Source organism: Streptomyces roseolilacinus (assembly GCF_014649335.1).
Taxonomy (GTDB): domain Bacteria; phylum Actinomycetota; class Actinomycetes; order Streptomycetales; family Streptomycetaceae; genus Streptomyces; species Streptomyces roseolilacinus.
In genome coordinates this window covers 171,205-226,737 of the sequence record NZ_BMSV01000002.1, presented here as the reverse complement: position 1 = coordinate 226,737, position 55,533 = coordinate 171,205, and the positions used below count along the sequence as shown (strand labels likewise).

55 protein-coding genes and 1 riboswitch (2 of these 56 cut by a window edge) are annotated in these 55,533 nt (G+C 76.0%); of the genes, 42 read left to right on the top strand and 13 right to left on the bottom strand.

What is annotated here, in order from left to right; genetic code table 11:
- Window positions 1-1,397 carry the 3' portion of a polyamine aminopropyltransferase gene (locus IE106_RS05280; protein ID WP_189530322.1) on the top strand. Its footprint begins 211 nt before the window's first position, so the window shows 1,397 of its 1,608 coding nt (coding positions 212-1,608); its start codon lies beyond the left edge, outside the window; its stop codon occupies window positions 1,395-1,397.
- Window positions 1,398-1,533: 136 nt separating this feature from the next.
- Here IE106_RS05280 and IE106_RS05275 read toward each other — a convergent pair whose 3' ends face one another.
- Both IE106_RS05275 and IE106_RS05270 read right to left on the bottom strand, forming a co-directional pair.
- Window positions 1,534-2,868, bottom strand: coding sequence for an enolase C-terminal domain-like protein (locus IE106_RS05275; RefSeq protein ID WP_189530320.1), 1,335 nt, complete (start codon window positions 2,866-2,868; stop codon window positions 1,534-1,536).
- A 250-nt stretch (window positions 2,869-3,118) separates the two neighbouring features.
- Window positions 3,119-3,994 carry a LysR substrate-binding domain-containing protein gene (locus IE106_RS05270; protein WP_189530317.1) on the bottom strand — a complete coding sequence of 292 codons (876 nt, stop codon included), beginning with the start codon at window positions 3,992-3,994 and terminating at the stop codon, window positions 3,119-3,121.
- Between the two features lie 313 nt (window positions 3,995-4,307).
- Between IE106_RS05270 and kdgD the strand changes: the two genes are divergently transcribed.
- Entirely contained in the window at window positions 4,308-5,234 is a 927-nt protein-coding gene (kdgD, locus tag IE106_RS05265; RefSeq protein ID WP_189530315.1) for a 5-dehydro-4-deoxyglucarate dehydratase, read from the top strand.
- 365 nt (window positions 5,235-5,599) lie between these two features.
- Here the strand turns inward: kdgD and IE106_RS05260 are convergent, their stop codons facing one another.
- Both IE106_RS05260 and IE106_RS05255 read right to left on the bottom strand, forming a co-directional pair.
- Window positions 5,600-6,031 carry a hypothetical protein gene (locus IE106_RS05260; RefSeq protein WP_189530313.1) on the bottom strand — a complete coding sequence of 144 codons (432 nt, stop codon included), beginning with the start codon at window positions 6,029-6,031 and terminating at the stop codon, window positions 5,600-5,602.
- Between the two features lie 95 nt (window positions 6,032-6,126).
- Window positions 6,127-6,684, bottom strand: coding sequence for a HutD/Ves family protein (locus tag IE106_RS05255; protein ID WP_189530311.1), 558 nt, complete (start codon window positions 6,682-6,684; stop codon window positions 6,127-6,129).
- A gap of 346 nt (window positions 6,685-7,030) precedes the next feature.
- Between IE106_RS05255 and IE106_RS05250 the strand changes: the two genes are divergently transcribed.
- From IE106_RS05250 to rpmF, 15 genes are all read left to right on the top strand, one after another.
- Window positions 7,031-8,092, top strand: a complete 1,062-nt coding sequence (locus IE106_RS05250) for an ABC-2 transporter permease (RefSeq protein ID WP_189530309.1) — start codon at window positions 7,031-7,033, stop codon at window positions 8,090-8,092.
- 76 nt (window positions 8,093-8,168) lie between these two features.
- On the top strand, window positions 8,169-8,741 hold the full coding sequence (locus IE106_RS05245) for a DoxX family protein (RefSeq protein WP_189530306.1): 573 nt from the start codon (window positions 8,169-8,171) through the stop codon (window positions 8,739-8,741).
- A 202-nt stretch (window positions 8,742-8,943) separates the two neighbouring features.
- A complete protein-coding gene (locus tag IE106_RS05240; protein WP_373295904.1) occupies window positions 8,944-10,002 on the top strand; it encodes a PucR family transcriptional regulator in 1,059 nt (352 codons plus the stop codon).
- Between the two features lie 229 nt (window positions 10,003-10,231).
- On the top strand, window positions 10,232-10,738 hold the full coding sequence (locus IE106_RS05235; protein ID WP_189530302.1) for an NfeD C-terminal domain-containing protein: 507 nt from the start codon (window positions 10,232-10,234) through the stop codon (window positions 10,736-10,738).
- 83 nt (window positions 10,739-10,821) lie between these two features.
- Window positions 10,822-12,252, top strand: coding sequence for a flotillin family protein (locus IE106_RS05230; protein ID WP_189530299.1), 1,431 nt, complete (start codon window positions 10,822-10,824; stop codon window positions 12,250-12,252).
- Window positions 12,253-12,769: 517 nt separating this feature from the next.
- Window positions 12,770-13,762: a dihydroxyacetone kinase subunit DhaK gene (gene dhaK / locus IE106_RS05225; RefSeq protein ID WP_189530297.1), complete on the top strand. Its 993-nt coding sequence runs from the start codon at window positions 12,770-12,772 to the stop codon at window positions 13,760-13,762.
- 5 nt (window positions 13,763-13,767) lie between these two features.
- Window positions 13,768-14,370, top strand: a complete 603-nt coding sequence (dhaL, locus tag IE106_RS05220) for a dihydroxyacetone kinase subunit DhaL (protein WP_189531150.1) — start codon at window positions 13,768-13,770, stop codon at window positions 14,368-14,370.
- Window positions 14,367-14,795, top strand: a complete 429-nt coding sequence (locus tag IE106_RS05215; protein WP_189530296.1) for a PTS sugar transporter subunit IIA domain-containing protein — start codon at window positions 14,367-14,369, stop codon at window positions 14,793-14,795. The genes dhaL and IE106_RS05215 overlap by 4 nt, the downstream gene beginning before the upstream one ends.
- Before the next feature lie 33 nt (window positions 14,796-14,828).
- Window positions 14,829-15,030: riboswitch (cobalamin riboswitch) on the top strand.
- A gap of 29 nt (window positions 15,031-15,059) precedes the next feature.
- Window positions 15,060-15,752, top strand: coding sequence for an energy-coupling factor ABC transporter permease (locus IE106_RS05210; RefSeq protein ID WP_189530294.1), 693 nt, complete (start codon window positions 15,060-15,062; stop codon window positions 15,750-15,752).
- Window positions 15,749-16,144, top strand: coding sequence for an energy-coupling factor ABC transporter substrate-binding protein (locus IE106_RS05205; protein WP_189530293.1), 396 nt, complete (start codon window positions 15,749-15,751; stop codon window positions 16,142-16,144). The genes IE106_RS05210 and IE106_RS05205 overlap by 4 nt, the downstream gene beginning before the upstream one ends.
- Before the next feature lie 5 nt (window positions 16,145-16,149).
- Window positions 16,150-16,896 carry a cobalt ECF transporter T component CbiQ gene (cbiQ, locus tag IE106_RS05200; protein ID WP_189530292.1) on the top strand — a complete coding sequence of 249 codons (747 nt, stop codon included), beginning with the start codon at window positions 16,150-16,152 and terminating at the stop codon, window positions 16,894-16,896.
- The gene (locus IE106_RS05195) at window positions 16,896-17,744 is read left to right on the top strand and encodes an energy-coupling factor ABC transporter ATP-binding protein (RefSeq protein WP_189530291.1); all 849 of its coding nucleotides are present in this window, start codon (window positions 16,896-16,898) and stop codon (window positions 17,742-17,744) included. Before cbiQ ends, IE106_RS05195 begins: the two co-directional genes overlap by 1 nt.
- A 117-nt stretch (window positions 17,745-17,861) precedes the next feature.
- A complete protein-coding gene (locus IE106_RS05190; protein ID WP_189530290.1) occupies window positions 17,862-19,895 on the top strand; it encodes an oxidoreductase in 2,034 nt (677 codons plus the stop codon).
- A gap of 130 nt (window positions 19,896-20,025) precedes the next feature.
- A complete protein-coding gene (locus tag IE106_RS05185; RefSeq protein WP_189530289.1) occupies window positions 20,026-20,568 on the top strand; it encodes a PadR family transcriptional regulator in 543 nt (180 codons plus the stop codon).
- Between the two features lie 61 nt (window positions 20,569-20,629).
- On the top strand, window positions 20,630-20,794 hold the full coding sequence (gene rpmF / locus IE106_RS05180; protein WP_189530288.1) for a 50S ribosomal protein L32: 165 nt from the start codon (window positions 20,630-20,632) through the stop codon (window positions 20,792-20,794).
- A gap of 15 nt (window positions 20,795-20,809) precedes the next feature.
- Here rpmF and IE106_RS05175 read toward each other — a convergent pair whose 3' ends face one another.
- A complete protein-coding gene (locus tag IE106_RS05175; protein WP_189530287.1) occupies window positions 20,810-22,750 on the bottom strand; it encodes a heavy metal translocating P-type ATPase in 1,941 nt (646 codons plus the stop codon).
- A 123-nt stretch (window positions 22,751-22,873) separates the two neighbouring features.
- On the opposite strand from IE106_RS05175, the gene IE106_RS05170 reads away from it, so the two are divergent.
- Together IE106_RS05170 and IE106_RS05165 are read left to right on the top strand one after the other, a co-directional pair.
- Complete coding sequence (locus IE106_RS05170; RefSeq protein ID WP_189530285.1) at window positions 22,874-23,224, top strand: ArsR/SmtB family transcription factor; 351 nt, start codon at window positions 22,874-22,876, stop codon at window positions 23,222-23,224.
- Window positions 23,225-23,274: 50 nt separating this feature from the next.
- A complete protein-coding gene (locus tag IE106_RS05165) occupies window positions 23,275-24,687 on the top strand; it encodes an FAD-dependent oxidoreductase (protein ID WP_189530284.1) in 1,413 nt (470 codons plus the stop codon).
- Between the two features lie 12 nt (window positions 24,688-24,699).
- Here the strand turns inward: IE106_RS05165 and IE106_RS05160 are convergent, their stop codons facing one another.
- Complete coding sequence (locus IE106_RS05160; RefSeq protein ID WP_189530283.1) at window positions 24,700-25,890, bottom strand: zinc-dependent alcohol dehydrogenase; 1,191 nt, start codon at window positions 25,888-25,890, stop codon at window positions 24,700-24,702.
- A 200-nt stretch (window positions 25,891-26,090) separates the two neighbouring features.
- Between IE106_RS05160 and IE106_RS05155 the strand changes: the two genes are divergently transcribed.
- On the top strand, window positions 26,091-26,828 hold the full coding sequence (locus IE106_RS05155; protein ID WP_189530282.1) for a GntR family transcriptional regulator: 738 nt from the start codon (window positions 26,091-26,093) through the stop codon (window positions 26,826-26,828).
- Here the strand turns inward: IE106_RS05155 and IE106_RS05150 are convergent.
- Window positions 26,818-27,687: a uracil-DNA glycosylase gene (locus IE106_RS05150; RefSeq protein ID WP_229840056.1), complete on the bottom strand. Its 870-nt coding sequence runs from the start codon at window positions 27,685-27,687 to the stop codon at window positions 26,818-26,820. The genes IE106_RS05155 and IE106_RS05150 overlap by 11 nt on opposite strands.
- Before the next feature lie 52 nt (window positions 27,688-27,739).
- Between IE106_RS05150 and IE106_RS05145 the strand changes: the two genes are divergently transcribed.
- Both IE106_RS05145 and IE106_RS05140 read left to right on the top strand, forming a co-directional pair.
- Window positions 27,740-28,219 (top strand): NUDIX hydrolase, encoded by a 480-nt coding sequence (locus IE106_RS05145; RefSeq protein ID WP_189530281.1) that lies wholly within the window; start codon window positions 27,740-27,742, stop codon window positions 28,217-28,219.
- Between the two features lie 56 nt (window positions 28,220-28,275).
- Entirely contained in the window at window positions 28,276-28,515 is a 240-nt protein-coding gene (locus IE106_RS05140; RefSeq protein WP_189530280.1) for a hypothetical protein, read from the top strand.
- Window positions 28,516-28,560: 45 nt separating this feature from the next.
- Here the strand turns inward: IE106_RS05140 and IE106_RS05135 are convergent, their stop codons facing one another.
- The 3 genes from IE106_RS05135 to IE106_RS05125 form a co-directional block, all read right to left on the bottom strand.
- On the bottom strand, window positions 28,561-30,243 hold the full coding sequence (locus IE106_RS05135; protein WP_189530278.1) for a carboxylesterase/lipase family protein: 1,683 nt from the start codon (window positions 30,241-30,243) through the stop codon (window positions 28,561-28,563).
- Window positions 30,244-30,396: 153 nt separating this feature from the next.
- On the bottom strand, window positions 30,397-30,819 hold the full coding sequence (locus IE106_RS05130) for a cold-shock protein (protein WP_189530276.1): 423 nt from the start codon (window positions 30,817-30,819) through the stop codon (window positions 30,397-30,399).
- Window positions 30,820-30,917: 98 nt separating this feature from the next.
- The gene (locus IE106_RS05125; protein WP_189531146.1) at window positions 30,918-32,897 is read right to left on the bottom strand and encodes a potassium channel family protein; all 1,980 of its coding nucleotides are present in this window, start codon (window positions 32,895-32,897) and stop codon (window positions 30,918-30,920) included.
- Window positions 32,898-33,133: 236 nt separating this feature from the next.
- Between IE106_RS05125 and IE106_RS05120 the strand changes: the two genes are divergently transcribed.
- The 7 genes from IE106_RS05120 (at window position 33,134) to IE106_RS05090 (ending at window position 39,160) form a co-directional block, all read left to right on the top strand.
- Window positions 33,134-33,967, top strand: a complete 834-nt coding sequence (locus tag IE106_RS05120) for an ABC transporter substrate-binding protein (protein WP_229840055.1) — start codon at window positions 33,134-33,136, stop codon at window positions 33,965-33,967.
- Window positions 33,934-34,764 carry an amino acid ABC transporter permease gene (locus IE106_RS05115; RefSeq protein ID WP_189530274.1) on the top strand — a complete coding sequence of 277 codons (831 nt, stop codon included), beginning with the start codon at window positions 33,934-33,936 and terminating at the stop codon, window positions 34,762-34,764. The genes IE106_RS05120 and IE106_RS05115 overlap by 34 nt, the downstream gene beginning before the upstream one ends.
- 2 nt (window positions 34,765-34,766) lie before the next feature.
- Window positions 34,767-35,573, top strand: coding sequence for an amino acid ABC transporter ATP-binding protein (locus IE106_RS05110; RefSeq protein WP_189531144.1), 807 nt, complete (start codon window positions 34,767-34,769; stop codon window positions 35,571-35,573).
- A gap of 168 nt (window positions 35,574-35,741) precedes the next feature.
- A complete protein-coding gene (locus tag IE106_RS05105) occupies window positions 35,742-36,389 on the top strand; it encodes a nucleotidyltransferase family protein (protein ID WP_373295903.1) in 648 nt (215 codons plus the stop codon).
- Window positions 36,386-36,640: a hypothetical protein gene (locus tag IE106_RS05100; RefSeq protein ID WP_189530272.1), complete on the top strand. Its 255-nt coding sequence runs from the start codon at window positions 36,386-36,388 to the stop codon at window positions 36,638-36,640. Before IE106_RS05105 ends, IE106_RS05100 begins: the two co-directional genes overlap by 4 nt.
- Entirely contained in the window at window positions 36,637-37,410 is a 774-nt protein-coding gene (locus IE106_RS05095) for a metallophosphoesterase family protein (RefSeq protein ID WP_189530271.1), read from the top strand. Before IE106_RS05100 ends, IE106_RS05095 begins: the two co-directional genes overlap by 4 nt.
- Before the next feature lie 82 nt (window positions 37,411-37,492).
- Window positions 37,493-39,160, top strand: coding sequence for a catalase (locus IE106_RS05090; protein ID WP_189530270.1), 1,668 nt, complete (start codon window positions 37,493-37,495; stop codon window positions 39,158-39,160).
- A gap of 97 nt (window positions 39,161-39,257) precedes the next feature.
- Here IE106_RS05090 and IE106_RS05085 read toward each other — a convergent pair whose 3' ends face one another.
- Window positions 39,258-40,055: an SDR family oxidoreductase gene (locus tag IE106_RS05085; RefSeq protein WP_189530268.1), complete on the bottom strand. Its 798-nt coding sequence runs from the start codon at window positions 40,053-40,055 to the stop codon at window positions 39,258-39,260.
- 86 nt (window positions 40,056-40,141) lie between these two features.
- Here IE106_RS05085 and IE106_RS05080 point away from each other — a divergent pair, with 86 nt between their 5' ends.
- Window positions 40,142-41,386: an aromatic acid exporter family protein gene (locus IE106_RS05080; RefSeq protein ID WP_189530266.1), complete on the top strand. Its 1,245-nt coding sequence runs from the start codon at window positions 40,142-40,144 to the stop codon at window positions 41,384-41,386.
- A 22-nt stretch (window positions 41,387-41,408) separates the two neighbouring features.
- Here the strand turns inward: IE106_RS05080 and IE106_RS05075 are convergent, their stop codons facing one another.
- Window positions 41,409-41,822: an SRPBCC family protein gene (locus IE106_RS05075; RefSeq protein ID WP_189530264.1), complete on the bottom strand. Its 414-nt coding sequence runs from the start codon at window positions 41,820-41,822 to the stop codon at window positions 41,409-41,411.
- Window positions 41,823-42,259: 437 nt separating this feature from the next.
- Between IE106_RS05075 and IE106_RS05070 the strand changes: the two genes are divergently transcribed.
- The 12 genes from IE106_RS05070 to rfaE2 all read left to right on the top strand — a co-directional run bounded on the left by IE106_RS05070 (window position 42,260) and on the right by rfaE2 (window position 55,442).
- Complete coding sequence (locus tag IE106_RS05070) at window positions 42,260-43,279, top strand: glycosyltransferase (RefSeq protein WP_189530263.1); 1,020 nt, start codon at window positions 42,260-42,262, stop codon at window positions 43,277-43,279.
- Window positions 43,280-43,710: 431 nt separating this feature from the next.
- Window positions 43,711-44,238 (top strand): D-glycero-alpha-D-manno-heptose-1,7-bisphosphate 7-phosphatase, encoded by a 528-nt coding sequence (locus IE106_RS05065; protein ID WP_189530261.1) that lies wholly within the window; start codon window positions 43,711-43,713, stop codon window positions 44,236-44,238.
- Window positions 44,235-45,242 (top strand): glycosyltransferase family 9 protein, encoded by a 1,008-nt coding sequence (locus IE106_RS05060; RefSeq protein ID WP_189530259.1) that lies wholly within the window; start codon window positions 44,235-44,237, stop codon window positions 45,240-45,242. Before IE106_RS05065 ends, IE106_RS05060 begins: the two co-directional genes overlap by 4 nt.
- Window positions 45,239-46,192, top strand: a complete 954-nt coding sequence (locus tag IE106_RS05055; RefSeq protein ID WP_189530257.1) for a glycosyltransferase family 9 protein — start codon at window positions 45,239-45,241, stop codon at window positions 46,190-46,192. The genes IE106_RS05060 and IE106_RS05055 overlap by 4 nt, the downstream gene beginning before the upstream one ends.
- Window positions 46,189-47,106 carry a glycosyltransferase gene (locus IE106_RS05050; protein WP_189530255.1) on the top strand — a complete coding sequence of 306 codons (918 nt, stop codon included), beginning with the start codon at window positions 46,189-46,191 and terminating at the stop codon, window positions 47,104-47,106. Before IE106_RS05055 ends, IE106_RS05050 begins: the two co-directional genes overlap by 4 nt.
- 107 nt (window positions 47,107-47,213) lie before the next feature.
- Window positions 47,214-48,308: a carboxylate-amine ligase gene (locus IE106_RS05045; RefSeq protein ID WP_189530253.1), complete on the top strand. Its 1,095-nt coding sequence runs from the start codon at window positions 47,214-47,216 to the stop codon at window positions 48,306-48,308.
- Window positions 48,309-48,328: 20 nt separating this feature from the next.
- The gene (locus tag IE106_RS05040; RefSeq protein ID WP_189530251.1) at window positions 48,329-49,306 is read left to right on the top strand and encodes a UDP-glucuronic acid decarboxylase family protein; all 978 of its coding nucleotides are present in this window, start codon (window positions 48,329-48,331) and stop codon (window positions 49,304-49,306) included.
- A gap of 78 nt (window positions 49,307-49,384) precedes the next feature.
- Window positions 49,385-51,073, top strand: a complete 1,689-nt coding sequence (locus IE106_RS05035; RefSeq protein ID WP_189530249.1) for a carbamoyltransferase family protein — start codon at window positions 49,385-49,387, stop codon at window positions 51,071-51,073.
- Window positions 51,070-52,035, top strand: coding sequence for a glycosyltransferase (locus IE106_RS05030; RefSeq protein ID WP_189530247.1), 966 nt, complete (start codon window positions 51,070-51,072; stop codon window positions 52,033-52,035). Before IE106_RS05035 ends, IE106_RS05030 begins: the two co-directional genes overlap by 4 nt.
- Window positions 52,032-53,270 (top strand): glycosyltransferase, encoded by a 1,239-nt coding sequence (locus IE106_RS05025; RefSeq protein WP_189530245.1) that lies wholly within the window; start codon window positions 52,032-52,034, stop codon window positions 53,268-53,270. Before IE106_RS05030 ends, IE106_RS05025 begins: the two co-directional genes overlap by 4 nt.
- Window positions 53,271-53,364: 94 nt before the next feature.
- A complete protein-coding gene (locus IE106_RS05020) occupies window positions 53,365-54,042 on the top strand; it encodes a D-sedoheptulose-7-phosphate isomerase (protein WP_189530243.1) in 678 nt (225 codons plus the stop codon).
- Window positions 54,039-55,442: a D-glycero-beta-D-manno-heptose 1-phosphate adenylyltransferase gene (rfaE2, locus tag IE106_RS05015; protein ID WP_189530241.1), complete on the top strand. Its 1,404-nt coding sequence runs from the start codon at window positions 54,039-54,041 to the stop codon at window positions 55,440-55,442. Before IE106_RS05020 ends, rfaE2 begins: the two co-directional genes overlap by 4 nt.
- Before the next feature lie 31 nt (window positions 55,443-55,473).
- Here the strand turns inward: rfaE2 and IE106_RS05010 are convergent, their stop codons facing one another.
- On the bottom strand, window positions 55,474-55,533 hold the end of the coding sequence (locus tag IE106_RS05010; protein ID WP_229840052.1) for an MFS transporter. Its footprint extends 1,215 nt past the window's final position; the window shows 60 of its 1,275 coding nt (coding positions 1,216-1,275); its start codon lies off the right edge, out of view — the gene reads right to left on this strand; the stop codon is at window positions 55,474-55,476.

Genomic DNA, 55,533 nt, shown 5'->3' with positions numbered 1-55,533 from the left:
TGGTCTTCGCGATGGGCATCGGATCCCTCGCCGCCAAACCGCTCCAGCGGCGGGCGGTCGGCGCGTTCGCCCTGCTGGAGATGGTGCTCGGGCTCGTCGGCGGGCTGTCGGTGCTCCTGCTGTACGTGGCGTTCGCCTGGCTGCGGATCTACATGCCCGCCATGGTGGCCGTCTCGTTCGTCGTGGGGCTGCTGATCGGCGCGGAGATCCCGCTGCTGATGACGATGCTCCAGCGGATCAGGCGGCAGGAGGCGGGCAGCGCCGTCGCGGACATGTTCGCCGCGGACTACGTCGGCGCCCTCATCGGCGGGCTGTGCTTCCCGCTGCTGCTCCTGCCCGCCTTCGGGCAGTTGAAGGGCGCGCTGGTGGTGGGCGCGGTCAACGCCGTCGCCGGGGGCGGGGTCGTCCTGTGGATCTTCCGCCGCGAGACCCGGCGGATCGTCCGCGTGTGCCTGCTGGGGGGCGTGGCCGCCGTCCTGGCGGCGCTGGGCACGGTGTACGTGCTGGCCGACGACATCGAGGTGACGGCGCGGCAGCAGCTGTACCGGGACCCGATCGTCCACGCCGAGACCACTCCGTACCAGGACATCGTCGTCACCCGCTCCACCGCGTTCACCGGGGCGCCCGACACCCGGCTGTTCCTCAACGGGGACCTGCAGTTCTCCTCGGTCGACGAGTACCGGTACCACGAGTCGCTGGTCCACCCCGCCCTGGCGGGGAAGCGGTCGTCGGTGCTGGTCCTGGGCGGGGGCGACGCGCTGGCGCTGCGGGAGGTGCTGCGCTACGACGACGTCGAGGAGGTCACGCTCGTCGACCTGGACCCGGCGATGACCCGGCTGGCCCGGACCTTCGGCCCGCTCACCGACCTCAACGGGCACGCCCTGGCCGATCCCCGCGTCACGGCCGTCAACGCGGACGCGTTCACGTGGCTGCGGGACGCGGGCGACCGGTACGACGCGGTCGTCGTCGACTTCCCCGACCCGGACACGGCGGCGCTGGCCAAGCTGTACAGCGTCGAGTTCTACCACCTCCTCGCCCACGTCCTGAAGCCCGACAGCCGGGTCGTGGTGCAGGCCGGGTCCCCGTTCTTCGCCCCCAAGTCGTACTGGTCGATCGCCGCGACGGTGCGGGAGGCCGGGTACGCGACGACCGCCTACCAGGTGGACGTGCCGAGCTTCGGCAACTGGGGCTTCGTCCTCGCCTCCCTCGGCTCCGGCGGCCCGCCCCCGGCCCTGCGCCTCGCCGCCGACGCGCCCCGCCTCCGCTTCCTCGACGACGCGGTCCTGAGGGCCGCCACGGTCTTCCCCGTGGACCGCCGACCCCAGGACGTCCGCGCCAGCACCCTCATGGACCCGGCGGTCCTGGAGTACACCCGCCACGAGTGGCTGAACTACTGAGCGCCCCGCCCGCCGGGGCGCCGCGCCCCTGGGACGGACGGGCGCAGGAGCCCCCCCGTCCGGGCGGGGCGGACACGGAGGGGGCGTGCGGCGGCCGCGGGTCCGTGGCCGCCGGCCGCCGGCCGCCGGCCGCCGCCTACCGCACCAGGCAGGGGCGCTTGGCGTCGAACTCCCAGCCGGGGACGAGGTACCGCATTCCGACTGAGTCGTCCCGGGCCCCCAGGGCCTTCGTCCGGTAGAGCTCGTGGGCGGCGAGGAGGCGGTCCATGTCGATGCTGACGCCGAGACCCGGGGCGTCGGGGACGGCGATCTCGCCGCCGACGATGCGGGGCGGGGCCGTGGTGAGCCGCTCCAGGCCCTCCTGCCAGATCCAGTGCGTGTCCAGGGCGTTGTACGCGCCGGGCGCCGCGGCCCCGCAGTGGGTGACCATGGCGAGCGAGATGTCGAAGTGGTTGTTGGAGTGGCAACCCCAGGTCAGCCCCATCGCGTTGCACAGCTGCGCCACGCGCACGGAGCCCCGCATGGTCCAGAAGTGCGGGTCGGCCAGCGGGATGGAGACCGACTGCAGGGCGAGGGCGTGGGTCAGCTGCCGCCAGTCGGTGGCGATCATGTTGGTCGCGGTGGGCAGGCCGGTCGCGCGGCGGAACTCGGCGAGCACCTCCCGCCCGGAGTAGCCGTCCTCGGCTCCGCAGGGGTCCTCGGCGTAGGCGAGGGTCCCCACCAGCGGGCCGCAGAGCTCGATCGCCTCGCGCAGCGACCAGGCGCCGTTGGGGTCGAGGGTGATCCGGGCCTCGGGGAAGCGGTCCTTCAGGGCGCGTACGGCCCTGACCTCCTCGGCTCCCTCCAGGACACCGCCCTTCAGCTTGAAGTCGCGGAAGCCGTAGAGGTCGTGGGCGGCCTCGGCCTGGCGGACGATCGCCTCGGGCGTCAGGGCCTCCTCGTGCCGGACCCGGTACCAGTCGGTGTCCGCGTCGGGCTCGCGGACGTACTCCAGGTCGGTGCGGTCGGGGTCGCCGACGTGGAAGAGGTAGCCCAGCACCCTCACGGAGTCGCGCTGCCGGCCGTCCCCGAGGAGCGCCGCGACCGGTACGTCGAGGTGCCGGCCCAGGAGGTCCAGGAGGGCGGACTCGACGGCGGTGACGGCGTGGACGGTGGTCCGCAGGTCGAAGGTCTGCGCACCGCGTCCGCCGGAGTCGCGGTCGGCGAAGCGCGACCCGATCTCCCGCAGGACGCGCTGGTAGTCGCCGATCCTCGCGCCGACCACGAGGGACTCGGCGTCCCGCAGGGTCTGTGTGATCTTCTCCCCGCCGGGCACCTCGCCGAGGCCCGTGCGCCCCTCGGAGTCCGTCAGGACGACGACGTTGCGCGTGAAGTAGGGGCCGTGCGCGCCGGAGAGGTTCAGCGCCATGCAGTCGCGGCCCGCCACGGGGTAGACGGAGAAGGCGGTGACGGTCGGCTGGCTCGTGCTCATGCGGTCCTCGGGTTCCTCGGGTGCGGAGGGACGGGGCCGGTGGCCGCCGGCCCGTCCTGCCGGACGGGAACGGGCATGGTCGGTCTCCCGGACCTGAGGGGCGACGGCCGGCGCCGCGTGCGGTCCGGCCACGGAACCGGTGGCCGAATCGACCGTAGAGAGGGTTCCGGTTCGCGTCCATGTCGAATTTTGTCGGCTGCCATGCCTTTCCCGCATGACCGCTTCGTGGCGCGGGTGTCCCGGGCGCGTGTCACAGGTGCCGCAGCAGCGCCTCCAGAGCGGGGTTGTCGTTGCTCCTGCGCCACACGAGGTTCAGTTCGACCGGTCGCGGGTCCGGCAGGGCCACCTGCCGGAAGACGATCCCGCCGTAGCGCATCCGGGCCGCGGCCTCGGGCACGAGGGCGGTGCCCCAACCGGCGTGGACCAGGGCCAGGATGCTGTGCACCTGCGTGAGGTACTGGGTGAAGACGGGCCGGACGCCCGCGGCCCGGAAGATGCCGACCAGCAGTTCGTGGAAGTAGCGGGCCTCGGTGGGCGAGTACATCAGGAAGTCCTCGCCGTCGAGTTCCTCGATCCGCATCGGCCCGTCCACCGCGGCCATCGGGTGCCGGGCGGGGAGGGCGGCCAGCAGCCCCTCCCGCACCGCCGTGCGGGAGGTCAGGTCGGCCCCGGTGGCCGAGGGCCGGATCAGCCCGAGGTCGAGCGAGCCCTCGCCGAGGGCCTCCAACTGGTCGCGGGTGACGAGCTCCTGCAGGACGATCTCCACCCCCGGCAGGACCGCCCGCGCGGTCTCCAGGAGGCCGCCGAGCGCGGAGTGGGCGCCGGCGGCCGTGAAGCCGACGGCGATCGCCCCCGCCTCGCCGGTGGAGACCCGGCGTACGGCGAGGGCGGCGTGCTCGGACTGGCGCAGGATGCGGCGGGCCTCGGCCAGGAAGGCCCGGCCCGCCGGGGTGAGCCGTACCGTGCGGTTCGTACGGTCCAGCAACCGCACGCGCAACTCGCCCTCCAGCAGCCGGATCTGCCGGCTCAGCGGCGGCTGCGTCATGTTCAGCCGTTCCGCGGCGCGGGTGAAGTGCAGTTCCTCGGCGACGGCCACGAAGCTCGTCAGCTGGGCGAGGGTGAACATCGATGCTCTCCAGGTATCGCGACATCCAACATCGATGTTGGACGTGAATCATTCGTGACCGTAGCGTCGGACGCGGACGGACGGCGACCCCGCGCGTGCCTCGGCCGCACCCCGCGGGCGTCGGGGTCGTCCGGCACCCGGAGTACGAACCCCGGCGCGGGCGGCGCCCGACGGACGGCCGCGCCGCCCGCGCCGGCATCACCCGCTCCCCCGCACCGTCCGCCCGTCCGTCCGGCCTCCGGCCGGACGGCCCCGCCTCCGCCGTGCCCGTCCCCATTCCCACCGCGTCGCCACGACCCTCAGGAGCCCTCCCATGACGTCCTTCGCCCCGGCGGAACTCGGCCGCCGCATCGGTTCCGGGCTGCTGTCCTTCCCCGTGACCCACTTCCGCGACGACCTGTCCTTCGACGAGGACGCCTACCGCGAACACGTCGCCCGCCTGGCCGAGTACGACGTCGGGGGCCTTTTCGCCGCCGGCGGCACGGGCGAGTTCTTCTCCCTCACCCCCGCGGAGGTCGAGCGCGTCGTGGCCGCCGCCACCGGCAGCGCCCCCGACGGCACCCCGGTCCTGGCCCCGGCCGGCTACGGAACCGCCACCGCGATCGAACTCGCCGCCGCCGCCGAGCGCGCCGGGGCCGACGGCGTCCTGCTCTTCCCGCCCTACCTCACCGAAGCCTGCCAGGAGGGCCTGGCCCGGCACGTCGAAGCGGTCTGCCGCGCCACCTCCCTCGGCGTCGTCGTCTACGGCCGTGCCAACGCGGTCTACTCCGCGGACACCCTCGCCCGGCTCGCCGACTCCTGCCCCAACCTGATCGGCTACAAGGACGGCGTCGGCGACATCGACACCATGACCCGCATCCACGCCCGCCTCGGCGAACGCCTCACCCACATCGGCGGCCTGCCCACCGCCGAGACGTTCGCCCTGCCCTACCTCCAACTGGGCGTGACGACCTACTCCTCGGCCATCTTCAACTTCCTGCCCGCGTTCGCCCTCGACTTCTACGGCGCCGTCCGCGAGCGCCGGCACGCCGAGGTGACCCGGATGCTGACGGACTTCGTGCTCCCCTACACCGAGATCCGCAACCGGCAGGCCGGGTACGCGGTCGGCATCGTCAAGGCCGGCATGACCGTCACCGGGCACGGCGCGGGCCCGGTCCGCCCCCCGCTGACCGACCTGGCCCCGCGGGAGCTCGACGAGCTGACGGCTCTGATCGCCGGGCTGCCCGCCGCCACGGCCTGACCCGTACACCGGCCGCGCCGGGGAGCCCTCCCGCGGGTTCCCGCCCGCTCCCCCGCGCGGCGACCACCCCTGCGGCGCACCCGGACCGTCGCCGGCGGCCCACGCCTCACCCGGTGGGAGCCGCCCGTTCCCCTCACCCCGTCGCGGTCGGACCCGGCCCCGCCGCCTGGGCGTTCGCCCCCGAGCGGTACGGGCCCGTGGCGTACCGGAGCGCACCGCCCCCACGTGGACGAGGCGCTCCGTCACCCGGAGGGGTGCGCACGCCGACACGCGGGCGGCCCGGTGCGGTCCTGTCCCGGGTCAGGACCGCACCGGGCGTCGGCCGGAGGAGGCGGGAGGGCCGGAAGGGCGGGACGGCGGCGGGGTCACAACCCGTAGTAGGGGTTCAGGGAGATGTACTGCGTCTCGCAGTGGTCGGCCGTGGCGGGGTCGGCCGCCTGGTGGCACAGGGCCATCGTGAGACTCCTGATGCCGCTCGGGTCCGTGGCGCGGACGTCGCGGAAGTCGGCGGTCGTGCCGCAGCCGCCGGTGTTGCGCTTGGGCCCCGACGTCAGGAGCGCGCCGGAGCCCGTCCGGATCGTGAGGGCGGCGTAGACGGACCTGTCGTCGCACGTCCGGTCGGTGACGCTGAACGCCTCGTGGCGGAAGGAGTTCCGGTCGACCCAGGTCACCCGGATCCGGGTCCGGTCCCCCCAGGTGGCGGTGATGTCGTTGACGAAGGCGGCCGCCCGGCCCTGCCCGGCGGCCCCCAGGGCGAGCACGGTCGTGACGGCGGCGACGAAACCCGCACGGCGCATGTGAGTGTCTCCTGTCCGGTGGTCGGCCCCGAGGTGCAGCACTACCCGCCGGACGCGGCCGGTCACGAAGGACCGGGCACGGTCACACGGCCGGCTCAGTCCGTTCGGCCGAGCGTGACGACCGCCGCGTGCCCGTCCGTGCGCACGACCGCCCCGGGAGCGTCGCACAACGCCGCGTCGTACCGCCCCAGGGCCACGCCCGCCACCTCCGCCGGGCCGTCCAGGGCGACGACGAGCACCGTCGCGTCCGGCGGGGCCCCCACGGTCAGCGCGCCCCGCACCACCGCGACCGCCGCCCGGACCGCGCCGCGCCGGTGCATCACGTTCAGGTTGACGACCGGCCCGGCGAGGAGCCGCCCGTCGGTCGGGACGTCGCCGGGGAAGGGCCGGGGGACGTACCGCTGCGCGAGCAGGTGCCGTCCGCCGACGGTGAGGTCCATGCCCGCGCCGTCGATGACCGTCAGGATCCGGTCCGTACCGGGGAACACGGAGAACGGCCCGTCCCCGCGGACGTCCGCGAGGCTCACCCGCCAGTCGAAGCCCTCCGTGCCGGCGCCCTCCGGACCGGAGGCGATCTCGCGCGTGACGCCACCGCCGTTCCTCCACGGCGCCGCCGCCCGGCCGGCCGCCCGCAGCACCCGCGCCACCCTCATCGGACCACGCCCCGCGGCCGGGCGGCGCGGGCCCGCACGCCGGCGTCCCCGCGGTACGGCCCCACCGGCCCCGAGCGGCCGGCGGCGGGGCGGACCGCCGCCCGCCCGCCGCCCGGCCGGCGCCCGCGCGGCGGGAGGCCCGCGCTCGCGCGGGGGCCGGCCGGGGCGGGGGCGGTCCCTTCCCTCGTGCGGATGCTGATCGGCATACGACGAGGCTATGCGATCGCCGCACCCCCTCCGCCACGGCCGTGGGGCGTCCGCGCCGCCCCTCGAACGAACCGCCACCTGGTGCCGGTTCCGTCCGGGTGTGCCAGGGTCGTGCCTGGTTGGAGGGAGAGGGTGCGGGATGGCCGATACGCCCCACGGCGGCCACGGCAGGCCGCCCACGCGCGGGCAGCGCTGGGCCGCGTTCCGGCGGTCGCCGCTGCTGCCGGCCGTCGTGCTGGTGCTGATCCTCGCGGCCGCCGCCGGGCTGTTCGCCGGCTCGTACACCTACTCCATGGCCAACCCGACCCCGCACTCGATCCCGACGGCCGTGGTCGGCGCGTACCGGCAGGAGCGGGGCCGGGCGTTCCTGGACGGCATGGAGGAGGCCCTGGACGCCTCGGTGAAGGTGCGCGCCTACGACAGCGCCGCGCGGGCCCGGCGGGCGGTCGCCGAGCAGGAGGTCTTCGCGGTCCTCGACCTGCGCGACGGCGGGCGCAGCGCGGTGCTGGACGTCTCGGGGGCCTCGGGCGTCTCGGTGGCCCAGGTGCTGGCCGAGGCCGCCTCGGCCGTGGGCCGCAGGACCGGCGTCGCGGTCACCGTCCGGGACGTCAGGCCCCTGCAGCCGGGCGACCCGCGGGGGCTGGCCATCTTCTACGTCTCGCTGGCCGCCGTGATCATCGGTTTCGTCGGCGCCATCCAGCTGAGCGTGCACGCGCGGGCGCTCACCCCACCGGAACGCATCGTCTTCACCGCCGCGTACGCGCTGCTCGGCGGCTTCGCGATCGCGGCGGCCGTGGACTGGCTGCTCGGCGCGCTCGATCTGCCGTTCGTCGAGTCCTGGCTGATCCTGGCGCTGACGATGTTCGCCAGCGGCATGGTCTTCACCATGTTCAACACGCTGATGGGGCGTTGGGCGATGCTGCCGACGTGGGGGTTGATGGTGCTGCTGGGCAACCCCTCGTCCGGTGGCGCGGTGTCCTGGCCGCTGCTGCCGTCCGCGCTGGGGGTGATCGGCCGGTGGCTTCCGCCCGGTGCCTCCGTCAGCGCCCAGCACACGGCCGTGTACTTCCCCGGGCACCAGCACGCGTTCCCGTTCCTGGTGCTGGCCGGGTGGGCCCTCGTGTCGTGCGCGGTGTTCTGGACCTGGCGGCACCGCCACCCCGGTGGCCGCGAGCGCCGCCCGGCGCACGCCGCCTCGTGAGGGCCCCGCGCATGGGCCCGACCATCGCCGGGAACCCGGCGACCACTGTCCGCCCGACACCCTTCGGAGAGTCACCATGAGTGTGCTGCGTTTGGTCGGCCGCCCCCTGCTCGCGTCGATGTTCGTCGCCGGGGGCCTGAGTTCCCTGCGTGAACCCGAGCAGGTCGCGCCCGTCGCGGAGCCCGTCGTCCGTCCCCTCACCGACCGGGTGGCGGGGCTGCCGGACCGCACCGACCAGGTCGTGCGGCTGAGCGGCGCCGTGCAGGTGGCGGCGGGGCTGATGCTCGCGACCGGGCGGATGCCCCGGCTCGCCGCGCTGGCCCTCGCGGGCACGCTGGTGCCGACGACCCTGGCCGGGCACCGCTTCTGGGAGGCGGAGGACCCGGCCGAACGCGCCCAGCAGCGCATCCACTTCCTGAAGAACCTCTCCATGCTCGGCGGTCTGCTCATCGCCGCCGACGACACCGCGGGCGCCCCGTCCCTGCTGTGGCGAAGCCGCCACGCCGCCCGGGACCTGCGGCGCGAGGCGCGCGCGGGGCACCGCGCCGCGCGGGCCGTGGCGGGCCCGGCCGCCGGCGTGGGCGCGCTGCGGGCCGTCTCCGCGTCGGTGCCGAAGCGCGTGGTGTGCGCGACGAGGCACCGGCGGTAGCGTCGCGGCGGGCCTTTCGCGAGGGGGCGCGCCCCACCGGCGCGCCCCCCTCGCCGCGTACGGGCGGCCGGTGCGCGGTACCGCCGGCGGTCCGCTCGGGGTGCCGGCGGTACCGGTGGACCGCGCCCCGCGCGCCCGTGGCACGCTGGGCCCACGCGTCGGGAGGGCGTGGTCGACGCGTGGGGAGCGGGGAGGGACCGTGGTGGAGCAGGGCGCAGCCGAGGAGTACCTGGAGGGGTACACCCGGATACTGGCCGGTGCCTGCGCCACCGGCAGGAGGCTCTCCCGGGACGAGCTGGAGGCGCTGCGGGCCCAGGGCGAGCGGGCCGCGGAGGCCGGCGTCGGGCTGCGCCTGATGGTGCGCGCCCACCTCGCCGCCGCGCAGGACGTACGCGCGGGCCTGCGCGGCCCGGCCGCCGACCACCTGCTCGCCGCGGTGGAACAGGCCGTGGACGCCTTCGCGGAGGGCCACGAACGGGCGCAGCGGCTGGCGATCCGGCAGCAGGAGGCGGCGCGGCGCGAGTTCGTCGACGACCTGCTCCACGGCCGCAGCGACCCCGGGCGGCTGGCCGAACGGGCGGGGCGCTTCGGGCTGTTGCTGTCCCACGCCCACGCGGTCGCCGTCGCCGAGGGCCCGGAGCCGTACGACGACGGCTATCGGGTCACCCGCGGTGTCGAGTCGTCCCTCGCGGGGCGCTTCGGTGACCGCCGGATCCTGCTGACCACGAAGAACGGCCGCCTGATCTGCATCGCGCCCGGCGACCAGACCGACGTCCTGGCCTTCTTCGCCGAGCGGGCGCACGCCGCGACCGACGGCGGCCGGGTGGCCGTCGGCCGCGCCCACCCGGGCGTCGGCGGGGTCGCCCACTCCTACGAGGAAGCGCTCAACGCCCTGGACCTGGCCGCCCGCATGCAGGTGAGGGACCCGGTGCTGTACGCCGCGGACCTCCTGGTGTACCCGGTGCTCACCCGTGACCGGCAGGCCATGGCCGACCTCGTGCGCACGGTCCTCGGGCCGCTCCGGCAGGCCCGCGGCGGCGCGCGGCCGCTCCTGGAGACCCTCACGGCCTACTTCGACACCGGCTGCGTGGCCGCCGAGGCCGCCCGGCGGCTGTCCCTCAGCGTGCGGGCGGTGACCTACCGGATGGAACGGATCCACCGGCTGACCGGCACCGACCCGGGCGATCCCGCCGACCGCTACACCCTCCAGACGGCGGTCATCGGCGCCCGCCTGCTCGACTGGCCCGAACAGGAGATCTGACGGCGCGCCGGGCACGCGCCCGCGGCCCGGCGCGCCGGTGGCGGAGCGCACCGTCCCCGCGCACGCCGGGAGTCGAGCGGGCCGGGAGCGGACGCCCCGCGCGGGACGGGCGCGAGAGCGGCATCAGGAGCGCGTGAAGATTGCCGGGGAACGGCAGTGAACCCCGGTACGGACCGATGCGACGATGCCGCGGACGACGGAAGCAGCCCGGCGGCCGAAGGAGCGGGACGTGGCCTGGTTTCTCACTCTCGGCATCGGGGGTCTGGTGCTGCTGGTCCTGTCCCTGGTCCTCGACGGGGTGCTGGAGGGGGTCCTCGACGGCATCGGCGGGGGGCCGGACGGGTTCCTGTCGTTGCCGGTGCTCGCCGGGTTCGTGTCGATGCTGGGGTTCACCGGCGCGATCACGCTCGGCACCACCGGTCTGGGGGCGGGGGCCGCCACCGCGGCGGGCGCGGTCGCGGGGGCCGGCGCCGCGTGGCTGACCTGGAGGGCCTGCCGGGCCCTCATGCGCGACGGCGCCGCCCCCGCGCCCCGGGGTGAGGACCTGACGGGCACGTCGGGTTCGGTGGTGACGGACATCCCGGCGGACGCGTACGGCGAGGTGCTGCTGCATCTCGCCGGCCAGCCGGTCAAGTACGCGGCGAAGTCCGCCGTACCCCTCGCCCGGGGCACGGAGGTCTGGGTGGAGGCCGTCCTGTCGCCGACGTCCGTCGCGGTCCGCCCGGTCCGGTACTGACCCCCCGCCGCCCCCGTCCACCCGACACCCGTCCGCCCGACCCCCGTCCGCCCGACCCGGCTCCGATCAAGGGGAAACGCTTCATGAGTCCTGTCCTCACCGCTGTGGTGGGCATCGTCGTCCTCGTCGTCCTGCTCGCCCTCGTCGTCATCACCCGCTACAAGGTCGCCGGGCCCAGCGAGGCGTTCGTCATCACCGGCCGGCGCGGCAAGCAGTCCACCGACCCGGCCACCGGGCGGGTGTTCACCGACAACAGCGGCCAGAAGGTCGTGGTCGGCGGCGGCGTCTTCGTCGTCCCCTTCGTCCAGCAGAAGTTCACCCTCGACCTGTCCAGCCGCCACATCCCGGTCGCGGTGCGCGGCGCGGTCACCCTGCGCGGCATCAAGGCGCACCTGGAGGGGGTCGCCATCGTCAAGGTCGGGGGCACCGAGGACTCGATCCGGGCCGCCGCGCAGCGGTTCCTGATGCAGCAGGACGGGATCGTCGGCTTCACGCAGGAGGTGCTGTCCGGCGCGCTGCGCTCCATCGTGGGCCGCATGTCGGTCGAGGACATCATCCGCGACCGCGCCGCGTTCGCCGGGCAGGTCGCGGAGGAGGCCGAGGCCAGCCTGTCGGGCCAGGGCCTGGTCCTGGACGCCTTCCAGATCCAGGACATCACCACCGAGGGCTCCTACCTGGAGGACCTGGGCCGGCCGGAGGCCGCCCGGGCCAGGCAGGAGGCGGACATCGCCGAGGCCGTCGCCCGGCGCGCCGCCGAGGAGGCCCGGCTCAAGGCGGAGGAGGAGATCGCGATCGCGCAGCGGACCCTCTACCTCAAGCAGGCCGAGATCAAGGCCCAGACCGACGAGGCCGCGGCCCGGGCGAACGCGGCCGGCCCGCTCGCCGAGGCCGCCCGGCAGCAGGACGTCCTCACCGAGCAGGAGAAGGTCGCCGAGCGGCAGGCGGCGCTGACCGACCGCCAGCTCGACACGCAGGTCCGCAAGCCCGCCGACGCCGCCCGCTACCAGGCCGAGCAGGAGGCCGAGGCCCGGCGGATCGCGCTGGTCAAGCAGGCCGAGGCGGACGCCCAGCGCTCCCGCCTCACCGGTGAGGGCGAGAAGGCCCACCGTGCCGCGCTCGCGGACGCCGTGCGCATCGAGGGCGAGGCCCAGGCCGCCGCCACCGCCGCCAGGGGCTCCGCCGAGGCCGAGGCGATGCGGAAGAAGGCCGACGCCTTCGCCCGGTACGGCGACGCCGCCGTCCTCCAGATGCTCGTCGAGGTGCTCCCCCAGGTGGTGGCCAAGGCGTCCGAGCCGCTGTCGGCCATCGACAAGATGACCGTCATCTCCACGGACGGCGCGAGCCGGCTGTCCCGTACCGTCACCGACAACGTCGCCCAGGGCATGGAGCTCCTCAGCTCCACGACCGGGGTCGACCTCGCCTCCCTCCTCGAAGGGATCACCCGGAAGAAGCACGTACCGGCTCCCGCCCCGGCGGCGCCGTCCGGCGACGGAACCGTCGAGATCACCGAGTAGGCCGGAGTACCGGGGCGCCGGCGCGAAGGCCCGTACGGGCCCGCGCCGGCGTCCCCGTGCCGCGGCTCCGCCCGCGCGCCCTCCGCCCCGGCGGCGCGGCGCGCGGCCCGTCGTCTCCCCGGCTCGTCGCCGCACGCGCCCCGCCCCGGGTGCGCCCCGCGCCCCCAGGACCGCCGCGTCACCGCCGCGGCCCGGTCGCCGGGCCGGCGACACCGGCCGCTCGCCGCGCGCGTATCCGCCGCGTCGCGTGTGAAGAATGGCATGCAGGACCGGCAACCACCCGTCGACCGCCCGGCGGGCCCGTGACCGAGGAGGCCCCCGCACGGCATGTTCCCCCCTTTCGGCGCCGAGCCCCGGACGGGCCGGCGCGCCCGCCGGGCCGCCCGGCGCCGCGCCGAGCCGTCCGGGGCCGCCGCCGGGCGCCGCGGACCGCCGGGACCCGCATCCCGCACCACAGCACCTGACCGGTGAGGACACCGCTCAGAGCCCTGTCCGACAGCTTTGCTGGGAGAGACCGTTGAGAATGCTGATCAATGTGCCCGAGACGGTGGTCGCCGACGCTCTGCGGGGTTTCGCGGCCGCGCATCCGGAGCTCACCGTGGACGTGGAGAACCGGGTCGTCGTACGGCGGGACGCGCCCGTGGCCGGGAAGGTGGCGCTCGTCTCGGGGGGCGGGTCGGGGCACGAGCCGCTGCACGCCGGTTTCGTGGGGCCCGGGATGCTGTCCGCGGCCTGTCCGGGGGAGGTGTTCACGTCGCCCGTCCCGGACCAGATGGTGCGGGCCGCGGCCGCGGTGGACAGCGGCGCGGGGGTGCTGTTCGTCGTGAAGAACTACACCGGTGACGTCCTGAACTTCGACATGGCGGCCGAACTCGCCGAGGACGAGGGGATCCAGGTCGCCAAGGTCCTCGTCGACGACGACGTGGCCGTGTCGGACAGCCTGTACACGGCCGGGCGGCGCGGGACCGGGGCGACGCTGTTCGTGGAGAAGATCGCGGGCGCGGCGGCCGAGGAGGGCGCGCCGCTGGAGCGGGTCGAGGCGATCGCCCGGCGGGTGAACGCCGCGTCGCGGAGCTTCGGGGTGGCGCTGAGCGCGTGCAGCACGCCCGCGAGGGGCGGCCCCACGTTCGACCTGCCGCCCGGCGAGCTGGAGCTGGGCGTCGGCATCCACGGCGAGCCGGGGCGGGAGCGGCGGCCGATGATGACGGCACGGGAGATCGCCGACGTCGCCGTGGACGCCGTACTCGACGACCTGGACCCGTCCGGGCCGGTGCTGCTGCTGGTCAACGGGATGGGCGGGACCCCGCTGCTGGAGCTGTACGGGTTCGGGGCCGAGGTGCACCGGGTCCTGGGGGAACGCGGGGTGCCCGTGGCGCGGACCCTCGTCGGGAACTACGTGACGTCGCTGGACATGGCGGGCGCGTCGGTGACGGTGTGCCGGGCCGACGAGGAGCTGCTGCGGCTGTGGGACGCCCCCGTGCGGACTCCGGCGCTGCGGTGGGGACGGTGAGCGCCGTGCTGGACGCCGGGTTCTTCCGGCGGTGGATGACCGCCGCCGCGGCGGCCGTGGACCGGGAGGCCGACCGCCTCACCGACCTGGACTCCGCGATCGGCGACGCCGACCACGGGGCGAACATGCGGCGCGGCTTCGCGGCGGTGGCGGCGGCGCTGGAGGCGGAACCGCAGCCCACGCCCGGCGCGGTGCTGGTGTTCGCGGGACGGCGGTTGATCTCGACGGTCGGCGGGGCGTCCGGCCCGTTGTACGGGACGCTGCTGCGCCGTACCGGCAAGGCGCTGGGCGACGCCGCCGAGGTGACGCCCGAGGCGCTCGCCGAGGCGCTCGGCGCGGGCGTCGCGGCGGTGGCGCAGCTCGGTGGGGCGACGGCCGGGGACAAGACGATGCTGGACGCGCTCGGGCCGGGCGTCGACGCGCTCGGGCGGGGCGGCGGCTTCGCGGGGGCCGCGCGGGCCGCCGCGGAGGGCGCGGCGGCGACCGTGCCGATGCTCGCCCGCAAGGGGCGGGCCAGCTACCTCGGGGAGCGGTCGATCGGCCACCAGGACCCGGGCGCCACCTCGGCGGCACTCCTGTTCGAGGCGCTCGTGGAGGCGGCCGCGTGACCGGGGCGGGTACGGCCGGGGCGGGCGCGCCGGTCGGGGTCGTCCTCGTCTCGCACAGCGCCGAGGTCGCCGCGGCCGTCGCGGAGCTGGCGCGCGGGCTGGCCGGCGGGGCGGCCGGGGTGCCGGTGGCCGCGGCGGGCGGCGGTCCGGACGGCGGGCTCGGCACCAGCGCGGAGCTGGTCGCCCGGGCGGCGCACGACGTGGACCGGGGCGCCGGCGTGGCGGTGCTCGTCGACCTGGGCAGCGCCGTCCTGACGGTGAAGGCGCTGCTCGCGGAGGGCGACGAACTGCCCGAGGGGGCACGGCTGGTGGACGCGCCGTTCGTGGAGGGCGCGGTCGCGGCGGTGGTCACCGCGTCGGCGGGCGGCGATCTGGACGCGGTGGAGGCCGCGGCCGCGGAAGCATACCGGTACCGCAAGGCGTAAGGGTGCGCGGTTGTGAGGGAGCAGGTCAACGCACTACTGTCGCAGGGCCTTGGTGTACGGGAAACCGGTTCGAAACCGGTGCGGCCCTCGCCACTGTGATCGGGAAGTCCGGCTCCACCCCCCGTGAGAACGGGGAAGCCACTGGACCGCCGCGGGAGACCGCGGCGTCCGGGAAGGCGGAGCCGAGGCGGTACGACCCGTCAGCCAGGAGACCGGCCAAGGCGCGTTGTCCATCCACGAGGTGCTGGAGAGGGTCTTCCCCACATGCATATAGCCGAGGGTTTCCTCCCCCGGGAACACGCGGTCGCCTGGACGCTGGCGGCCGCTCCGTTCGTCGTCCACGGTGTCCGGGCCCTGACCCGGGAGGTCAGGGCCAATCCCGAGTCGACCCTGCTGCTCGGCGCGTCCGGGGCGTTCACGTTCGTCCTGTCGGCGCTGAAGATCCCGTCCGTGACGGGCAGCTGCTCCCACCCCACCGGTACGGGTCTGGGCGCCATCCTGTTCCGGCCGCCGATCATGGCGGTGCTCGGCACGATCACCCTGCTGTTCCAGGCGCTGCTGCTGGCGCACGGCGGGCTCACCACGCTCGGCGCGAACGTCTTCTCGATGGCGGTCGTCGGCCCGTGGGCCGGGTACGGGACGTACCGGCTGCTGCGCCGGTCGGGGGTGCCGCTGATGGTGGCCGTGTTCTTCGGCGCGTTCGTCGCCGACCTGTCGACGTACTGCGTGACGAGCGTGCAGCTGGCGCTGGCGTTCCCCGATCCGGCCAGCGGCCTCACGGGGGCGCTCGTGAAGTTCGGCGGCATCTTCGCGGTGACGCAGGTGCCGCTCGCGGTCAGCGAGGGCCTGCTGACGGTGCTGGTCATGCGGCTCCTGCGGCAGTCCAGCAAGGGTGAGCTGGCGCGGCTCGGGGTGCTCCCGGCGGCGGACGCGACGAAGGGGGCGGTGGTCCGATGAGCCGCAACACGAGGATCAACGCCCTGCTCCTGCTGGTGGTGGTGGCGCTGGCCGTGCTGCCGCTGGCGCTGGGGCTCGGCGAGGGCCGGGAGGAGCCGTTCGCGGGCGCCGACGCGCAGGCGGAGACGGCGATCGCGGAGAACGCCCCGGACTACGAGCCGTGGTTCACGCCGCTGTACGAGCCGCCGTCCGGGGAGGTCGAGTCGGCGCTGTTCTCGCTGCAGGCGGCGCTCGGCGCGGGTGTGCTGACGTACTACTTCGGGCTGCGGCGCGGCCGTCGGCAGGGCGAGGAGCGGGCCCGGGCCGGCGCGGCGGACGACGCCGGCGCCGCGACGGCGACCCCGGCCGCGGCCGACGTCCGGGCCGACGGGCCCGCGGCGTCCGGGGAGTAGCGCGGGTGCTGCCCATCGACGTGGCGGCGCACGGCAGCCGCTGGCGCCGCCGCCATCCGGCCGAGAAGGCCGCGCTGGGGTTCGGGCTGACCGTGTGCGCGGTGTCCCTGCCGCCCTGGCCGGGCGCGGTCCTGGTCACGGTGGCGGCGCTGGCGGTGCTGCTGGGCCCGGCGGGCGTGGCGCCGCGCCAGCTGTGGCGGGCGTGGCGGCTGCCGCTCGGGTTCTGCGTGACGGGCGCCGTGCCGCTGCTGTTCCAGGTCGGTGGTCCGGACGGGTGGCCGGCGCTGGCGCCGGAGGGCCCGGCGCACGCCGGCCGGCTGCTGCTGCGCACCTCGGCGGCGTCGCTGGGGCTGCTGCTGTTCGCGTTCACCACGCCCGTGTCGGACGTGCTGCCCCGGCTCGTGCGGGCCGGTGTGCCGGCGCCGGTGGTGGACGTCGCGCTGGTGATGTACCGGATCGGTTTCCTGCTGCTGGACGCGGTCGCGCGGATCCGGCAGGCGCAGGCGGCGCGGCTCGGGCTGACGAGCCGCGCGGCGGCGTGGCGGTCGGTGGCGGGGCTGGGCGCGACGGCGTTCGTGCGGGCCTTCGACCGCGCGGCGCGGTTGCAGACGGGCCTCGCGGGGCGCGGTTACGACGGCACGCTGCGGGTGCTGGTGCCCGACGCGCGGGTGGACCGCCGTTTCCTCGCCGCGACGGCGGCGCTGCTGGCGGCGGTGGTCGCCCTGACTCTGGTACTGGAGAGGTCGCTGTGATGCCCGGAGCCCCCGTGGTCGAGCTGGTCGGTGCGGGATTCGCCTACGAGGACGGCCCCGCCGTGCTGTCCGGGGTCGACTTCGCCGTGCCGGAGGGGCGGTCGCTGGCCGTGCTGGGCCGCAACGGCAGCGGCAAGACGACGCTGCTGCGGCTGCTCAGCGGCGGGCTGCGGTGCGGGAGCGGGCGGCTGCGGGTCGCCGGTGAGGACGTGGCGTACGACCGGAAGGGCCTGACGCGGCTGCGCACGACGGTGCAGCTGGTGGTGCAGGACCCGGACGACCAGCTGTTCGCGGCGTCGGTGGGGCAGGACGTGTCGTTCGGGCCGATGAACCTGGGGCTGCCGCAGGAGGAGGTGCGGTCCCGGGTGCGGGCGGCGCTGGAGGCGCTGGACATCGTGGCCCTGGAGGACCGGCCGACGCACCTGTTGTCGTACGGGCAGCGCAAGCGGGCGGCCATCGCGGGCGCCGTGGCGATGCGCCCCCGGGTGCTGATCCTGGACGAGCCGACGGCGGGGCTCGACCCGCACGGGCAGGAGCGGCTGCTGGCGGTGCTGGACGGGCTGCGGGCGTCGGGGACGACGGTGGTGATGGCCACGCACGACGTGGACCTGGCGCTGCGGTGGGCGGACGACGCGGCGGTGCTCACCCCGGGCGGGCTGCGGACGGGGCCGGTGGAGGAGGTGCTGGCGGACGCGGAGCTGCTGGACGCCGCGCGGCTGCGGCGGCCGTGGGCGGCGGCGGTGGCGCGGCTGCTGCGGGCGCACGGGCTGCTGGGCGCCGGCGAGCCGGTGCCGTGCACGCCGGAGGAGCTGGACGCGTGGGGGGCGCGGTCGGCCCCGCGGGGGTGACGGCCGCGGGGCGGGGTGCCGCAGCTCACGCCCCGCTCGTTATGCAACTTGTTGCACAACCGGGTCGGGGTCGTCTACAACAGGGGCGATGACACCGCGCGCGAGGAGGCGCCCCGCATGACCCCGACCCCGAGCCCGTCCCCGTACCCGCATCTGCTGAGCCCGCTCGACCTGGGCTTCACCACCCTTCCCAACCGGGTGCTGATGGGCTCCATGCACGTCGGCCTGGAGGAGGCGGAGAACGGCTTCGCCCGCATGGCCGCCTTCTACGCGGCCCGCGCCCGGGGCGGGGCGGCCCTCATCGTGACGGGCGGCATCGCCCCGAACGAGGCGGGGCGGCCGTACGACGGCGGCGCCAAGCTCACCACCGAGGACGAGGCGGCGCAGCACCGCGTCGTGACGGACGCGGTGCACGCGGCGGGCGGGCGGATCGCCCTGCAGATCCTCCACTTCGGCCGCTACGCGTACCACCCGCGGCTGGTCGCGCCGAGCGCCCTCCAGGCGCCGATCAGCCCGTTCGTCCCGCACGCCCTGACGGACGCCGAGGTCGAGCAGACGGTCGAGGACTACGTGCGGACGGCGGAGCTGGCGAAGTCCGCCGGGTACGACGGCGTCGAGATCATGGGCTCCGAGGGCTACCTGATCAACGAGTTCATCGCCGCCGCGACCAACCACCGCGACGACCGGTGGGGCGGCTCGTACGAGAACCGGACGCGCTTCCCGCTGGAGATCGTCCGCCGCACCCGCGAGCGGGTCGGCGAGGACTTCATCCTGGTCTACCGGCTCTCCATGCTGGACCTGGTGCCCGGCGGCTCGTCGCTGGAGGAGGTGGTCGCGCTGGCGAAGGACATCGAGGCGGCCGGCGCGACGATCATCAACACCGGCATCGGCTGGCACGAGGCCCGGATCCCCACCATCGCCACCTCGGTGCCCCGCGCCGCGTACACCTGGGTGACGAAGCGGCTGATGGGCGCGGTGTCGGTGCCGCTGGTCACCGGCAACCGCGTCAACACCCCCGAGGTCGCCGAGGAGGTCCTGGCCGACGGCCGCGCCGACATGGTGTCGCTGGCCCGGCCGTTCCTCGCCGACCCCGACTTCGTGGCGAAGGCGCGCGAGGGCCGGCCGGAGGCCATCAACACCTGCATCGGCTGCAACCAGGCGTGCCTGGACCACACCTTCAGCGGCAGGATCACCTCCTGCCTGGTCAACCCGCGCGCCTGCCACGAGACGGAACTGGTCCTCTCCCCCACCCGCCTGCGCAAGCGGATCGCCGTCGTCGGCGCCGGCCCGGCCGGCCTCGCCTGCGCGGTGTCGGCGGCCGAGCGGGGCCACGCGGTCACGCTCCACGACGCCGCGGAGGAGGTCGGCGGCCAGCTGAACGTGGCGAAGCGGGTGCCGGGCAAGGAGGAGTTCGACGAGACCCTCCGCTACTTCCGCACGCAGCTGGAACTGCACGGCGTGGACGTGCGGCTCGGCGCGTACGTCTCGGCGGACATGCTGGACGGCTACGACGAGGTGGTCGTCGCGACCGGCGTCACCCCGCGCGTCCCGGACCTCGAAGGCGTCGACCACCCCAGCGTCGTCGGCTACCTGGACGTGCTGCGCGGCGGCGCGCCGGTCGGCGAGCGGGTCGCGATCCTGGGCGCGGGCGGCATCGGCTTCGACGTCGCCGAGTACCTCACGGACGGCGGCGAGGGCGCGAGCCTCGACCCGGAGGCGTACTTCCGCCGCTGGGGCGTCGACACGTCGTACGGCGAGCGGGGCGGGCTGCGCGCCCCCGAGCGGCCCCGGCCGCCGCGCCGGGTGACGCTGCTCCAGCGCAAGACGACCAAGGTCGGCGCCGGCCTGGGCAAGACGACCGGGTGGATCCACCGCACGGAGCTGAAGCACCGCGGCGTGGCGATGGTCGCCGGGGCGTCCTACGAGCGCGTCGACGACGAGGGCCTGCACATCACGGTCGACGGTGAGGCCCGCACCCTGCCGGTCGACACGGTGGTCCTGTGCACCGGCCAGGAGCCGCGCCGCGACCTGTACGAGGAGCTGACGGCGGCGGGCGTCCGGGCCCATCTGATCGGCGGCGCGGACGTGGCGGCGGAGCTGGACGCGAAGCGCGCGATCGACCAGGGCACCCGCCTGGCGGCGACGCTGTAGGTCCCCCACGGGCCGGGCGGGGCGGCGCCCGACCGGGGCGCCGCGGCCCACCGGGCCCCTGGGAAGGGGCTTCGAAGTCCCGTCCGCGGGCGAACGACGCCGCTTCGACGACACTCCCTAGGATGCGGGCATGTCACTCCCGCACGCGATCCTCACCGCTCTGCTCGAGAAGCCGTCCTCGGGTCTGGAACTGACCCGGCGCTTCGACCGGTCGATCGGCTACTTCTGGTCGGCGACCCACCAGCAGATCTACCGCGAGCTGGGGAAACTGGAGCAGGCGGGGCTGATCCGGGTCCTGCCGGCCCCGGTGACGCCGGTGCGGGGGCAGAAGAAGGAGTACGAGGTGCTGCCCGCCGGCCGGGCGGAACTGGCCGACTGGACGCGGCGGGCCGAGGACCCGAAGCCGATCCGCAGCGCGTTGCTGCTGCGGCTGCGCGCCGCGGCCGTGGTGGGCACGGAGGGCATGGCGGACGAGCTGCGCCGCCATCTGGAGCTGCACCGGGCGCAGTTGGAGGAGTACCTGGGCATGGAGCGGCGGCAGTTCCCGCCGGAGCGGGACGCGGAGGCGGACCGGTTGCGGCACCTGGTGCTGCGGGGCGGGATCGAGCTGGAGCGGTTCTGGGTGGCGTGGCTGACGGAGGCGCTGGAGGGCCTGGACGCCCCCGACTGTTAATGGGAATCGTTTCCATGTAGCGTGGCCGCCATCCGTACCACCGATGGAGGTCCGTTCGACCATGGCCGTGCCCAAGCGGAAGATGTCCCGCTCCAACACCCGTCACCGCCGCGCCCAGTGGAAGGCGACCACCCCGCAGCTCGTGCCCGTCACGGTCGACGGGGTGGTCCAGCAGGTCCCCCAGCGCCTGGTCAAGGCGTACGAGCGCGGCCTGATCCGCCCGTAGGGGCGACCCGCGCGCTCAGGCGGCCGCGGCCCCGCGCCAGGCGGACTCGCGCAGCAGGCGCAGCCCGTTGAGGCCGACCAGGACCGTGGAGCCCTCGTGGCCGGCCACGCCCAACGGCAGCGGGAGGTGGCCGGCCAGGTCCCAGACGACCAGGGCGCCGATGCAGCCGCCGGCGATCACGAGGTTCTGGACGACGAGGCGGCGGGCGCGCCGGGAGAGGGCCACCACCGCCGGGACGGCGGCCAGTTCGTCCCGCACGACGACCGCGTCGGCGGTCTCCAGCGCCAGGTCGGACCCGGCCCGGCCCATGGCGATGCCGACGTGGGCGGCGGCGAGGGCGGGGGCGTCGTTGACGCCGTCGCCGACGACGAGGGTGCGCCGGCCCTCGCGCTCCCAGGCGCGGACGGCGGCCGCCTTGTCCTCGGGGAGCAGGCCCGCCCGCACGTCGGTGATGCCCGTGTCGGCGGCGACGCCCCGCGCGGCCGGCTCCCCGTCGCCGGTCAGCAGGGCCGGAGCGGTGCCGGTGAGGCGGGTGAGGGCGGCGACCGCGGCGGGGGCGCCCTCGCGGAGCCGGTCGGTGACGCCGAGGAGCGCGACGGGCACCCCGTCGACGGCGACCTCCACCGCCGTACGGCCCGCGGCCCGCGCCTCCCGCACGGCGCCGGACGCCTCCCCGGGGCGGCCGACCTCCACCTTCCGCCCGCCGACCAGGGCGCGGACGCCGCGGCCGGGGGACGACGAGAACTCCCCGGCGTCCGCGAGGGGCAGTCCGCGGTCGCGGGCGGCGGCCACCACGGCGCGGGCCAGCGGGTGTTCACTGGGCAGCTCGGCGGCGGCCGCGAGCGCCAGCACCTCGTCCTCCGCCAGTCCGCCGCCGGGCAGCACGCGGACCTCCGCCACCCGCGGGGCGCCCTCCGTGAGCGTGCCGGTCTTGTCCAGGGCGACGCGGTCCACCGCGCCCAGCCGCTCCATCACCACGCAGGACTTGACGAGGACGCCGTGCCGCCCGGCGTTGGCGATCGCGGACAGCAGCGGCGGCATGGTGGCGAGGACGACCGCGCACGGCGACGCAACGATCATGAACGTCATGGCCCGCAGCAGCGTCTCCTCCAGGGGCGCGCCGAGGGCGAGGGGCACGGCGAACAGGGCGAGCGTGGCGACGACGACGCCCACCGAGTAGCGCTGCTCGATCCTCTCGACGAACAGCTGGGTGGGCGCCTTGGTGGCGCTCGCCTCCTCCACCAGGGCGACGATCCGGGCGAGGACAGAGTCGGCGGGGTCCTCGCCGACCACGACCCGCAGGGCGCCGGTGCCGTTGAGGGTGCCGGCGAAGACCCGGTCGCCGGCGGACCGGGCGACGGGCAGCGGCTCGCCGGTGATGGTCGCCTGGTCCACGTCGCTCGCGCCGTCGAGGACCGTGCCGTCGGCGGGGAGCCGCTCCCCGGGCCGTACGAGGACGACGTCACCGACCCTCAGGGCGGCGGCGTCCACGGCCTCCTCCGCGCCGTCGGCGCGCAGCCGCACCGCCCGGGCGGGTGCCAGGTCGAGCAGGCCGCGCACCGAGTCGGCGGTGCGCCGGGTGGCGAGCGCCTCCAGCGCCCCGGACACCGCGAAGATGACGATGAGCAGGCCGCCGTCGAGGAACTGGCCGATCGCGGCGGCCCCCAGCGCGGCGACCACCATCAGCAGGTCGACGTCGAGGGCCTTCCCGCGCAGGGCCCGCAGACCGGCCAGGCCCGGCTCCCAGCCACCCGCGGCGTAGCACACCGCGTACAGCGGGCCCCACGCCCAGGCGGGGGCGCCGGCCAGGTCGAGGGGGAAGGCGGCGAGGAAGGCGACCGTCGCGAGCGCGGCCCAGCGCACCTCCGGCAGCGCGGACAGGCGGGTGCGGCGCGCCGGGGGCGGGGGCGCGGCGGACGGGAGCGCCGGGCTTGCGGCGGAGACCGGGGAGGCCATCGGGCACACCTCTTCCAGGGCGGGGGCGGCGGCGGGCACGGGACCGCGCCCGCTCCCCACCATAGCGGAACACATGAAGACCTCTTCATCTGTACGGCCCCGCACGCGACTACGATGGCCCCCATGGGACATGGAGCGAACGCCGGGGCCACCCCCACGGGCCGCCTCGACGCGGATGCCGCGGCCACCATCGCCGCCACGCTGCAGGCCCTGGCCACGCCGTCCCGGCTGATGATCCTCACCCGTCTGCGCGAAGGCCCCTGCGGGGTGACGGAGCTGGCGGAGTCCGTCGCCATGGAGCAGTCCGCCGTCTCCCACCAGCTGCGGCTGCTGCGCGCGTTGGGGCTGGTGCACGGGGTGCGCCAGGGCCGCCGTATCGAGTACAGCCTCTACGACAACCACGTGGCCCAGCTCCTCGACGAGGCCGTGTACCACATCGAGCACCTCCGGCTCGGCGCCCGCGACCTGCCCTGACCCGGCGTGGATACTGGGACGCCGCAGGACGTCGACGCGAAGGGGCGGACATGACCGACGAGTTGGGCAGCGGCGCGGGGGCGGGGCGCGGGGGGCGCCACGCGGTGGTGATCGGCGGCAGCGTCGCCGGGCTCCTCGCGGCCAGGGTGCTCGCGGACCACGCCGAGCGGGTCACCGTCGTGGAGCGGGACCGCTTCCCCGAGGAGGCCGAGCCCCGCGCGGGCGTGCCGCAGGGGCGCCACCTGCACGTGCTGCTGGAGGGCGGCCAGCGGGCCCTGGAGCAGCTGCTGCCGGGCGTCATGGACGAGTTGCTGGCGGACGGCGCCCCGCGCGTGGGGATGCCCGAGGACGTGGTGCAGTGGCAGGCCGGCGGCTGGTACCACCGCACGGCCGCCATGGTGCACCTGGTGACCGCGTCCCGGCCGCTGGTCGAACAGGCGATCCGGCGCCGGGTGCTGGCCGACCCGCGCGTGACGGCCGTCCAGGCGACGGAGGCGGTGGGCCTGGTCGGGGACGCCGCGCGCGTACGGGGCGTCCTGGTGCGCGAACGCGGCTCCGGCCGGGGCGGGGAACCGCGTCCGATCGCCGCCGACCTGGTCGTGGACGCCTCGGGCCGGGGGTCGCGGGCGTCGCGGTGGCTGGCCGCGCTCGGCGCGGAGCCGCCGCACGAGGAGACCATCGACACCGGCCTCGCCTACGCGTCGCGCCTCTACCGGCACGACCGGCACGGCGAGGAGACCGACGCGAGCGGCTACTTCGTCGTCCCCAACCCCCACCAGACGTACAGCGGTGTGGCGCTGCCCGTGGAGGACGGCCGGTTCCTGGTCACCCTGTCCGGGCTGCGCGGCGAGGAACCGCCCGCCGACGAGGCGGCGTTCGAGGAGTTCGCCGGGCGGCTGCCGCACCCGGTGCTGCGCGACTGGCTGGCCAAGGCCGAACCGGTCTCGCCGGTGTACGGCTTCCGGGACACCGCCAACGTACGGCGCCGCTACGACCGGCCGGGCCGGCGGCCGGCGGGCTTCCTCGTCACGGGCGACGCCCTGTGCGCCTTCAACCCGATCTACGGGCAGGGCATGGCGGTCGCGGCGATGGCCGCGGTCGTCCTGCGCGACGCCCTCGCGGACCGGCGCACGCCGACGACCTCACGCGTGCAGCGCGCGCTGCTGCGGGCCTCGCGCCAGGCGTGGGACATCTCGGCGGGCGCGGACAGGAAGATGCCGGGCGCGGTCGGCGACGCGGCCCGCACCTCGCCCCTGGAACGGCCCGTCGACTGGTACCTGGCCCGCCTCCAGCGCCGGGTGGGGTCCGACCCGGTGGTCGGCTCGGCGTTCCGGCCGGTGCTGTCCCTCATCAAGCCGCCGGCCGCGCTGTTCGCGCCGCGCGTGGCCCGGGCCGTGCTGTTCGGTCCGGAGCCGGAGGCCCTGCGGCATCCGCCCCTGTGGCGGGAGCCGGCCGGGGGCTGACGGCGCGCCGGCTCAGGGCCGCATGACGATCTTGCTGACGCCGTCCTCCTTGCGCTGGAACATGCGGTAGGCGTGCGGCGCGTCGGAGAGCGGCAGGTGGTGCGTGGCGAAGGTGTCCACGCCGAGGGGGTCCTCGTCGGTCAGCAGCGGCAGGATGTCGTCGACCCAGCGGCGGACGTTGGCCTGGCCCATGCGCAGCTGGATCTGCTTGTCGAAGAGGGTGAGCATCGGCAGCGGGTCGGCGGCCCCGCCGTAGACGCCGCTGAGGGAGATGGTGCCGCCGCGCCGCACGAGGTCGATGGCCAGGTACAGCGCGGCGAGCCGGTCGGTGCCGACCTTCTGGTGGAGTTTGGCCGCCCAGGCGCGCGGGAGGAGCGTGGCGGCCTGCTGCTGGGCCTTGGCGACCGGGCTGCCGTGGGCCTCGGTGCCGACGGCGTCGACGACGGCGTCCGGGCCGCGGCCGCCGGTGGCCTCCCGGACGGCGGCGATCAGGTCGTCCTGCCCGTCGTAGGCGGAGAGGTCGAAGACCTCCACGCCGCGCAGGCGGGCGCGGCCGAGGCGCTCGGGCACGAGGTCGATGCCGATGACCCGCTCCACGCCCTGGTGGAGGGCGATGCGGCAGCTCATCTCGCCGATCGGACCGAGGCCGAGGACGGCGAGGGAGCCCCCGGGTGGCACGTCGGCGTACCGGACGGCCTGCCAGGCGGTCGGCAGCACGTCGGAGAGGTAGAGGAACCGGTCGTCGGACGGGCCCTCGGGGACCTTGATCGGGCCGTACTGCGCCTGCGGGACGCGCAGGTACTCGGCCTGGGCGCCGGGCACGGAGCCGTAGAGCCGGGAGTACCCGAACAGCGCGGCGCCCGAGCCCTCCTCGGAGACCTGGGTGGTCTCGCACTGGGTGGGCAGGCCGCGCTCGCACATCCAGCAGTGGCCGCAGGCGATCTGGAAGGGGACCACCACGCGGTCGCCGGGGCGGAGGTGCGGCACCTCGGGGCCGACCTCCTCGACGATGCCGATGGGTTCGTGGCCCAGGATGTCGCCGGGGTTCATGAAGGGAGCGAGGACCTCGTAGAGGTGGAGGTCGGACCCGCACAGCCCGGTGGAGGTGACGCGCAGGATCGCGTCCGTGGGCTGCTCGATGCGCGGGTCCGGGACCTCGTCCACGCGGACGTCGCGCTTCCCGTGCCAGGTGACGGCCCTCATGGCGACCTTCTCCTTCCCTCGGTGCATGGCGGTGGCCGGGTACCCGGGGGCCGTCGCGGCGAATCCGTTTCGGCCAGAGTTCACCGGGAGTGGGCGGGAATGCCGGGGTCCGTCTTCCCAGCAGGTTTAGACCAATGATAGGGATGTGCTCACCGACACGGCTCACTCGGCTACGCTCAGCGAAAATTGAGGGTTGAAACATGACTGGACCCCACACCTCCCCCGCACTCCCCCTCTACCTCCAGGTCGCGACCGCGCTCCGCGACGACCTCACCGGGGGGCGGATCGCGCCGGGCTCCCGGCTCCCGTCCGAGCGCTCCCTGGTCCACCGCTTCGGGGTGAACCGGCAGACCGTGCGCAACGCGCTGCGGCTGCTGCGCGACGAGCGGCTGGTGGTCACCGAGCGGCGCGGCACCTACGCCGCCCCGGCGGAGCCGGCGGCGGCCGGGCCGGGACCGGCACTGGCGCCCGGGCTGCTGGAGTTCCCCGTCGGCGTGGGCGGACCGGACCGGGTGGTGGAGGCGGCGCTCGGCTGGGAGCCGGCGCCCGCGGGGACGGCGGAGGCGCTGGGGCTGCTGCCCGGCGAGCCGACGCTCGTCCACCGGCACCGGGTGCTGGGGCCGGACGGCGCGCTGGAGCACGGGGCGGTCTCCCGCTTCTCCCGGTACGCGCTGGCCGAGGTGCCCGAACTGGGGCGCTACCGACGGGCGGACGCGCGGCCGGGGCGCCGCCCGGACCTGCGGCCGGCGTACCGGTGGATGCACCGGGCGGGGCTGCGGCTGACGCGCCGCGAGTCGATCGGGGTGGGCCTGCCGGCGGTCGCCGCGTACCTGACGGTGCACCGCGAGGTGCAGGACCAGCACGGCCACGTGCTGGAGGTGACCGACATCCGCTTCGCCCCGCAGTCCGCGCCGCTCACCTACGAGTTCACGGCGTAGCCGCCGGGAGCCCGGCGGCGCGGGCGGCGGCGCCCAGGACGTCCGTCAGCATGTCCGGGGTGAGCCGGCCGGTGAACGTGTTGCGTTGGCTGACGTGGTAGCAGCCGAACAGTTCCAGGTCCGGCCCGCCACCGGCCGCCGGGAGCCGCACCCGGGCGCCGTGCGCGAACCGGGGCCTCGGGCGCGGCACCGACCAGCCCGCCGCGGCGAGCGCCGGGAGTACCGCCTGCCAGCCGAAGGCGCCCAGCACGACCAGGGCGCGGACGGTGGGCCGCAGCAGGTCCAGCTCCCGGGCCAGCCAGGGGCGGCAGGTGTCGCGCTCCGCGGGCGTGGGCCGGTTGTCGGGCGGCGCGCAGTGGACGGGGGCGGTGACCCGCACCCCGTGCAGGCGCAGCCCGTCGTCCCGGGAGGTCGCCTCGGCCTGGCCGGCGAGGCCGAGGCGGTGCAGCGCGGCGTACAGCACGTCGCCGGAGCGGTCTCCGGTGAACATGCGGCCCGTGCGGTTGCCGCCGTGTGCCGCGGGGGCGAGGCCCACGACGAGCAGGGCCGCGTCGTCCGGGCCGAAGCCGGGGACGGGGCGGGCCCAGTAGTCCCAGCCGGCGTACGCGCGGCGCCCCTCGCGGCCGACCCGCTCGCGCCATTCGACCAGGCGGGGGCAGGCCCGGCAGCGGACCACGGCCGCGTCGAGGCGGTCGAGCGAGGGGGCCCGCGGTGCCGTGCGGGCGGGGAAGTCCGGATCGTCCGGCCCGCCGCGCCGGCCGGGGGCGGCCGGGCCCCGGGGGCCGCCGGGGTGAGCGGGGCCGCCGGGAGGGGCGGGGCTGTCGGGGTGGGCGGGGCTGTCGGGGTGGTCCTGTCCCATACCCGTCGACGGTAGCGCGGCGCCGCCGGGCGCGGCGGGCAGACTGGCGCGCATGGTGGTGAGGCGCAGCGCGGGGCTGCTGGTGTTCCGTACCTCCGGCGGCCGGCTGGAGGTGCTCGTCGCGCACATGGGCGGCCCCTACTGGGCGGCGCGGGACGCGGGGGCCTGGACGGTGCCGAAGGGTGAGTACGCGGACGACGAGACGGCGCTGGCGGCCGCCCGCCGCGAGTTCACCGAGGAGCTGGGCCTGCCCGTGCCGGACGGTGAGCCGGTGCCCCTCGGGGAGGCGCGGCAGGCCGGCGGCAAGGTGGTCGCGGCGTGGGCCGTGGAGGGCGACCTCGATCCGGCGCTGGTGGTGCCGGGCACGTTCACCATGGAGTGGCCGCGCGGGTCGGGCGTGACGCGGACGTTCCCGGAGGTCGACCGGGTCGCCTGGTGCACGCCGGAGGAGGCCGCCGAGCGGCTGGTGGCCGGCCAGCGGGTGTTCGTGGAGCGGCTGGCGGAGCACCTGCGCGGACGGGGCGCGCCCTGAGTGTCAGTGCCATGGGCGAGAGTGGGACGGACCGACCCGTCGACAGGGAGCGAGAGATGACCACCACCCCCACGGCGTCCGAACGCGCGGCGGCACAGGCCTACCTCCGCCTGGTGGAGACCGCTCGGGCCGTCCTGGCCGATCCGGGCCTCGCCCCCGCGGCCGGGATGTACCTCGCGTCGCCCCTGGCCGAGGCCGACGAGGCGCTGCGCCGGGCGGGCTTCGCGGGGAACGAGGCGCGGCTGCTCCGGCTGGCGGCCGGGCTGCGCGACGACACGGCGCCCGGCGCCCCGTAGGACACCGCCCCGCCCGGCCCGCGGCGGCGCGGCGGTCCGCCCGGTTCAGGGCAGGCGGGACCAGAAGTCCAGGCGGTGCTCGCGGTGGTAGTCGACCGGGCCGATCCGGTCGGGTGCCAGCGACTGGGTGTACGCCGGGCGGCCGGACGGCCGGTACCGGTGCCACTCGGGCAGGCCGGGCGCGTTGGGGTCGCCGGCCTCGGCGAACGCCGCCCAGTACGCGGTCATCGTCGCGGCCAGCCTCCGCTGCGCCGGGGTGAACAGCGGCTCCGCCTGGTCGTCCTCGAACAGGTAGGGCAGGTCGCCCGCGTGGTACGCGCCGAAGTCGAACCGGCCCGGCAGCGGCAGGAACATCGGGGCGTCGCGGTCGGCGAACTCGTAGGCGTACGTGGGGACGTGGCGGCCGAGCAGGCGGTGCTGCGCCTCGGTGCCGCGCGCCCACATGCGGTCGGTGACCACCGTCGCCCAGGCGAGGCCCGGCGAGGGGAAGTCCGCCGTCGGGTACTCGGCCAGGACGCGCGGCGCGTGCGGGCCGAACGCGGTGCGCAGCGCCCCCCGGTAGTCCGCCTCGGTGAAGGGCTTCCCCACCGCGTCGTGGAGCATCCCGACGAAGGTGCGGTGCTCGTCGCGCGTCGCGCCGGACAGCACGGGCACCCGGTGGAACCGGCCGGCCTCCAGCGCCTCGGGCGGCGGTTCCGGCAGGGTCGCGTTGCCGTACCCGAACGCCTGGAAGGCGTTCATGATGTGCGGGACCTGGAGGATCCGTTTCACCGGCAGGGCCCTCAGGCACCGCAGGACGCGGTCGGGGTCCCGGCCGCCGCAGCCGAGCGGGGCGGTCATCTCGGTGGTGATGTCCTCCATCTCGCGGCCGGTGCGCCAGACGTACCACGGGTAGCCCGGCACGCCCGGGCCCATGGCCCCGGCCGGCATGTCCATCACCCCCTCGCCGCTCGCCATCACGGCCCGGTCGAACAGGCCCCGCGAACCGGGCGCCGTCAGGTGCCCGGCGATGGCGGCGGCACCGAACGAGACACCCGCCACCGTCACGTTCGCCGGGTCGCCGCCGAACGCGGCGGCGTTGCGCCGGACCCAGGCCAGCGCCGCCTGCTGGTCCTGCAGGCCGAACGTCCCCGAGCCCTCCAGGCCCGGCAGCGCCAGCGCGCCGAAGACGCCCAGGCGGTAGTTGACGGTCACCACGACCAGGCCCCGGGCGGCGAGGCGGCGCCCGTCGGAGAACACGCCGCCGCCCACCGCCCCGTCCCCGTGGATCCACACGAGCACGGGCGCCGGGCGGCGGGCGGCCCGGGGCGGGGTGGTCACGTTGAGGACGAGGCAGTCCTCCTCCTCGCTGGAGATCGGCGCGTACGAGGACGGCACCTGCGGGCACAGCGGGCCCGGTTTCGTGGCGTCCCGCACCCCGGACCACCGGGCGGCCGGGCGGGGCGGGGCCCAGCGGTGCGCCCCCGTGGGCGGTCCCGCGTAGGGGATCCCGTAGAAGACCGTGTGCTCCCCCGCGCGGACACCCCGCACCCGGCCCGACTCGGTGCGCACCGTCTCGCCCCCGGAGCCGGAGCCGGACGCGGTGCCCGGGCCGGACGCGGTGCCGGAACCCGTACCGGAGCCGGACGCGGGCGGCACCGACACCGCGGTGGCGGCCAGCGCCAGCGCGGCGACGGCCACCGCGACCCGCCGCCGGCCCCCCGGCCCGCCCTTCCGTCCGCCGCGCATCGCCTCGTCCCTTCGCGTGTCCGCACACCGGCGCCTCGCGCGCCGCGCCTCCGGCGGCATGTGTTCCACAGATTCCGGCCGACGCAACATCCGCAGGTCAGGGCACGGGTCCGGGCCGGGGGGCGGGCGATCGGCCCCCCGGTGGGAAACCGCCTACGCCTCGACCCAGCCGTGGTCGCGGGCGAGCTCCAGGACACGGGTGCGCACCCGCTTGAGCTGGGCGGCGGTCAGGGTGCCGTCCGCCTCGATGAGGGCCTCGGTCAGCTCGGCCCGGAACTCGGCGGTGGTGAGGACGTCCAGGGTGTCGTCGTCGAGGTCGTCGAGGTCGCCCTCCCGGTCCGCGCGCGGGGCGGGCGCGCGGCGGGCGGCGCGGTCCACGAGGCGGATCTCCGACGCCTTGGGGCCCTTGTCGCCCTTCTCCAGGTAGAACTCCACCTCGCGTCCCGACTGGTAGAGGTACTTCTCGTCCACCAGGTCGTTCGCGTGCATGAAGACGTCCTCGCCGCCTTCGCGGGGCACGATGAAGCCGTAGCCCCGCACCTCGTCGAACCGCAGGATCTTCCCCGTCATCAGCACAGCCGTTCCTCCACACCTCGCCGCTTCCTGCCGGCCGCCGGGGGCCGGGACCGGGCCCGGGGCCCCGGCCACCCTAGTGACCTGCCGCGCGGCCGCCGTCAGGGGGTGGCCGCTCCGCCCCGGCCGAGCAGCTGGGCCAGGCCCCGGCGGGTCGCGGCGAGCACGACGCGGTCCTCGGGGCGCAGCACGTAGCCGGGGTGGAGGTCCCAGACCAGGCCCGGGCGCCCGTCCTCGGCGGCGTGGTGCACGGCGGCCAGGTCGGGGCGCCGCTCGCCGGGCGCGCTCGGGTCCAGGGCGATCACCCGCCAGGCGCCGGGCCGGAACGCCTCGGCGACGGTGCGGCCCTCCAGCTCGGGGTTGCCGGCGACGACGACGGCGGCGAACAGCAGGACGCGCCGCTCCACGGGTATCGCGCCCAGGATCTGGCGGCCCATCATGGCGCCGGCGAAGGCGGGGGCGGCCAGGTGGGAGACGCTGCGGCTGCGGGTGAGCGCCCCGGGGTGCGCGGCGCGCAGGGTCCGGTACACGGCGGTCGCGATGTCGTCGTCGTACAGCCGCAGCACCACGCGCAGGTCCGGGCGGACGGAGCGGGCGTGCAGGACGGCCTCCAGGTTGGTGATGTCGAGGCTCGTCAGGGCGAGCAGGGAGCGCGCCTTGTGGATGCGCGCGGCCTCCAGGACGCCCTCCTCGGTGACGTCGCCGAGGACGACGGGCACGCGCAGGCGGCGCGCCGTGGCGACGCCCCGCGCGTCGGGGTCGGACTCGACGCAGACGACGGGGATGCCCAGTTCCCGCAGCCGGGTCAGGACGCGGGTGCCGACCTTGCCGAGGCCGAGCAGCACGACGTGGCCGGACAGGCCGCGCGGCGGGCGGCGCAGGGAGGTGGCGCTGCGGAAGGTGCCCAGCGCCTCCAGGAGCGCGGCGACGAGGATCGGCAGCAGGAGCAGCCCGACGAACCCGGAGAGCATCTGGAGGACCTGCCGCTCGACGGGGGACTCCAGGGCGGGCTCGCCGATCGCGAAGATGTCCAGCAGCGTGAGGTACGCGGCGTGCAGCGGGTGGTCGTCCGTGGTGAGCCAGGACGCCACGGCGATGGCGGCGACGGCGGTGACGAGGCCGGCGATCGACCAGCGCAGCCGCCGTGAGAACAGCGACGCGAACGGCACGCACGGAGGGGACAGCCGGGCCGCGGGGAGGGTCGGACCGGCGTAGCTGACGGCCTCCAGGGCGACGGTGCCGCGTCCGGTGGCGGTGGCGACGGCCCGGTCGTCGGGGAGCAGCCGGGGGCCCTGGTCGCCGCTGCTGTCGGTGCCGTCGCTGCCGGCCGGGTCGGTGGCCGTGGACGACAGCAGGGCGAGGGTGCACAGCCCCGGGTCGGCGACCTCGCCGGGGCCCGGAGGGGTGCGCTCGACGGCGCGCAGCAGCAGCCCGTCCGCGTGGACGATCTTGCTGGTGCCGGCGACGGCGGTGGCGGCGAGCGCGGGCGCGGCGGTGTCGGCGTCGGACAGGACGGTGGTGGAGGCGTCCAGGGCCTCCGGGTCGATGCCGGGCGTGGCGACGGCGGCGGCCTGGTCGAGGAGTTGCTCCAGGTGCTGGCCGAGCTTGCGGTTGTACATGCGGATGACGAGGCGCAGCCGCGGGTTGAGGCGGCGGGCGAGCAGGGCGGTGCGGATGTTGGTCTCGTCGTCCCCGTGGACCAGGGCGAGCGCGGCCGCCTGCTCGACGCCGGCCTCGACGAGCGCCGCCTCGTCCGCCTCCGCCACCTCGACGACGCGGACGGCCCACCGCAGGCCCTGGCCGCCGAGCGTGTCGTACGGGTCGGGGCTCCGGGGGACGGCGGGGCCCCGCGCGGGCCCCGCACCGGCGCGCCCGTCCCCGGCGGCGGGGCGGGTCATCGCGGCGGAGAGGCGGCCGAACAGGGCGAGGGCGCCGCCGCCCAGGCCGCCGGCGCGGCGGTCGGGGTCCCGCGGGGCGGCGGTGGGGCGGCCGGAGACGACGAGGGTCACCCGCTCCCGGTACACGTCGTTCAGCTCGCGCGCGAGGCGGTCGGCCAGCGCGTCGTCACCGCAGACGACCATGTGGCCCATCGCGGCTGCCGGGAAAGGCTGTTGGGGTATCGGAAGCACGCCCCCAGCATGCCGCCGCCCCGCCGGGCCGGGTCCATCGGGTCGGTGCCGGCGGGGCGCCGCGCGGGCCGCCGCACACGGATCGGGTGGCGATATGCGGCTTTTTCCGCCTTATGGTGGGCTTCGTGGCATACGATCGCGCCCGGCGGCTCCCCCGTCCCGCCGCCCCGCGCCCCTGGAGGTCAACCGTGACGACGCCTGCCGGCCGCACGAGCAACCGGATCCGCCCCGCCGTCGCCGCCGTCTCGGCGGCGCTGCTGTTCGCGGCGGGCTGTTCGTCCGACGAGGAGGGGCCGGGAGAGGCCGCGGGCGGGGTGCCCGTGGTCGAGAAGGGCAAGCTGACGACGTGCACCCACCTGCCGTACCCGCCGTTCCAGTTCGAGCGGGGCGGGAAGGTCGTCGGGTTCGACGTGGCGCTGATCGACCTGGTGGCGAAGGACCTGGGCGTCCAGCAGAAGATCCTCGACACCCCGTTCGAGAACTTCAAGACCGGCGCGTTCCTCAACTCCGGCGAGTGCGACCTGGCCGCCGCCGGGATGACGATCACCGAGGAGCGCAAGAAGAACGTCGACTTCTCCGCGCCCTACTTCGACGCCACGCAGGCGATGCTCGCGTCGAGGAAGAGCGGGGTGAGGACCCTGGCGGAGGTGAGGGCCCGCGGGCTGAAGCTGGGGGCGCAGGCCGAGACGACCGGTGAGAGCCACGCCAAGAGCCGGGGCTTCGACCCGGTGGCGTTCGAGAGTTCGGACGCCGTGCTCAACGGGCTGCGGACCGGGCAGGTCGACGCGGTCGTCATCGACTACCCCGTCGTGCGGGGCTGGCTCAAGGACGAGGCCAACGCCGCCGCGTTCGTGCTCGGCGAGAACATCGAGACCGGCGAGCGGTACGGCTTCTCGGTGAAGAAGGGCAACGACAGGCTCCGCGCCGCGATCGACAAGGCGATCCGGGACGCCCGGGCCGACGGGACGTACCGGAAGCTGTACGAGGAGTGGATCGGCCCGCTGCCCAAGGCCGGGTCGTGACCTCGCGGCTGACCAGGCGCCAGCGGCGGCGGGTCTCCCAGGGGGTCCAGTACGCGGTGTTCGCCGCCGCGGTCGCCGCCGTCGCCGTCCTGGCCGACTGGGAGCGGCTGCGCAACCAGTTCGCGCAGCGGGACCTCGCCCGCGAGCTGTTCCCGGAGATCATCACCACGGCGCTGCGCAACACCGTCGTCTACACCGTCTCGGGTTTCGCCTTCGGGCTGGCGCTGGGCCTGGTGATCGCGCTGATGCGGCTGTCGTCGGTCGCGCCGTACCGGTGGGTCGCCGGGGTGTACATCGAGTTCTTCCGGGGCCTGCCCGCGCTGCTGATCTTCATCTTCGTGGGTGTCGCGGTGCCGCTGGCGTTCCCCGGGACGGAGATCCCCGGCGGTACGTACGGGAAGGTGGCGCTGGGCCTGGGGCTCGTCGCCGCCGCGTACATGGCCGAGACGATCCGCGCCGGCATCCAGGCGGTGCCCAGGGGCCAGATGGAGGCGGCGCGGTCGCTGGGGTTCTCGCACGCGCGGGCGATGGTGTCGGTGGTCATCCCGCAGGCGTTGCGGATCGTGATCCCGCCGCTGACGAACGAGCTGGTGCTGCTGTTCAAGGACTCCTCGCTGGTGCTGTTCCTGGGGGTCACCCTGGAGGAGCGGGAGCTGACCAAGTTCGGCCGGGACCTGGCCAGCCAGACGGCCAACTCGACGCCGATCCTCGTCGCCGGGCTGTGCTACCTGCTGGTGACGGTTCCGCTGGGCTTCCTGGTGCGCCGCCTGGAGGCCCGTACCGGGAGGGCGGGGTGAGCATGGACGCGGGCGGGCGTGCGGAGATCGAGGTCCGGGGGCTGCGCAAGGCGTTCGGGGACCACGAGGTGCTGCGCGGGATCGACCTGGAGGTGGCGCGGGGCGAGGTGGTGTGCGTCATCGGCCCGTCCGGGTCGGGCAAGTCGACGCTGCTGCGCTGCGTGAACCTGCTGGAGGAGCCGACGGCGGGGCGGGTCTTCGTCGGCGGCACCGAGGTCACCGACCCCGACGTCGACATCGACGCGGTGCGCCGCCGGATCGGCATGGTCTTCCAGCAGTTCAACCTCTTCCCGCACGTGACCGTGGAGGAGAACCTGACGCTGCCGCAGCGCAGGGTGCTGGGCCGCGACGGGGAGGCGGCGGCACGGGTCGCGCGGGAGAACCTGGAGCGGGTCGGCCTCCTGGAGAAGGCCGCCGCGTACCCGGCGAAGCTGTCGGGCGGGCAGCAGCAGCGGGTGGCGATCGCCCGGGCGCTGGCGATGGACCCGGAGGTGATGCTGTTCGACGAGCCGACGTCGGCGCTCGACCCCGAACTGGTGGGCGACGTGCTGGCGGTGATGCGCGGGCTGGCGGGGGACGGCATGACGATGATGGTGGTCACGCACGAGATGAGCTTCGCCCGCGAGGTCGCCGACCGGGTGGTGTTCATGGACGGCGGCCGGATCGTGGAGGAGGGCCCGGCGGAGCAGGTGGTGGGCGCGCCCCGCCAGGCCCGTACGCGGGACTTCCTCACCCGCGTCCTGGACCCGGCGGCCGCCGCCCCGCCCGGCCCCGAGTCGGCGGCGGACCGGGCGGACCGGGCGCCCTGACGGGTGCGGCCGCCTCGACATGTACGGCCCGGGGAGCGCGTACGGCTTGGGAGCGCGTGCGGCCAGCGGCCCGCGCCCCCGGGCCGTACGTGATCGTCCGAGGGCAGGATAAAGCGCCGATCCCCGGGGTACCCGGTGACCTCCAGTCCGATGAAGGGGGCCGAGACCGTGAACAACCAGGTTGACGAGGCCGCCCACCTCGCCGTGGCCTCGGAGCCCGGCGAGGTGGCGGGCGGACCGCCGCTGCCGCCGGACCGCACGCAGGCCATCCTGGAGGCCACCAAGCAGGTGGCCGGCATCCTGAAGGCCGGCGGGCACCGCTTCGCGCTGGCGGGCAGCGTGGCCGCGTACGCCCACGGCGTGCCGGCCAGCCTCCAGCACGACACCGACTTCGCCGTGCTGCGCGAGGACGAGGAGACCGTCACCCGTGAGCTGCAGAACGCGGGCATCCGGGTCCGCAAGCCTCCGGAGGACTGGCTGATCAAGGCCACCTGCCGGGGCGAGGAGATCGACCTGATCTTCGAGCTGGCCCGCCGGCCGGTCACGCAGGAGCTGCTGGAGCGGGCGCAGGTCCTGCCGGTCGACTCGGTGCACATGCCCGTCCTGGCGCCGACGGACCTCATGGCCAGCCAGCTGGCGGCGTTCTCGGAGCACCACTGCAACTTCGGCTCCGTGCTGCCGATCGCCCGGGTGCTGCGGGAGCGGATCGACTGGGACCTGCTGCGGCGGGAGAGCGAGGGCTCCCCCATGCCCGAGGCGTTCCTGTTCCTGCTGGAGCGCCTGAACGTGATCGAGCCGAGGGAGGCGACCCCATGAGCGGTGCCGACATGGCCGAGTACCGCATCGCGCACCTGCGGGACCGGCTGGCGAGCGAGGACGTGGCGGAACTGGGCGTGCGGATCGAGGAGCGCGGCGGGAGCGTGATGCTGTACGGGACGGTGTCCAGCGCCGCGTGCCGCAGCGAGGTCCTGCGCATCGCCCGCGAGGAGCTGACCGGGCTGCCGCTCCACGAGGACCTGGTGGTGGCCTGCGCGGACGCCCCGACCCACCGGGAGGAGCTGTCATGATCCGGGTAGCCGCCGTCGGTGACATCCACCTGTCCCCCGAGAGCGCCGGCGCGCTGCGGCCGGCGTTCGACACGCTGGGCGAATGCGCCGACCTGCTGCTCCTCGCCGGGGACCTGACCCGGCACGGCACGGTCGAGGAGGCCCGCGTGGTGGCCCGCGAGGTGGCCGGGCTGCCGGTGCCGGTGGTGGCCGTGCTGGGCAACCACGACTACCAGAGCGACCTGCAGGACGAGGTGACGGCCGTCCTGGAGGAGGTGGGGGTCACCGTCCTGGAGGGCCGGGGCACGGTGCTGCGGATCAACGGGACGCGGGTGGGCGTCGCCGGGACGAAGGGGTTCGGCGGCGGGTTCGCCGGGCGCAGCGGGGGCGAGTTCGGCGAGCCGGAGATGAAGGCGTTCGTCCGCTACACCCGGCGGTGCGCGGAGGAGCTGGCCGCCTCGCTGCGGTCGCTGCGCGAGGAGGACTGCGCCGTGCGGATCGCCCTGACGCACTACTCGCCGGTACCGGACACGCTGGCCGGGGAGCCGCTGGAGATCTACCCGTTCCTCGGCAGCTACCTGCTGGCCGAGGCGGTGGACGACGCGGGCGCCGACCTGGCGGTGCACGGCCACGCGCACATGGGCAGCGAGCACGGGATGACCGGCGGCGGGGTGCGCGTGCGCAACGTGGCGCAGCCGGTGCTGGGGCGGGCGTTCGCGGTGTACCACCTGCCGGTGCACACGAGGCCCACGTCACTGGTGGGCGGCGCGGCGACGGCGGGCGTCGGTTAGGGGGAGGCCGTCGGGGCGGTTCGGTTAGGGGCACCCTCCGGATGGGTAGCGGGGATACAGCGACATATCGGATAAATCCGACATGCGCGACCTTGCATCCCGAGAGGAGCCGGAGATCGTGACGGACGACAGCCGGAAGGTGCTCACCAACCGCCAGGGCCACCCGGTCCACGACAACCAGAACCAGCGCACGGTCGGCGCCCGCGGACCGGCGACGCTGGAGAACTACCAGTTCCTGGAGAAGATCAGCCACTTCGACCGGGAACGCATCCCCGAGCGCGTCGTCCACGCCCGCGGCGTCACCGCGTACGGGTACTTCGAGGCGTACGGCTCCTGGGGCGACGAACCGATCAGCCGGTACACCCGGGCGAAGCTGTTCCAGGAGCGCGGCAAGCGCACCGACCTGGCCGTGCGGTTCTCCACGGTGATCGGCGGGCGGGACTCCTCGGAGTCGGCCCGCGACCCGCGCGGCTTCGCCGTGAAGTTCTACACCGAGGACGGCAACTGGGACCTGGTCGGCAACAACCTGGGGGTGTTCTTCATCCGGGACGCGATCAAGTTCCCGGACGTGATCCACGCGCTGAAGCCGGACCCGGTCACCTTCGAGCAGCAGCCGCGGCGGATCTTCGACTTCATGTCGCAGACGCCGGAGAGCATGCACATGCTCGTCAACCTGTTCAGCCCGCGCGGCATCCCCTCGGACTACCGCCACATGCAGGGCTTCGGCGTCAACACGTACAAGTGGGTGAACTCCGAGGGCGACACGGTGCTGGTCAAGTACCACTGGATGCCGAAGCAGGGCGTGCGGAGCATGACCGAGGAGGACGCCGCGAACATGCAGGCGCAGGGCCTCGGCCACGCCACGAAGGACCTGTACGAGGCGGTTGCCCGCGGCGACCACCCGGAGTGGGAGCTGCTCGTCCAGATGATGTCGGACGACGAGCACGCGGAGCTCGACTTCGACCCGCTGGACGACACGAAGACCTGGCCGGAGCAGGACTTCCCGCCGAAGCCGGTGGGGCGGATGGTGCTCGACCGGATGCCGGAGAACTTCTTCGCGGAGAACGAGCAGATCTCCTTCGGCACGGGCGTGCTCGTGGACGGCCTGGACTTCTCGGACGACAAGATGCTGGTGGGCCGGACCTTCTCCTACAGCGACACCCAGCGGTACCGGGTCGGGCCCAACTACCTGCAGCTCCCGGTCAACCACGCCAAGAACGCGGACGTGCGCACCAACCAGCGCGACGGCCAGATGACCTACCACGTGGACGGCGCCGGGGAGAGCCCGAGCACCAACTACGAGCCGTCCCTCATGGGCGGGCTGCGGGAGGCCGCGCCCCCGGCCCACGACGAGCAGGGGCCGGAGATCCGCGGCCGCCTCACCCGCCGGCGCATCCCGCGCACCAACGACTACCTCCAGGCCGGCCAGCGCTACCAGCTGATGGAGCAGTGGGAGCGCGACGACCTGGTGCTGAACCTCACCGGCGCGCTCCGGCAGTGCGACCGGCCCGTGCAGGAGCGGATGGTCTGGCACTTCCTGCTGGTCGACAACGACCTGGGCCTGCGCGTCGGCGAGGGCGTCGGCATCCGTCCCGAGGACGTGGCGGGCCTGGAGCCGCTGCCGAACCAGACGCTCACCGACGAGGACCGCAAGCGGCTCGCCAACCTGGGCGGGAACCCCCTGCGGGACGTGACCGGCCTGACGATGACGCACTGCGTGCCGAACGAGCGTTTCGTCGTCTCGCGCTGACGCCGCGCACGGCCCGCGCCGTCCCGCACGGACGAGCCCGCGGTGGCCCGGTCCGTCGTGCCGGGCCGCCGCGGGCCGTTCGGACGGTGCGGCCGGGTCAGGGGCGGCGCCAGGCGTCGCTCTCCAGGTGGGAGCCCGCCTGGGGCCCCATCCGCAGCATGCCGCCGTCGACGGTCCAGGACGCCCCGGTGACGTACGAGGCGTCCTCGCCCGCCAGGAAGGCGATCACGGCCGCGACCTCGCGCGCGTCACCCGGACGGCCGAGCGGGATGCCGGGGCGGCGCTCCTCGCGCACGTCCCGGTCCTCCTGCCCGGTCATGGGCGTGGCGATCTCGCCGGGCGCGACCGCGTTGACGGTGATGCCGTACTCGGCGAGCTCCAGCGCCATCACCTGCGTCAGGAGCCCCAGCCCGCCCTTGGCTGCGCAGTAGGGGGCGGCGCCGACCCGGGGCTGGTGCTCGTGCACCGAGGTGACGTTGACGACGCGTCCGCCGTCCCCCTGCGCGATCATGCGGCGGGCGGCGAACTGGGTGCACAGGAACGGTCCGATCAGGTCCACGTCGACGACGTCGCGCACGGTGTCGTACGGCAGGTCGAGGAAGGGCGTGGCGGTGCCGGTCCCGGCGTTGTTGACCAGGACGTCGAGCCTGCCGAGTTCACCCGCCAGGTCGTCGACGACGCGGGCGGCGTCCGGCAGGTCGGTCAGGTCCATCCGGGCGACGGCCGCCCGGCGGCCATGGGAGCGCACCTCCTCGGCGGTGCGCAGCGCGCCGTCGTGGTCGGTGTGCCAGGTGATGCCCACGTCCATGCCCTGCCGGGCCAGGCGGACGGCCGTGGCGCGGCCGATGCCGGAGTCGGAGCCGGTGACGACGGCGACAGGGGTTCCTTGGTTCATGGGTCCGCCGGTACCACGCCCGGCGGACGGCAAACACCGGCCACTTGGCTGGTTGTGAGCGCGACACGAGAGGGCAGGGGAACGGGATGCCTGATGTGACGACAGCCCCCGTGTTCAAACTGGTGCGACGGACGAGGGAACCCGTCGCCGCGCAGACGCTGCGGTCGACGGCGGCCGCGGTCATCGCGTACGTGGTCGCCCTGATGGTGCTGCCCGCGCAGCCCGCGCCGCTGACGGCGCCTCTGACGGCGCTGCTGGTGGTGCAGGTGACGCTCTACGCGACGCTCACGACCGGCGTGCGCCGGGTCAACTCGGTGGTCGCCGGCGTGGTGGTGGCGATCGGGTTCAGCGCGCTGGTCGGCCTGACCTGGTGGAGCCTCGGACTGACGATCTTCGCGGCGCTGATCGTGGGCCACCTGGTGCGGGTCAGCGAGTTCGTCCCCGAGGTGGCGATCAGCGCGATGCTGGTGCTGGGCGTGACCCAGGTGGGATCGGCCGCCTGGCACCGGATCCTGGAGACGCTGATCGGGGCCGGGGTCGGGCTGCTGTTCAACCTGCTGCTCGCGCCGCCGGTGTGGGTGCAGCCCGCCGGGGCGTCCATCGAGGGCCTGGCCTCCGGGATAGGGCGCATGCTGCGGGCCATGGGCGAGGACATCGCCGGCCTGGGCCACGTGCCGGTGGCGCACGCGGCGGCCCGGCTGCACGAGGCGCGGCGGCTCGACCACGCGATCGTGGAGGTCGACGCGTCGCTGCGGCAGGCGGAGGAGAGCCTGCGGCTCAACCCGCGCGTCCGGGACGGCCTGCTGGCCCGGATCGTGCTGCGGACCGGCCTGGACACCCTGGAGATCTGCGCCGTGGTGCTGCGCGTCCTGTCGCGGACGCTGACGGACCTGGCGAAGCACCGCACCGAGGAGCGGCTGGTCCCGGCGGACGTGGCGGTGCTGCTGCAGGAGCTGTTCGGGCACATGGCGCGCGCCGTGGAGAGCTTCGCCCGGCTGATCACCACGCAGGTGTCGGCGAACGCCGAGGAGGCGGAGGAACGTCTCACCGAGGCCCTCGCGGACGGGCGCGCCGTCCGCGACCGGGTGGCCGACCTGCTGCTGGAGGACGTGCAGGAGCACCCCCGGCAGTGGCAGCTGCACGGGGCGCTGCTCAGCGAGGTCGACCGGATCCTCGACGAACTGGACGTGGACAAGCGCACCGAGCGGCTGACCCAGGAACTGGACCGGCGCGCGGCGGAGGTCAACGAGCGCTACCCCCGGCTGGCGGCCCTCGCCGCCCGCCTGCGCGGGTCGGGCTCCGAGCCGCCGCGGCCGGGGGTGGAGACGTGATCCGTGGGCGGGTGCGCCTCCGTCAGCCGCCCGGGGTGTCGACGCGGAGGCGCACCTGCTCCCGGAGCCGTTGCAGGCTGCGGTCGAGGGCTTCAGTGACGCGCTGCTCGCCGGGGTCGTGGGCCTCGTCGAAGAAGGACAGGTGGACGGTGACCTCGCTGGCGCCGGAGTCGATGCCGGCGACCTGGAGCCAGCCGGCGTAGGAGCCCTGCTCGCGGGTCCCCCACTCCAGGCGCATCTGCTCCTTGCGGGGACTCAGCAGCGCCGGGGTGTCCTCGTCGGTGCGGTCCTCGTGGACGGTCACGGCGGGCAGCTCGCCCGCGTGGACGTGGAGGTCGCCCGGCATCCACTCGTGCAGGCGGCCGACGTCGGCGGCCTGGTCGAAGACCTGCTCGGGCGGGGCGGGCATCGTCAGGGAGCGTTCGTATTCGGTCATCCCTCCACAGTTCCTCGGCAGCGCGAGGTCATGCCCGGCGCGGCGGATCCGGGAAAGGGAAAGCCCCGGCTGGACGGGGGAACCAGCCGGGGCAGCTCACACGGTTTGTGAAGGGCTCCTTCACAACCGCATAGATGAACGATAAACCACCTTCGGTCGTTCGAGCCAATCGGGCCGGACCCGGCGCAGGTGAGCGCCCAGGCCGGCCCCTCGCGCCGCTCTCCGCGCCCCTCTCCGCGCCCCTCTCCGCGCCGCCCGGCGCGGCCCTCGGGACAGGGGGTGGCGCCGGGACGCGCACCCGGGCGGCCCACCCGGCCCGCCCGGCCCACGGAACGGGCGGATCGCCCTGCGATGCGGAACGATCCATGCGTAAAGTGATCGAACCTGGGCACTTCCTACGCCCTTGTGATCGGTCCCGGATCGGGAGGCGCCGCCGCATGAGCCATCCGCCCGCCCCGTACGCCGTGGTCGTCCCCACCGTCGGACGGCCCTGCCTCGCCGACTGCCTCGGGGCCCTCGCCGGCAGCGAGGGCCCCGAGCCGCGCCGGATCGTCGTCGTCGACGACCGGCCGGACGAGCCACCGCCCGGGGAGTCCCCCGGCGACCTGCCGCTGGACGCGCTGGGCCCGCTCGCCGACCGGGCCGTCGTGCTCCGCAGCGGCGGGCGCGGGCCGGCCGCCGCCCGCAACACCGGGCTGCGCGAGGTGGAGGAGCCGTGGACCGTGCTCCTGGACGACGACGTGCGCGTCGGACCCTCCTGGCGGGCCGAACTCGTCCGCGACCTCGCCGCCGCGTCGCCCGACACCGGCGGCGTCCAGGGCGTGCTGCGCGTGCCCCTGCCCGCCGGCCGGTGCCCCACGGACTGGGAGCGGAACACGGCCGGACTGGAGCGGGCCCTGTGGGCGACCGCCGACATGGCGTACCGCACGGAGGCGCTGCGCGCCGTGGGCGGTTTCGACGAGCGGTTCCGGCGCGCGTTCCGCGAGGACGCGGACCTGGCGCTGCGGGTGATCGACGCGGGCTGGCTGATCCGGCGCGGCACCCGGCGCACGGACCACCCGGTGCGGCCGGCGGACCGGTGGGTGTCGCTGCGGGTGCAGCGGGGCAACGCCGACGACGCGCTGATGGCGCGGCTGCACGGCCCCGACTGGTGGGCGCGCGCCGCCGCGCCGCGCGGCCGGATCCGGCGGCACGCGGCGATCACGGGCGCCGGCGCGCTGGCCCTCCTCCTCGCGGCGGCCGGACGGCGCCGGGCGGCGGCGCTCGCCGCGGGCGGTTGGCTGCTGGGGACGGCGGAGTTCGCGCGGGCGCGGATCGTGCCGGGGCCGCGCACCCGCGACGAGGTGGTCACCATGGTGCTGACCAGCGCGGCCATCCCGGCCCTCGCCACCTGGCACCGCGTCGCCGGGGAACTCAGGCACCGCTCCGCCGGGGCCTGGAACGGCGGCGCCGCGTGAGCCGGGCGGACGGCGCGGGCGGCGCGGGCGGGCCGGCCCGGGAGCCGTGGGGAGCCGGGGAGCGGCGGGAGGCCGGAGGACCCCGGGAGGCCGGGGAGCCGCGAGGGGCCGAGGGTCCCGGGGAGCCGGCCGGACACCGGGACGGCGTCGAGGCGGACGCCGCGGCCGGCGGTCCCGGCCCGCTCGGCGGACCCGGCGGTCCCGGTGGACCTGACCGGTTCGACGGGCCCGGTCCGCTCGACGGGCCCGGTCCGCTCGGCAGGTCCGGTCCGCTCGGCAGACCCGGTCCGCTCGGCAGACCCGGCCCGCTCGATGGACCGGGCGGACCCGGCGGTCTCGGCCCGCTCGGCGGTCCCGGAGGACCCGGCCGTCGCGACCGGCTCGACCGGCTCGGCGGGGAGGCCGCGGAGGAGGGCGCGACGCCCGCCGCGGTGCTGTTCGACCGCGACGACACCCTGGTCGTCGACGTGCCCTACAACGGTGACCCCGGGCGGGTGCGGCTGATGCCGGGCGCGCGGGAGGCGGTGCGGCTGCTGCGGGCGCGCGGGATACCGGTGGGGGTCGTCTCCAACCAGTCGGGCATCGGGCGCGGCCTGCTGACCGAGGCGGAGGTGCTGGAGGTGAACGCCCGCGTCGAGGCCCTGCTGGGCGGGCCGCTGGACGTGTGGGTGCACTGCCCGCACGTCCCGGAGGCCGGCTGCGCCTGCCGCAAGCCCGCGCCGGGGCTCGTCCTGGAGGCCGCGCGGCGGCTCGGCGTGCCGGCCGACCGGTGCGTGGTCGTCGGCGACATCGGCACCGACATGGACGCGGCGCGGGCCGCGGGCGCCCGGGGCGTGCTGGTGCCGACGACGAGGACGCTGCCCTCCGAGGTGGCGGCCGCGCCGGCCGTGTGCCGGGACCTGCTCGGCGCCGTGCGGCACGTGCTGGGGCGCCCGTCGACGGTGCGGAGACCGGTATGAGGGCGCTCGTCGTACGCCTCGACAGCTTCGGCGACGTCCTGCTCGCCGGTCCCGCCGTACGGGCGGTGGCGCACCGCGCGGACCGGGTGGCGATGCTGTGCGGCCCCCAGGGGGCGCCCGCGGCGCGGCTCCTGCCGGGCGTGGACGAGGTGCTGGTGTGGGAGGCGCCGTGGGTGGGGTTCTCCCCGCCCCCCGTGGACCGGACGGACGTCGGGCGGATCGTCGACCGGGTGGCGGCGGGCCGGTTCGACGCGGCCCTGGTCCTGGTCTCGTTCCACCAGAGCCCGCTGCCGGCGGCGCTGCTGCTGCGCATGGCGGGCGTCGCGCGCGTCGCGGCGGACAGCGTGGACGCCCCCGGCTCCCTGCTGGACGTGCGCCACCGGCGGCCCCCGCACGCCCACGAGGCGGAGGCCGCCCTCGCGCTGGCCGAGGCGGCCGGCTTCCCCCGCCCGCCGGGCGACGACGGGCGGCTGCGGGTGCGGCACGCGCCGGGCGCGCCGGAGCTGACCGGCCCCGGCCCGTACGTCGCCGTGCACCCCGGCGCGAGCGTCCCGGCCCGCCGGTGGAGCCCCGACCGGTGCGCCCAGGCGGTGCGGCTGCTCGCCGGGGCGGGCCACCGCGTGGTCGTCACGGGCGGCCCCGGCGAGCGGGAACTCACCGCGCACGTGGCGGGCGCGCACGGCGTGGACCTCGGCGGGCGGACCCGCCCGCCGGAGCTGGCGGCGGTGCTCGCGGCGGCCGGCGCGGTGGTGACCGGCAACACCGGCCCGGCCCACCTGGCGGCGGCGGTCGGCACCCCGGTCGTCTCGCTGTTCTCGCCGGTCGTGCCCGCCGGGCGCTGGGGCCCGTACGGCGTCCCGCACGTCCTCCTCGGCGACCAGGACGCCCCGTGCGCCGGATCGCGCGCCCGGCAGTGCCCGGTGCCGGGCCACCCGTGCCTGGACGGGGTGACGGCCGAGGACGTGGTGGCGGCCGTCGGCAAGCTGCTGGGGGGCGGGGCGTGAGGCCGCGGGTCCTGGTGCTGCGGGCGCTCGGCCTCGGCGACCTGCTGGCCGGGGTGCCCGCGCTGCGGGCGGTGCGGCGCGGCTTCCCCGGGCACGAGGTGGTGCTCGCGGCCCCGCGCTCCCTGGCGGACGTGGTGGCGGCCGTCGACGCGGTCGACACGCTGCTGCCCGCCTCGGCGCCGGGACGGGCCGTGCCGGTGCGCCTGGCGTGGCCGGGGCCGCCCCCGGAGGCGGCCGTCGACCTGCACGGGAGGGGACCCTCCAGCCACCTGCTGCTGGAACGGACGCGGCCCGGCCGGCTGCTGGCGTTCGCCCATCCGGGGACCCCGCACGTCGAGGGCCCGGCGTGGACGGCGGACGAGCACGAGCGGGAGCGCTGGTGCCGGCTGCTGGAGTGGTACGGCGTCCCCGCCGATCCGGGCGACCTCCGGCTCCCCCCGCCCCGCGACCGGTCCCCGGCGCCCGGCGCGGTGGTGGTCCACCCGGGCGCGGACGCCGCGGCCAGGCGCTGGCCGCCCGAGCGGTACGCGCAGGTGGTGCGGGAACTGCGGCGGCGCGGCCACCGGGTGGTGCTGACCGGCGGGCCGGGCGAGGACCGGCTCCTCGCGCGTGTGGCGGGGCCGGCCGGGCTCGGCGGGCGGGACGTGCTGGCGGGCGGGCTGCCCTACGGGCGGCTGGCCGCCCTGTGCGCCGGGGCGGCGGCCGTGGTCAGCGGGGACACCGGGATCGCGCACGTCGCCGTGGCGTACGGGGCGCCGTCGGTGACGCTGTTCGGCCCCGTGCCGCCGCGCTTGTGGGGGCCGCCGCCGGGTACGCGGCACGTGGCGCTGTGGCACCCCGGCCCGCCGGGCGACCCGCACGGCGGGGAACCGGACCCGCGGCTGCTGCGGATCGGGCCGGACGAGGTCCTGGCCGCCCTGCTGCCCCACCTGGAGGTGCTCCGGACGTGACCGCCCACGAGGCCCGCACGACCGTCGTCGTCATCACCCGCGACCGCCGCGAGCGGTTGCTGCACACCCTGGACCGGCTCGCCCGGCTCCCCGAGCGGCCCCCCGTCGTGGTCGTCGACAACGCCTCGTCGGACGGCACCGCCGAGGCGGTCGCCGCCCGCCATCCGGGGGTGACGCTGCTGCGCCCCGGCCGGAACCTCGGGGCGGTCGGCCGCACCCTGGGCGCCCGGCACGCCCGTACGCCCTACGTGGCGTTCAGCGACGACGACTCGTGGTGGGAGCCGGGGGCCCTGGCGACGGCCGAGCGTCTGCTGGACGCGCACCCCCGGCTGGGGCTGGTGGCGGCCTCCGTACGGGTCGGGGAGGGCGGGCGGAGCGACCCGCTCGACGCCGAACTGGCCGCCTCGCCGCTGGGCCGGCGGCACGGGCTGCCGGGGACGCGGGTGCTGGGCTTCCTCGCCTGCGCGGCCGTCGCGCGGCGCGAGGCGTTCCTGGAGGCGGGCGGCTACCACCCGGTGGTGTTCTTCGCCGGCGAGGAGCAGTTGCTGGCGTACGACATGGAGGCGTGCGGCTGGGCGGTGTGCCACTGCCCGGAGGTGGTCGCCGTGCACAGCCCGGACGGCGGCGTGCGGGAGGGGCGGCGCGCGGTGATGCGGCGGAACGCGGCGCTGACGGCGTGGCTGCGGCGTCCGCTGTCGGTGGCGGTGCGGCGGACCGGGGCGCTGGCCGCGGACGCCCGGCGGGACCCGGAGGCGCGGGAGGCGCTGCGCGGGGTGCTGGAGCGGCTGCCGGCGGCGCTGCGGGCCCGGCGGCGGCTGCCGGCGGCGGTGGAGGCCGCCGCGCGGCACGTGGAGGGCGGCCGGGCGCGCGGCGGACGCCGGGGCGCGGCGCGCCGGGAGGCCGCGGGGCGGTGAGGTGTCGGCGGGCGCGTTCCGCACGCCGTGTCGACCAGTCGGGTGACTGAAGCGCTTCGCGCTCCATGTACCGATTTGCCCATTTTTTTCCGGGTACTCGGCGCCACATGATCACCGTTGGGGTCGAGGAGGAGTTCTTCCTCGTCGACCCGGTCACCTGCCTGCCGGTCGCCCTCGCGGACGAGGTCCGCAGGGCGGCGGGGCTGGGCCCGATCGCGGAGAACGAGGAGGTCCAGTCCGAGCTCCTGCAGTCCCAGATCGAGGTGGCCACCCCGGTCTGCTCCGACCTCGACGAGGTCGGTGGCCACCTGCTGCGGCTGCGGCACGCGCTGGGCACGGCCGCGGAGAAGAACGGCTGCCGGATCGTGGCGACGGGCACCGCCCCCTACCGGGAGCCGGGCCCCGTGCCGGTCACCGAGAGCGCCCGCTACCTGGCGATGCGCTCGCAGGCGCCCCAGCTGGTCGACGAGCAGCTGGTCAACGGCATGCACGTGCACGTCGCGGTGCCCGGCCGGACCGCCGGGGTCGCCGCGCTCAACCGGATCAGGCCCTGGCTGCCGGTCCTGGTGGCGATGGGATCGAACTCCCCGCTGTGGGACGGGCACGACACCGGCTTCGCCAGCTGGCGGACCGTGATCTTCGGCAGATGGGCGGTGAGCGGCCCTCCGCCGCCCTTCGCCGACGCCGCCGACCACGACCGGCGGGTACGGACCCTGCTGGACTCCGGGGTGATCTCCGACACCGGCCAGATCTACTGGCAGGCGCGGCTCTCGGAGCGCTACCCGACCCTGGAGGTGCGCTGCACGGACGTGCAGCTGAGGGTCGACGCCGCGGTGATGCTCGCGGGGCTCGTCCGGGCCCTGGTGACCACCGCCCTGCGGGCGGAGGAGTCCGGGGCGCCGCTGCCCGACTGCCCTCCGGAGCTGCTGCAGGCCGCGAACTGGCACGCGGCACGGCACGGACTGAGCGATCTGCTGATGGACCCGGAGGGCAGGGCCCGCCGGGCCGGTGACGTGCTGTGCCGGCTGCTCGACTCCGTGACCCCGGCGCTGGAGGAGGCCGGGGACACCCGGGAGGTGACCTCGCTGGTGCACCGGCTGCTCCAGCAGGGCACCCCGGCGGACCTCCAGCGCCGGGCGCTCGCCGAGGGCGGGCTGCCCGCGCTGGCGGACCTGCTGATCACGGAGACCGTGGCCCCGTGACCGACGACCGAGGAGACCGTATGAACGCCTTCCCCCGAAAGTGGCAGCACGCCGTCGTGACGGGCGGCGCGGGCTTCGTCGGGTCCCACCTGTGCTCCGCGCTGCTGGCCGCCGGCACGGCCGTGACGTGCGTGGACGACTTCAGCACCGGACGGCGGGAGAACGTCTCCCCGCTGCTGGACCACCCGGACTTCACCCTGGTGGCGGCGAACGTCTCGGAGCCGTTCGAGGTGGACCGCCCGCCGGACCTGGTGCTGCACTTCGCCTCGCCCGCGTCGCCCGCCGACTACCTGCGGCTCCCCCTGCACACGCTGGAGACCGGCAGCCTCGGCACCCGGCACGCGCTGGCGCTGGCCCACCGGGCGGGGGCGCGGTTCCTGCTGGCCTCCACGTCGGAGGTGTACGGCGACCCGCAGCAGCACCCGCAGAACGAGCGGTACTGGGGGAACGTCAACCCGGTCGGCCCGCGCAGCGTGTACGACGAGGCGAAGCGGTTCGCGGAGGCGCTGTCGACCGCCCAGGCCGAGACGTACGGCACGGACGTGGGGATCGTCCGGCTGTTCAACACGTACGGGCCGCGGATGCGCGGCCACGACGGGCGCGCCGTGCCCACGTTCGTCCGGCAGGCGCTGGCCGGCGAGCCGCTGACGGTCACCGGCGACGGGCGGCAGACGCGGTCGCTGTGCTACGTCGACGACACCGTGCGGGGCGTCCTCGCCGCCGCCGCGCACGGGCTGCGCGGCCCGGTGAACATCGGCAACCCGGCGGAGACCACCATGCTGGAACTGGCCCGCCTGGTCATCGGACTGACCGGCTCGCGCTCCGGGATCCGCTACATCGAGCGGCCCACCGACGACCCGGCCGTGCGCTGCCCGGACATCACGCTCGCCCGCGACAAGCTCCAGTGGGAGCCGCTGATCCCCCCGGAGGAGGGACTGCGGCGCACCATCGAGTGGTTCCGCGCCGACGCCGCGGCGGAGGCGTCCCCCGGCGGCTGACGACCGCCGGCCCTCCCCTCCTCCCCCTCCCCTCTCCCCCCGACGTCGCTCCCCGACGCGCCGAAAGACAGGGACCCCATGCGCATTCTCGGAATCAACGCCCTCTTCCACGACCCCGCCGCCGCGCTGGTCGTCGACGGACGCGTGGTCGCCGCCGCGGAGGAGGAACGCTTCTCGCGGCGCAAGCACGGAAAGCGGCCGGTGCCCTTCTCGGCCTGGGAACTCCCGGAGAAGGCCGCCGCCTGGTGCCTCGAACGGGCCGGACTGCGCCCGCAGGACCTGGACGCCGTCGCGTACTCCTTCGACCCGGCGCTCGCCCGGCCCGCCGACCGGATGGGGCTCGACGACCCGTGGGACCACCTGCGGCTGACCTACGCGCGCGAGGCGCCCGGCTTCCTGCGGACGGCACTGCCCGGCCTCGACCCGGAGGCGGTCAGATTCGTGCCGCACCACATGGCGCACGCCGCCTCCGGCGCCTTCGCGACCGACGACGCCGGCGCCGACACCTCGTCCGTCCTCGTCCTCGACGGGCGCGGCGAGCGGGCCTCGCACCTCGCCGCCCGCCGCGTCCACCACCGGCTGGAACCGCTGGCCGCCCAGGACCTGCCGCACTCCCTGGGCCTGGTCTACGAGGAGCTGACCGAGCACCTCGGGTTCCTGCGCTCCTCCGACGAGTTCAAGGTCATGGCGCTCGCCTCGTACGGCCGGCCGCGGATGCGGGACGAGCTGCGCCGGTACGTGTACCCGACCGGCGACGGCGGCTTCCACGCGACGGGCGTGCCGTGGCACGGGCTGTGCCCGCCGCGCGGCCCGGAGGAGGCGTGGACGCAGGCCCACGCGGACGTCGCGGCCAGCGCCCAGGCGGTGCTGGAGGAGACCCTGCTGGACCTGGTGCGCTGGCTGCACGGCCAGACCCACGACCCGCTGCTGACGCTCGCCGGCGGGGTGGCCCTCAACTGCGTGGCCAACGCCCGCATCGCGCGCGAGGGCCCCTTCTCCCGCGTGTGGGTGCAGCCGGCCGCCGGTGACGCCGGCACGGCGCTGGGCGGGGCCCTGCTGCTCGCCGCGGGCGGCGGGGACGAGGTGGAGCCCATGGGCGGCGCCGACCTGGGCCGCGACTGGTCCGACGCGGAGCTGGGCGCCTGGCTGAAGACGGCGGCGGTGCCCTTCGAGCGGCCGCCGGACATCGCGGCGACCGTCGCGGAGGCACTCGCCGACAACGCCGTCGTCGCCTGGTTCCAGGGGCGTTCGGAGTTCGGCCCGCGGGCGCTCGGCCACCGGTCCCTGCTGGCCCACCCCGGCCACGCGGGGAACCTGGAGCGGCTCAACGACGTGAAGGGCCGCGAGCAGTTCCGGCCGGTGGCGCCGATGGTGGCGGCCGACCGGGCGGCGGAGATCTTCACGGGCCGGCTCCCCAGCCCGTACATGCTGTTCGTGCACGAGGTGGCGCCCGAGTGGCGCGAGCGCATCCCGGCCGTCGTCCACGTCGACGGCACGGCCCGCATCCAGACCGTCGACCGCGTCACGGAGCCGCTGGTCGCGCGGATGCTGGAGGAGTTCGAGCGGCGCACGGGCCTGCCGGTGGTGGTCAACACCAGCCTCAACACGGCCGGCCGGCCGATGGTGGACGACCCGCGCGACGCCCTGGAGTGCTTCGGCTCCACACCCGTGGACCTGCTGGCGATCGGCCCGTACGCGGTGCGGCGCGGCGGCTTCTTCACGGCGGACTCGCAGGACTCCCAGTCGGTGCGGAGGTGGGCGCGGTGAACATCCTGCTCTGGCACGTCCACGGCTCCTGGACGACGGCGTTCGTCCAGGGCCCGCACACCTACCTGGTCCCCGTGCTGCCCGACCGCGGGCCCGACGGGCGGGGCCGGGCCCGCACCTTCGACTGGCCCGACACGGTACGGGAGGTGACGCCCGCACAGCTCCGGAACGAGCCGGTGGACGCGGTGGTGCTCCAGCGGCCCGAGGAGTTCGGGCTCGCCGAGCACTGGCTGGGCGGGCGCCGCCCCGGCCGCGACGTCCCCGCCGTGTACCTGGAGCACAACGCCCCCGACGGCGACGTGCCCCGCACCCGCCACCCGTGCGCCGACCGCGACGGGCTGACGCTCGTCCACGTCACCCACTTCAACCGGCTCTTCTGGGACAGCGGCCGGGCCCGCACCGAGGTGATCGAGCACGGCGTCGTCGACCCCGGCCACCTGTACACGGGGCGGCTGCCGCGCGCCGCGGTCGTCGTCAACGAGCCGGTACGGCGCGGCCGCCACACCGGTACGGACCTGCTGCCCGCGCTCGCCGAGGCCGCGCCCCTCGACGTGTTCGGGATGCGCACCGAGGGGCTGGCCGCGCACCTGGGCCTGCCCGAGGAGCGGTGCCGGGCCCGGGACCTGCCGCAGCGGGAACTGCACGCGGCGATGGCCGAGCGGCGGCTGTACCTGCACCCGGTGCGGTGGACGTCGCTCGGCCTGTCCCTGCTGGAGGCGATGCACCTGGGCATGCCCGTGGTGGCGCTGGCCACCACGGAGGCGGTGGAGGCGGTCCCGGCGGGTGCCGGGACCCTGTCGACCCGGCCGGAGGTGCTGGCACGGGCCGCCCGGCGCTACCTGGCCGAGCCCGAGGCGGCCGCCGAGGACGGCGCCCGGGCCCGGCAGGCCGCCCTGGGACGGTACGGACTCAAACGCTTCCTGGACGACTGGGAGCGCGTGTTGACGGAGGTGCGCTCATGACCGCCCGCGATCCCGTGGAACCCCTGTCGGTGGTCCTCGTCTCGGAGCACGCGAGCCCCCTCGCGGCGCTGGGGGGCGTCGACGCGGGCGGGCAGAACGTCCACGTCGCGCGTCTCGCCGGGGCGCTCGCCGACCGCGGCCACGACGTGACGGTGTTCACCCGCCGCGACGACCGCCGGCTGCCCGAGGAGGTCGTGGCGCGGCCCGGTGTCGTCGTGCACCACGTGCCGGCGGGGCCGCCCGAACCCGTCCCGAAGGACGAACTGCTCCCGTACATGGACGCGTTCGGGCGGTACATGGCGCGGGTGCTGGCGACGCGGCCGCCGGACGTGGTGCACTCCCACTTCTGGATGTCGGGGGTCGCCGCGGTCCGGGCCGCCCGCACGCTGCGGGTGCCGCTGCTGCACACGTACCACGCGCTGGGCACGGTGAAGCGGCGCCACCAGAGGGCGGCCGACACCAGCCCGCCGGAGCGGATCGGCGCCGAGTGCGAGGTCGGCCTCGCCTGCGACCGGGTCATCGCCACCTGCCGGGACGAGGTGCGGGAGCTGCGGCGGATGCGGATCCCGCCGGAGCGGGTGAGCGTCGTGCCGTGCGGCGTCGACCCCCGGCAGTTCTCCCCCGCCGGCCCCGCCGCCCCGCGCGGCGCCGCCCGGCACCGGCTGGTCCAGCTGGGCCGCCTCGTGCCCCGCAAGGGCGCGGCCGTCACCGTCGTGGCGCTGTCCCGGCTGCCCGACACCGAGCTGCTCGTCGTCGGCGGGCCGCCTCCGGCCGGGCTCGACGCGGATCCGGAGGTGCGGAGGCTGCGCGAGGTGGCCCGGCTCGCCGGGGTCGCCGACCGGGTGCGGTTCACCGGCGCGGTGTCCCGCGACGAGGTGGCGCCGCTGCTGCGCAGCGCGGACGTGGTGGTGTGCCCGGCGGACTACGAGCCGTTCGGCATCGTGCCGCTGGAGGCGATGGCCTGCGGGCGGCCGGTGGTCGCCACCGCCGTGGGCGGGCAGCTCGACACCGTCGCCGACCCGGAGTGCGGCCGCCTGGTGCCGCCGCGCGACCCGGCCGCCCTGGCGCGGGCGGTGGCGGAGTTCCTGGCCGACCCGGAGCTGCGCGCCGCGTGCGGCGCGGCGGGCCGGCGGCGGGTGCTCGGCCGGTACGACTGGAAGCGCGTCGGGGCGGCCACCGAGGCCGTGTACGCGGGGGTGCGCGCCGCCCGGCCCGCCGTGACCGGCGCGGTCTGAGCCACCGACCGGCAGTGACCGGCAGCCGAACGGAACGACGAAGGAGGTGCGGGTCCGCCGCGGCCGTCCCGCCGGAACAGGCGCCCGAACACACATGAGCGATCTCTCCCTCCCCGAGGGGTTCCCCCTCGCCGCGCGCGAGGCCGCGCGGCGGCACTGCACGTCCCTGGAGGACGCCGTGGGCCGGTTCCGCCGGGACCACCTGGACCGGATCGCCCGCTGGGGCGCCCGGCTGGCGGTCGTCCTGCCGGCCGGGGGCCGGCTGCTGGCCGCCGGGAACGGCGGGAGCGCCGCGCAGGCGCAGCACCTGACGGCCGAGCTGGTGGGCCGCTACCGGCGCGAGCGGCCCGCGTACTCGGCGATCTCCCTGCACGCCGAGACGTCCAGCCTGACCGCGATCGGCAACGACTACGGCTTCGACCAGGTGTACGCCCGGCAGGTCGCCGCGCACGGCCGCCCCGGCGACGTCCTGCTGCTGCTGTCCACGTCGGGGCGGAGCGGGAACCTGATCGCCGCGGCGGCGGCCGCCCGCTCCTGCGGGATGCGGGTGTGGGCGCTGACCGGGCCCGCGCCGAACCCGCTGGCCGAGGCGGCGCACGAGGCGCTGTGCGTGGACGCCCCGGCGACGGCCACGGTGCAGGAGGCGCACCTGGTCGCGGTGCACGTGCTGTGCGAGTGCTTCGACGCGGCGGTCGAGGCGGGCCCGGCGCGGCGGACCGGCGGGGCGGTCGGCGCGTTCGAGCCCGCGGCGGTGCGGCGGAGGATGTCGTGAGCGCCCGGCAGCCGCTGGTGGTCGTCGGGGACGCGCTGCTCGACGAGGACATCGAGGGCGTGTCGACGCGGCTCGCGCCCGACGCCCCCGCGCCGGTCGTCGACGTGACGGGCGACCACCGGCGGCCCGGCGGCGCCGGGCTGGCCGCCGCGCTCGCCACGCGGGGCGGGCGCGAGGTGGTGCTGGTGACGGCGCTGGGCGGCGACCCGGCGAGCGACGCGGTGCGCCGGTCCCTGGAGGGCCGGGTGCGGCTGGTCGAGCTGCCGTTGCGGGGCACCCTGCCGGTGAAGACCCGCGTCCTGGCGTCGGGCCGGCCGCTGGTGCGGATCGACCGCGGCGGCGGCGCCCCCGGCAAGCCCGGCGGCACGGTCCGCGACGCGCTGTCGGGCGCGCACGCGGTGCTGGTCGCGGACTACGGGCGGCACACCGCGGGCGCGGTGCGGGACCTGCTGGCGGCCGTCGCGCCGCGCGTGCCGGTGGTGTGGGACCCGCACCCCCGGGGCGGCGCTCCGGTGCCCGGCGTCCGGATCGTCACCCCGAACGCCGCCGAGACCCGGGCGCTCAGCCCCGGCACGGGCGGCGAGTCGCTGCGGGCGTACGCGCAACGGGGCTCGGACCTGGCGGAGCGGTGGCGGGCGGCCGCCGTCGCGGTGACCCTCGGCGAGCGCGGGGTGCTGCTGACCCGGCCGGGGCCCGGCGCCGGCACGCCGATGCTGGTGCCCGTCCCGTACCGGGCGGCCGGCGACCCGTGCGGCGCGGGCGACTGCTTCGCCGCGGCGACGGCGGCCGCGCTGGCGGACGGGGCGCTGCCGGAGGAGGCGGTGGAGCGGGGTGTCGCGGAGGCGGCGGCGTTCGTCGCGGCGGGCGGCGCGGGCAACCCGGCGCTGTGGCGGACGCCCTCGGTGCCGCGGCGGCACGAGCCGCCGGTCACCGACCCCTTCGCGCTCGCCGAGCGGGTACGGGCGCGGGGCGGGACGGTGGTGGCGACGGGCGGCTGCTTCGACCTGCTGCACGCCGGGCACGTGGGCCTGCTGGAGAGCGCGCGGCGGATCGGCGACTGCCTGATCGTGTGCGTCAACTCCGACGCGTCGGTGGCGCGGCTCAAGGGACCGGGACGGCCGCTGAACCCGATCGCGGACCGGACGCGGGTGCTGGCCGGGCTGGGCAGCGTCGACGCGATCGCGGTGTTCGACGGCGACACCCCGGCGGAGCTGCTGACGCGGCTGCGGCCAGACGTGTGGGTGAAGGGCGGCGACTACTCGGCGGAGGACCTGCCCGAGGCGGAGGTGCTGCGCGGCTGGGGCGGCCAGGCGGTGGTCCTGCCGTACCTGGACGGCCGTTCCACCACCCTGCTGGCGCACCGCGCGGCCCGTGCGGCGACCCGGCCGGCCACGGAGTGAGCCGCCCGGACCGCCGCACGGACCGCCGCGCCTAGGCCGCCGTGCCCAGGGACGGGCGGGTGGGGAGCGTCGCCGGCCCGGTGGGGACCGG

Bases quoted from the DNA above. Each gene is read 5' to 3' on its own strand.
- IE106_RS05080 (WP_189530266.1), top strand. From the start codon at position 40,142: ATGCCTGATGTGACGACAGCCCCCGTGTTCAAACTGGTGCGACGGACG.
- kdgD (WP_189530315.1), top strand. From the start codon at position 4,308: ATGACGTCCTTCGCCCCGGCGGAACTCGGCCGCCGCATCGGTTCCGGG.
- IE106_RS05020 (WP_189530243.1), top strand. From the start codon at position 53,365: ATGAGCGATCTCTCCCTCCCCGAGGGGTTCCCCCTCGCCGCGCGCGAG.
- IE106_RS05250 (WP_189530309.1), top strand. From the start codon at position 7,031: ATGGCCGATACGCCCCACGGCGGCCACGGCAGGCCGCCCACGCGCGGG.
- IE106_RS05110 (WP_189531144.1), top strand. From the start codon at position 34,767: ATGGACGCGGGCGGGCGTGCGGAGATCGAGGTCCGGGGGCTGCGCAAG.
- IE106_RS05185 (WP_189530289.1), top strand. From the start codon at position 20,026: ATGTCACTCCCGCACGCGATCCTCACCGCTCTGCTCGAGAAGCCGTCC.
- IE106_RS05205 (WP_189530293.1), top strand. From the start codon at position 15,749: ATGAGCCGCAACACGAGGATCAACGCCCTGCTCCTGCTGGTGGTGGTG.
- IE106_RS05100 (WP_189530272.1), top strand. From the start codon at position 36,386: ATGAGCGGTGCCGACATGGCCGAGTACCGCATCGCGCACCTGCGGGAC.
- IE106_RS05245 (WP_189530306.1), top strand. From the start codon at position 8,169: ATGAGTGTGCTGCGTTTGGTCGGCCGCCCCCTGCTCGCGTCGATGTTC.
- IE106_RS05175 (WP_189530287.1), bottom strand. From the start codon at position 22,750: ATGGCCTCCCCGGTCTCCGCCGCAAGCCCGGCGCTCCCGTCCGCCGCG.
- IE106_RS05040 (WP_189530251.1), top strand. From the start codon at position 48,329: ATGAACGCCTTCCCCCGAAAGTGGCAGCACGCCGTCGTGACGGGCGGC.
- IE106_RS05070 (WP_189530263.1), top strand. From the start codon at position 42,260: ATGAGCCATCCGCCCGCCCCGTACGCCGTGGTCGTCCCCACCGTCGGA.
- IE106_RS05150 (WP_229840056.1), bottom strand. From the start codon at position 27,687: ATGGGACAGGACCACCCCGACAGCCCCGCCCACCCCGACAGCCCCGCC.
- IE106_RS05255 (WP_189530311.1), bottom strand. From the start codon at position 6,684: ATGAGGGTGGCGCGGGTGCTGCGGGCGGCCGGCCGGGCGGCGGCGCCG.
- IE106_RS05145 (WP_189530281.1), top strand. From the start codon at position 27,740: ATGGTGGTGAGGCGCAGCGCGGGGCTGCTGGTGTTCCGTACCTCCGGC.
- IE106_RS05170 (WP_189530285.1), top strand. From the start codon at position 22,874: ATGGGACATGGAGCGAACGCCGGGGCCACCCCCACGGGCCGCCTCGAC.
- IE106_RS05155 (WP_189530282.1), top strand. From the start codon at position 26,091: ATGACTGGACCCCACACCTCCCCCGCACTCCCCCTCTACCTCCAGGTC.
- IE106_RS05060 (WP_189530259.1), top strand. From the start codon at position 44,235: ATGAGGGCGCTCGTCGTACGCCTCGACAGCTTCGGCGACGTCCTGCTC.
- IE106_RS05160 (WP_189530283.1), bottom strand. From the start codon at position 25,890: ATGAGGGCCGTCACCTGGCACGGGAAGCGCGACGTCCGCGTGGACGAG.
- IE106_RS05165 (WP_189530284.1), top strand. From the start codon at position 23,275: ATGACCGACGAGTTGGGCAGCGGCGCGGGGGCGGGGCGCGGGGGGCGC.
- IE106_RS05230 (WP_189530299.1), top strand. From the start codon at position 10,822: ATGAGTCCTGTCCTCACCGCTGTGGTGGGCATCGTCGTCCTCGTCGTC.
- rpmF (WP_189530288.1), top strand. From the start codon at position 20,630: ATGGCCGTGCCCAAGCGGAAGATGTCCCGCTCCAACACCCGTCACCGC.
- IE106_RS05195 (WP_189530291.1), top strand. From the start codon at position 16,896: ATGCCCGGAGCCCCCGTGGTCGAGCTGGTCGGTGCGGGATTCGCCTAC.
- IE106_RS05025 (WP_189530245.1), top strand. From the start codon at position 52,032: ATGACCGCCCGCGATCCCGTGGAACCCCTGTCGGTGGTCCTCGTCTCG.
- IE106_RS05260 (WP_189530313.1), bottom strand. From the start codon at position 6,031: ATGCGCCGTGCGGGTTTCGTCGCCGCCGTCACGACCGTGCTCGCCCTG.
- IE106_RS05210 (WP_189530294.1), top strand. From the start codon at position 15,060: ATGCATATAGCCGAGGGTTTCCTCCCCCGGGAACACGCGGTCGCCTGG.
- IE106_RS05035 (WP_189530249.1), top strand. From the start codon at position 49,385: ATGCGCATTCTCGGAATCAACGCCCTCTTCCACGACCCCGCCGCCGCG.
- IE106_RS05085 (WP_189530268.1), bottom strand. From the start codon at position 40,055: ATGAACCAAGGAACCCCTGTCGCCGTCGTCACCGGCTCCGACTCCGGC.
- IE106_RS05270 (WP_189530317.1), bottom strand. From the start codon at position 3,994: ATGTTCACCCTCGCCCAGCTGACGAGCTTCGTGGCCGTCGCCGAGGAA.
- IE106_RS05095 (WP_189530271.1), top strand. From the start codon at position 36,637: ATGATCCGGGTAGCCGCCGTCGGTGACATCCACCTGTCCCCCGAGAGC.
- IE106_RS05275 (WP_189530320.1), bottom strand. From the start codon at position 2,868: ATGAGCACGAGCCAGCCGACCGTCACCGCCTTCTCCGTCTACCCCGTG.
- IE106_RS05135 (WP_189530278.1), bottom strand. From the start codon at position 30,243: ATGCGCGGCGGACGGAAGGGCGGGCCGGGGGGCCGGCGGCGGGTCGCG.
- IE106_RS05190 (WP_189530290.1), top strand. From the start codon at position 17,862: ATGACCCCGACCCCGAGCCCGTCCCCGTACCCGCATCTGCTGAGCCCG.
- IE106_RS05090 (WP_189530270.1), top strand. From the start codon at position 37,493: ATGCGCGACCTTGCATCCCGAGAGGAGCCGGAGATCGTGACGGACGAC.
- IE106_RS05140 (WP_189530280.1), top strand. From the start codon at position 28,276: ATGACCACCACCCCCACGGCGTCCGAACGCGCGGCGGCACAGGCCTAC.
- IE106_RS05125 (WP_189531146.1), bottom strand. From the start codon at position 32,897: ATGGTCGTCTGCGGTGACGACGCGCTGGCCGACCGCCTCGCGCGCGAG.
- IE106_RS05045 (WP_189530253.1), top strand. From the start codon at position 47,214: ATGATCACCGTTGGGGTCGAGGAGGAGTTCTTCCTCGTCGACCCGGTC.
- IE106_RS05075 (WP_189530264.1), bottom strand. From the start codon at position 41,822: ATGACCGAATACGAACGCTCCCTGACGATGCCCGCCCCGCCCGAGCAG.